The following is a 57,671-nucleotide window of genomic DNA, read 5'->3' on the forward strand; positions in this document are numbered from 1 at the left end:
ATGTGGGAAAATGTGGCCATAATAAGAAATGAAAACGGTCTCAAATCAGCAATGAAGAAAATTGAAGAACTTCAAATGAAAACTTCAAATATGAATGTGCCTGAAGGAAGAGGTTTTAATAAAAATCTATTGGATGCATTAGAAATAAAGAATATGTTGATTGTTGCATCACTTGTAACACAATCTGCACTTTTGAGACGTGAAAGCAGAGGATCTCATTACAGGGAAGATTATCCTGAAACAGATGAAAGATGGAAAAGAAGCATAGTAATGAATAAAAATACAGATTTTAGTTATTTAAAAAGAGGTTTAAACTCTAGTTGTAAATTTTCTTAAACCATTTTTTTAAACAGAATAGATGAAATAATGTGGTTATTCAAATAAAAAAAAATAAATCATGCCCTGACCGGGACTCGAACCCGGGTAATAGGATCCGCAATCCTACGTGATATCCGCTACACTACCAGGGCCTATTTCTTGATTTTTTCAATTCCTATAGTTAGATAAAAACAAGAATCAAAGCAACATATATCAATTAACTCTTTTTCTATTTAAATTTTAACCTTAAATAATATTTATTTAGAATATATACTGCATCAATTTAATATAAAAAATACATTCTAAACCCATGGAACAATATAATACAACTGAACACCAGTCAATACCAGACCAAGAACAGCACCTGCCAGAACCTGATAAGGTGTATGTTTACCGAGCTTTACCCTACTCCACATAACCAACGGAATAATAAGGCCAAAAATAACTCCAGGGATTCCAAATAAATAAATTAAAGCTGCTGTAGGGCCAGCTACACCCATAGCATGTATGCTAATCTTCCACGAAAAGTTAATTAAAAGAATTAGCACTGTATTTGAGAAATAAACAAACATGAGTGCTGATGTTAGTGCGGGAGCGCTAAGCGCATAGAGCACAAAAAATCCTATTATATATGAACAAACTGCTAAAATAAGGGGTAAAGTTCTTTTACTTCTGTCTGTGATATCTAAATCAATTTTCATTTTTTTAATGAGAGTTAGAGAAGTTAGAACAGGTAAAAAAGCGCCGAATATGAAACATATTAAAGTAACTAATATTGAATTGTTAAAACCTAAAAGAAAATAGTTTATAATGGCGAATGTGGGTATGGATACAAGTGGAGGTTGTGTTATAGTTGAAATAAACTTTGCAAATCGTTGTTCAGATTTTTGATCTTGTTGATTCTCCATTATTCAAACTCCATTTTTTATTTTCAAAAAAACTAAATCTATAGTTAATTTGAGAAGACATGATAAGTATATAGCGGCTAATACTCAAATTAATTCATTCCCATACATATAACTTGAAAATATAATTTCCATTAGATTTTACAGCTACACTAACATTTTTGGCATCTTCAAAATTTCCCCTAGAAGTGATTTCCATCCCTTTAAGATAATTCATCTCAACGAAAAGGTAATTCCGGTTCCCAAGGGTTTTTTTGAGAAAAGGATCAGCAATTTTCTTGGCAGATTCTATTCCTTGTATTGGGTCTTTACTTTCTGAAAGAGCTTTAGATATTCCTTCTAAAACTGTCTGATCATCAAAGACTGTGCACTGAGTCATTAGTTCAGATGTATCCTGAGCCTCCATAAAATAGTGTTTTGTTAAGTAAAAATTAGTATAGCAGATATTGGCATTTGTAACATTTAAAATAAGTATAAAAATGGGTATTAAGGCTAATACCATATCTAAACTGAAAAATAATCCTTTATTGTCATTTATCATATTTACACATAAAATTTATTTTTTATGGTGGTGTTGAAATGAAGTTTATCTTTCATTTATTATTTTTACAATTTTATCTTTCTTTTTTATAGCTTCTAAGGCAGCATTTTGAACTTTGTCCTTCATGATGTCAAAATCTTCTGGTTCTATGTCTCCAACAATTTTTTTTATTTTGGTATATGCTGCTTCCCTGAAAAGAGGTTTTAATTCTTCTTCTCCATCTTCTTTAATAAGTTTTGAAACACCTGTATCATCAACAAATCCAATTTCGCTAATTTTAACTCCAACATTCGATATTGCCTTTTTAACATTTGTTGCAACATCTTCAGGAGCTATAATCATCAATGAATCCACAGAAACACCAAGAGGATCTATATCGAGTTTTTCAAGCATATCCAATACCTTTGGATTTACCATTCCCCTGATTTTATCCTCATAGAAAGTTAATCCTAAGCCTGTTGTTTTGGTTATTTCATGAGCATCTCCTCTTAAACCACCATTTGTAACATCTGTCATTGCATGAACTTCTGGTAAAAGCCCTGCTTTGAATATAGCTTCAGATGATTTTATAAAGTTAATATCCATGGTTTCCCATACAACGTCAAACATTCCATGATAGATGGCTGTAGTTGTAATGGTACCTCCACCTGAACCTTCTGTAAGAAGTACAACATCACCAGATTCTGCTCTTTTCCTAGCAGTTGGAGGATATTGGGATATTCCTACAGCACCAACCGCACTGACAAGTCTGTCACCTAAAACCATATCTCCACCGACTCTTAGAGTGCTACCTGCTACTAAAGGCACATCTACAAGTTCAGAAACTGCACAAACTCCTGCTGTAAAGTCAAAAAGTTTTCCAACGTCTCCATCATCTGCAAGATGAAGATCACTTAACATAGCAATTGGATCTGCACCCATAACGCACACATCTCTTAAGGTAGCTCTAGCAACATGGAAACCTCCTAAAAATGGATATTCGCTGAGTCTTGAATGAATACCATCTACTGCAGTTGTAATATATACTTCTTTTGAATCAACTTCTGATTTAACAACTCCACCATCGTCTTGTGCTGATGGTGATATATATGCACTGCTCTTGGTACTTGAAACAATTTCTGCGATTTTCCTGTGTACAAAAAAGTCTCCTGCACCTCGAGATCCTACACCAATTTCACCCATCGCTACATGAGACTCAGGATATTTTATTAATTCCTTCATGGATTCATCAGGATAGGAATCGATTTTGAGCGTACATTTTACCTCATCAATAACTGCAGCGGCCATTTCTTTGGCTTTTTCATTATCAATATCTTTATATTCTAATATTTTGTTTATTAGGTTTTTTTGGACGGTTTTCTCGTCTTCATCCTTTAGTGTTCGCCTTACGAATCCTTCTATATCCACTTACAACACCTTTTTATGTGTTTATTATTATGATGTAAATTTTATTAATAATTATTTACTGAAAATTAATATTAATATCATATTATTCTACCTATTACAAATAATTTTAATTACTATACTAGATCAACAAAATTTTTGAGTATTTTTAGTCCTTCCTCTCCACTTTTTTCTGGATGAAATTGGGTAGCAAAAACATTTTTCAAACAGACAACAGCAGGAACATCAATACCATAGTTAACGGTTGCAGCTATTATTTTTTTGTCATCAGGATCAACATAGTATGAATGAACGAAGTACATGAAATCACTTCCAACGCCATTTAATATTGGACATTCATTCCTAATTTCAAGCTGATTCCAGCCCATCTGGGGAATTTTAAAACCATCTAATTTCATAGAATCTGGGAAATGCAAAACTTTCCCTTTAAAAATATCAAGTCCAGGAATACCCGGACTTTCTTCACTACTAGTAAAAAGAATTTGAAGACCTAGACAAATGCCTAAAAATGGCTTACCGTCATCGATATGATCATTTATAGCGTTTTCGTAACCACTCAAATTTTGTATAGCATTTCCAAATGCACCGACACCAGGTAGTACAAGTGCTTCTGCATCATTTATCTCTTTGATTGAAGAAGAAATAATAGCATCGGTACCTACCTTTGAAAAACCATTTTTAATGCTCTTAAGGTTTCCCGATCCATAATCAATAATAGCAATCATTTTTTGGCCTGTCCTACGTAAATAATCTTTAATTTCCAATAGAAATTAAATTTAATTGTTATCTGGTTTTATAGTAATCTATAACCCTTATGGTGTCATTTAGGTGTGGTGTTGAAATTTCGTGCAGAACTGTGTTTTCCATGGCAACTATGGAATGCACTTCTTTTGGTTCAATTCTTATAGTATCATTTTTTCCAAAATATTCTTTGCGCTCTTCGAATTCTATGTAACCTGCACCACTCACTATATACATTGTTTCATCCTTTTGAGAATGGTAATGGAATGAAGTTTGGTATCCTTCCCTTATGAACAGCTCTTTAGTCAGATACTTTTCAGTATTGATTAGAATCTTTTCATATCCCCATGGTTTGTCTTCCCTATTTTCATATTCCTTTTTAATGGCTTCAAGTTCTTTAGATGTGTCGATAGCCATCCAAAATAGTCCATTTTCCTTATAGTAACCAAGTTGATTGTTTTTAGCTAACATTGGAAAAACTGTTTTTTCAATGTCCCCCACATCAAAGCTTCCAAAGTCGATTTCTCCCTTTGAAAAGTATACTCCTCCATTAATATAATAATCGAGTACGGGTTTTTCTTTAAATGAAACAAGTCTATCACCACTTATTTCAACAATTCCGTATGGTGAAACCATTTTGGTAATGAATATTGAAAGAGGATAATCTGATTTTACACCCTGTTCAATCATTTTTTTAATATTCAAATCTGCAACAACATCTCCATTTCTTATTACGCACTGTTCATCGTCTTTAATGTTTTCCATACCTAATTTAATTGCATTTAATGTTCCCAGAGGTTCATCTTCAACAATATATTCAATTTCAACACCTCTATATTCCTCTCCATATCTATCATGAATTTTTTCACTTAAAAATCCAGTTAAAAGAAGCACCTTATCTACTCCTGCATTTTTAAAGTCAAAGAGTTGTTTGTCTAAAATGGTGTAGTCATCTTTAATCTCAATGAGTGGTTTTGGAACTGTCTCAGTTAAAGGCCTTAACCTCTTCCCAAAGCCCCCGCAGAGTATCATTCCAATGGTTCTCGTCATAATATCACCCTTACATATTCAAAATGATTTGTTCATAGTTATGGCTATACTATTAAAACTATTATATATAAAAATTCATTCAATATCCATCAAACCTCTGAGAGAATCTCCAAAATCTGATGGTACAATATTGTCTGTTCCAAGTGTTTTAGCATGGGCATCTATTTCTGTCACAACGTAGTTGTATCCTATTTTTTTAAGTGGTTCAACAAGCCTAGGACCATCAGTAATAGCAATTGAAGTTGTTTCGATTTCTTCTATAGGCAATGCGTGTGGAACTCCAGCAACAACAATAATATCAAATTTTTCTTCCTTTAAAATTTCTACAGCTTTTTTACCAGTTACAGGATATTCATCTAAACCGCCTGTAATGTAGTCTATACTAATCCCATTATTTGAGAGCTCTTTTTTAATATTTACTGCATGTTGCCTTATTCGTGGAAGGCCGATCTTATCATCGAGGTTTGCAATGAGAGTTATATTGTTATTTGGTTTGATTTTTTCAAATTGAATTTTTAGTATATCAGAAAAAAGATAGGAAGTTTCTTTTTTGGCATTGAGAATTATTGCTATTTTATCGCCCTTTTTAATGGCATCAATTAATAATTTTGCAACTTTGACTTTATTATCGCCATAAGATGGTTTTATATATTGTCCTTGGGCCATTCCTCGTGTTTTCTCAATTTCTGTGGCCAGTTGGAGCATTTTGTTCTGACGCTCCATTTCATTTGATGGTATAATTCCTTCCTTTGCTGCTGCATTTAAGACTGCAATCGCACCTTCTGTGTTGTCTCCTTCTCCCACTCCTCCGTGAGATTCTACAGTAACCACTTTTGCTTTTATATCGGCATTTTTTACAGCTTCTTTCATATCTTCGCCAATGATCATACTAACACATGTCCCAACAACTCCAACAAGCTTTGGTGAGAACATTTCATCTACTTTATTCAGTGTTTCTTCAAGTTTTTCAGAGGCTCCGAATATAAAATCATTTTCAGACATTGCAGTAGTTACAACTCTTACACCATCATTTTCCAGAAGACGACCTGTTCTAAAACAACAGCCATGTGGGCCGTGTAATATGATTACATCAGCGTTCATATCTCTTAATGTGTATAAAGACGCAGCTATTGGACTTGGTCTTGGATGCAAATTATCACCTCAATAATTCTAAATCAAATAAAATTTTTATTAGATATAATGAATTTAGAATTAATAATATAATTCTAATCGTATAAATTCTGTTATAATTTGATTAATTGTAAATCAAATAAAAAGTTTGTAAGAAATTAATTTATTTTTAAAATATCCACTAGTCATTTTTTTCTTAATTTTTCTAATAAAATCCATTCTAATGGAAAAATTATTAATATATAAAATTTTACATTTTAATGTAAATACAGAATCTAAAATTAATTCAAGTTTTTAATTTATTATTTGAAAGTTTAAAGATTTAAAAAGAGATTAAAAATATTCATATTTGTTTTGAATGTATGAATTTAATTAAAAATTAGGAATGGATTAAATAAAACAAAGAAATATACTAATAATACCATAACTGCGTCCATATTAGAATAGAAAATGGTAAAGTTGTAAACAGCACTAATACCTCTGATAAATATGGGATTGTTGGATTTTGGAGATCGTTATCCACTTATAACTAATATATAAAGTAATTTATTTGTATTAACATATATCCAGCATAACCAAGTGGAAATAAAGATTATTAAGAATTTAATTTTTTTTTATTCATATAATTAGTAAATTATTAATCTTGAGTTAGTGAATTGATTTAATAATGAAAATAGAGAATTTAATTTGTGGAAGATTTATTGAAAGACCCAATAGGTTTTTAGTTACATTTGAAGTTGAACAAGGATCAGGTATAACTGAGATGGCACATCTAAGAGATCCTGGTCGACTTAAGGAACTTTTAATTCCAAATGTTAAACTTCTTCTTAGAAAGGCAATTTCAAAACAGGAAAGAAAGACAAATTATGATGTTATAGCAGTTTTTAATTGTGGTATTTGGGTTTTATTAAATTCTGGATTTCACAGTGATATAGCAGCAGAACTAATAGAATCTGGTAATATAAAAGAATTATCCAATTATTTTATAGAGCGACGAGAGTATACTTATGGTAAAAGTAGAATTGATTTTTTGTTAACAAACACTGAAAATAAGAAAATGTTACTTGAAGTCAAGGGATGTACATTAGTAGACGGGAAACTTGCCAAGTTTCCAGATGCACCTACTATAAGAGGTAAAAAACACCTTGATGAATTAACTTTTTCATTAAATGATGGATTTAAATCTTCAGTACTTTTCCTGATATTGAGGGATGATGCAATTGAATTCACTCCAAATATGGAAATGGATCCGGATTTTTCTTATGCATTAAAAAAAGCAAAGACTAAGGGTGTCAATATAGTTGCTTATTCATTTGAAAATATCTATAAAAAAGATTCAATGGAAATAATTCCCTTTAAAAGATTAAATTTAAGAATGGATTTTTAAAAAGATATGGGTGATTATGAAATTTCATTTGGAAATTCTTCTTTTTTGAATCTTTCAAACTCGGATGGTTTACCAATTCCAAGTATTATGTCCCCTACATCTATTATGAAGTCACGTGGAGGGTCTATGGTTAATTTTCCTTGTTTTCCAATACCAACCAGCACAATCCCTGTTTTATGGTGTAAATCCGCTTCTCTAACACTTTTACCGGCGAAATAACTGGTAGATCCAACTATAACTTCTCTCATTTCCCTTTCTTTGTGTTCTGCAAGCACATCCTGCACAAACATGGCTTCGTATCCTCCATCAATACTTTTGTACATTAGGCGTCCTGAAATTACAAATGGGGATATTACTTGGTTCGCACCTGCCAGTTTTATCTGATCAATATTTTCATAACGTTGTGCTTCAGCAATTATCCGGACGTTCGGATCAATTTTTCTTATTCCCAGTATACAATGGATTGTGTGGGAATCTGATTCCATATCAACTATAACTGCTTTGGCGCCCCTGACATTGGCTTTGTTAAGATCATTTACTCTGGTTGGGTCTCCATGAACGAAATTAACTCCGTTTTTCAGTGCGTTTTTACGAACTCCTTCATTTTCGTCAAGAATAAAAACTTCATTGTCCTTACCAATTTCTTTTATACATTCAACAGTACTTTCTGTCCAACCACAAATTACAACATGCTTTGATCTTTTCACGTTAATCAGCCCCATAATCTTCATCTGTTGTTTACTGGTTATCACTTCAACAATGGATTCTATTGCCACAGCAAACGTTCCAATACCCATAACCAATAATGTAATGGTAAAATACATTCCCAATGGAGTTTTGGGAGCATAATCACCGTAACCGACAGTACCTATGGTTACAAATGTCCAGTAAATCGACACAGTCCAATTTTGGCTTTCAATGAAATGGAATCCAATGGTTCCATATGCAATTACGGCCACAACTAGTATTAAAATGCGCGTGAGTGGTCTGTTTATTAACTTTGGGAAATTTTCCCTTATAACTTCAAATACAACAAACATTTTACTTACCCTTTTCCTAAATTTTTACTCAGATTATTAGATTGATTTTTATCTATTTCTGAGATAGAAAAACCAGATTCCAAATATTATTACGATTATAATAATTACAACTATTATCCATATCCACCAATTGTTACCATCATCTGTGCTGTTACCATCATCATCGTCACTATCTTTGATCTTTTTTGATGATGAAGTAGAACCTTTTCCTCCAACACTGGATCCTTTGACCATTGGATTTAAATTAGTTATCGTGCTTAATGAATGTACTGAAAATCCAGAAATACTAGCTGAACTTGTAAATGAATTTTCATAAGCAAAAACACATGAAGGTGTCATTACAAAACCTAAAACTAGCAATATGGATAGAGTAACATTTAAAAACTTCATTTTTCCCCCCATATATTTATGCTAATATGGAATTTTTTCTTTAATAAATTTTGCTAATTAATCATTACAATTTAAAAATTAGTTCAGTTTCTTAGGCAAATACTTATTTTTAACTTATCTAAATTCTGTTAATCTATATTTTCTATTCTTCTAATTTTTTAGCCCAATTCATCAAAAATTTAAACTAAATATTAATACTATAACAAAAATTATTGAAACCCAGTTTTAGATTTTCTCCTTTTAACTACATACATACGGGCGGTTCACCATAAAAAGATGATGAAAGTATATAAAATTATAAATAAACTTAAATTTATGGATTTATAAGTTTATTCAATCTAATTAAAGTTTAAAAAGTTTTTAAAGTATTTTTAAATATTTTATTGTCTTAAAAATTTATTTTAACTCCCAAATCATTTTTAAAACTCCTCTGGATGGGTTGTTCAATATATTTTTTTACACTAGATACACTGGAAATGCATGTCTCTCTCTACGAAGAATATATGAAATTATTACTAAAATTTATAGAGTTCTAAAATAGATAATATAATTATAGAAATTTTTTTTAGAATTTGTAAAAACTAGGTGATAGTTATGAATAGATGTGATGTTCTGATTATAGGTGCAGGACCTGCAGGTCTTTTTGCAGCAAATGAATTGGCAGGAAAGCTTGAAGTTATTATAGTGGATAAAGGTCGAGGTTTGAATGAAAGGAGATGTGATGCTCTCTCTAATGGAAGTTGCAGAAAATGTTTTCCATGTAACATAACCGGAGGATTAGGTGGTGCTGGAGGTCTTTCAGATGGTAAACTTAATCTAAGACCCGATATAGGGGGAAACCTTGAAGAATTTGTGAGTACTGAAGAAGCTTGGAGTATTATTAATGAAATTGACCAAACGTTCCTTAAACATGGTGCACCTGAAGAGATTTACGCACCTGATAAAGATAAAATCTCCCCTATTCTAAAGGAGGCAGCAGCTACAGGAATAAATTTTATACCTATAGTACAGCGACATATGGGTTCTGACAAAACTCCCCCGATTATAAATTCTATAAAAGATGAACTTGAAGATAAAGGCGTTCAATTTATGCTGGAAACCGAAGTTTTGGATATAATTGTTGATGAAAAAGTGAAGGGTGCAAAGCTAAAGAATTACGAAGAAGGTATTTTTGAAATTTATTGTAACTATTTAATTGCAGCTCCAGGAAGAATCGGGGCTAAATGGTTGTCGAATCAAACAGATAAACTTGGAATTCCTGTGAAACATAATCCTGTTGATGTGGGTGTAAGGGTGGAGCTGCCTCAAATAATGATGGATGAAGTAACCACGATAAACTGGGATCCAAAATTCCATATAATAACCAAGACTTATGATGATTTTGTTAGGACTTTTTGTGTTTGTAATCATGGATTTGTAGTTGAAGAGGTTTATGATGATTTTATGGGTGTGAATGGTCATTCAATGAGAGATAAATTATCAGATAATACAAACTTTGCATTTTTAGTTAGGGTGGAATTAACCGAACCAATTGAGAATACTTCTGATTATGCATTTTCTATTGCAACAATTACCAACACCCTTGGTGGAGGAAAACCACTTCTTCAAAGATTAGGAGATCTCCGAAGAGGAAGAAGATCTACTTGGAGGAGACTTGAAAGAAGTAATGTTGTGCCGACATTTGACTGTGTAACTCCAGGGGATATTGCAATGGCACTTCCACATAGGGTGGTGGTGGATATTATAGAAGGTCTTGAAGCCTTAGATAAAGTAATACCTGGTGTTGCTTCTGATTCAACTCTTCTTTACGCACCTGAGATAAAATTATATGCAATGAGATTGGAAATGAATAAAAATATGAAAACAAGAATTGAAGGACTTTATGCTGCTGGAGACGGTGCAGGAGTATCTAGAGGAATTGTTGGAGCAGCTGCCACAGGAATTATAGCTGCAAGGGACATTATTAAAAAAAACATATAAAGTAAAGTCTTGAACAAAAATAGACTAATTATCTCAAATATTTATTTTAATTTACTCAAACATGACATAAAATTGAAAATAATTAATATGAATCAATAAAAATATTTAAAAAATAATTTAATTAATATAATTTATTTACAACATCTATTTTTTTGAAATACCCTCCAAGTGTGAATTTTACTTGTTGGTCCAAGGCTTTTTTGGATTCTGCTTCAAGTATGTATGAACCCATAATAATTTCGGTGTCAGTATCTTCAACATTCATTTCAACTCTGTGAATTTCTTTTCCGTCGGAATTTTCTTCGTTTGTATAATTTTCAATGTATATCGTCGCATTTTCAATTTCTTCAACAATTTCTACAAAATTCCAGAGTGTCATAGCCATATTTTATCACCTTATTCTTTGTAAGTAAAGTAACAGCATTACTATTATATAAATTTCAGATAGTATGAAATGATCAAGTTTTATCAAAATATCAAAGATGTGAATTTATTAGATCAATCAATATCTAACTACATTTAATTCCAAATTGTTAGAACCTAAAAAATTTATTGTGAAATTTTTATCCAATTTTTAGATTCATGACATTTTTGTTTTTATTTTTTCTTTTCTATAGATTTTATAAGCCGCATAAGTTATTCCCAATATTAATGGCCCTATAAATAGTCCAGGAATACCCATAGTCACCGCACCATAAATGAATCCTAATAAAAATACCAATGGATGTATTTCAGAATATTGAACAGCAATCTTGGGTCTTATGTAAAAGTCTGTTGTTGTTTCTATTATCCAACCAAATATAATCACCAATATACCTTGTGTGGTGTTCCCAAGGAGTATACTGATAATTCCAATGGCACCATACACGATCCATGGACCAATAATGGGTATAAACATGGCTATTCCACTTATGATAGCTAATAATAGTGCATAAGGATATCCTAGTAAGTAATATAAAATTCCAGAGAGTACTCCAAGGATTACTGCAGGAATAGCATTACCGACAATTATGCTTTTTAAAACATCTTCAGCACTATCAAACAATTCCTGGTAGAAATCATTGTCTTTAACCGGAATAACATCTGTTATAAATTTAATTACTTTATCTCCATCTCTTGCAAAATAAAATACTGAAAAAATTAATATGAGCATTTGGGCAGCAAAAGATGGAATTGAACTTATCATGGCAACTAAGGAGCTAGCAACAAATGAAATAAATTCATTAATTCCAGATTGTACAGCTGTTATTATACTTTGGGTAAGATTACTTGGAAGATTGAGATTATTTACAGCTTGGTTTATTACAGTCATGTTCATAGTAGAATTGCCAGTAGCAGCTTGCTGTAATGAGCCAAATGAAGATTCAGCTATAAGTACAAACTGCGTTAAAGTAAAATACAACAATAAAACTATGGGAATGGTGAATACTATTATACCTAAAAAAACAGACAAAGTGTCATTTTTAACATATGGTTTGATTTTCCGGGATATAAATCGGATATAATATGCTAATATAGCACCGAATATTACCATAGTCAAAATTGGGATTAAAATTCCCAGTGAAAGAAGTGTTAAGATTATTATAAGAGGTATTATTGTTGAAATAGCTATTTTTTTTAAATGATAACTCATACTCCACCTACAAACTTTTAGAATATTATGTTCCATGTATATTTAATTCTTTTAGAAGTATTTTGCATTTTTCCAAAATATAAAAACTTACATAGAGACTTCTCAATTGAATCATACCATCAACTGATTTAAAAATGTTATATCCAATATTTAAGTTATAATGTTAATTGAGCGTTTTAGATTAATATACTATATAACAATCTAAAAAAATGTAAGTATGATGTATATGTTTATTTTCTGAAATTAAATACGTTAAAGAAACAAGGATTACTCAAATAAAAATTAAAATGGAAATAATCAGTTTTCATTGACCCTCAGGAATAATTAATTTTATATTTATTTAAACCAGCGACATATGATACATAGCATATCCAATTCATTTTTTGTATCAATCAGTGGTTTTTTATTTCATTTGTTAATTAAATTATTATTTATTTTATCGTATTCGCAACAAAAATTTTTCTAAAAAATTGGTGACTAAAATAGATTAGATAACTTCGTAAATGATGCTATGACGAATAAAAATTTTTGGTGGAATTTTTCAATAATGTTCCAAATTGTAACCACTTTCTATTAGAACTAAAAAAAGAGTATATAGGTTCATTTTTTGTCAGCTGAGTAAACAGCAATGTCTAATTTTCTCGCTAAAAAATTTTCAATTGCCACACCAAATGCTTTGAAATGTTCAGTTTGCATATGCGTTTCTAATACTTCTAGATTTTCCCATTGTTCGAGCATCAGTAGGATATCATCACCTTCAGTGCTTGCATATAAATTATAACTGATACAACCCGATTCTAAACGAGTTGATTCAATTAGATCTTGAGATTTTGTAATGATTTTATCCCTCTCACCAGGATTAGATGTTATTGTGGCTGTTACTATGATCATTTGATTCCTCCTTAAAATTATTCATATTATATAGGTTAATCCAGATTTTCACATTATCGAGCTATTTCACCTCGAGATAATTTCAGATATTTGTTGGATTATTAATTCAAAATACCGACTATTATGTTTTTTTAATGTTAAAGTTTATTTTGTAATATAATTCCATAAATGATCTATATTAGAATTCATTCTGTTTTCTATGGGCATTTCAGGCATTGCTATCCACATTAAGACTGTTCCTACCATGGAAGTTTGAATAACTGTTGCAAGTTCGGTGGAGTCAATATCCCGTCTGATAATATCTTGGGCTGCACCTTCATCGAGTACATCTTTAATGAAGTTTAACAAGTTGTAATAAAATTCTGTGTAATGTTTGCTTATTATTTCATATTTTTGTACACCTTCCATTAATAGTAAGTGTAATGTCCTATAATCTATTTTTTCAGAGCTTTCAGATAATTGTGTTTCGCCTATGATTGATAATATTACTGTTTTTAGTTTTTCTTTGGGTGTGCCTTCGAAATCTCTAATTTGTCTTATGGTTGAATTAAAATAGTTAAATATATATTTTTCAATCACTGCAACTAGGAGAGTGTCTTTACTGTCAAAGTGATAGTAAAATCCGCCGGTAGTAATGGTTGATGCTTTTCTAATGTCATTCAAGGAAACATCAACAAATCCTTTTTTTAGAAATAATTTAAATGTTTCTTCCATAATTCTAGATTTCGTATCCATATACACATCTCTTTATAATTTTTAATAATAGAAGTCTTGTAATGTTATAGATCATCTAGTGACAATCAAATTAATAAAGATATCCTAAACGAATAAAATTAAGTCATGTTTTATCGAGTGCTTTATACTATATATTAAGAATTGAATCTGGGCAAAACATATTAATACTTTTTTAAAAACTTTTAATTTTATTTTTGAGATTTAAAAATTATTATATTCGTGAACAAGAAATAATTTGTTGGATAAATGTTCATAAATTACTTTAATTTTGATAAAAGTTTTTCTTTAGACCAATTACAAAAAGAACGGTCTCTATTAATATTTACTATTAAGCATCACAAACAGACTATTCGGTATGTTTATATGTTTGGCTACATAACTACTATCAATTTGCAGAAATCAATGAGGTGAAAAAATGAAAGGACTAGCATTGAGATTAGTATGGATTGGCGATAAAAATGGGTGAAGAAGAAACTGCCACCATAACTATAGATGGCCAGAAGCTATTAAAACATAACCCTGCAAATCCTGCCCCTTTAGGACTGGTTGCTACTGGAATGACCTTAATTCTATTAAGTTTTTCTTATGCTGGATTTTATGAGTTAAGCAGTGTGATATTGGCTATGGTACTGGCATTTGGTGGAACTATAGACTTAATTGTTGGTGCAATGGAATACAAGAATGGAAATACTTTCGCCACACTTGCATTTGGTGCATTTGGATCCTTTTGGTACTCCTTTGCAATACTACTAATTTTACCCAAATTAAATCTGGCATCTGCACCTAATTCAGCATCACTCGCAGCATATTTATTCTTGTGGGGTGTTTGGACTGCTGTAATGTTTGTAGCAACACTTAAAATAAGTCGTGGATTCCAGATACTATTCTCTACATTAACATTACTGTTCTTCGTATTGGGATTAGGCGCATTAACCGGAAACAGCACCATAAACATAATTGGTGGTTATGTGGGAATATTTGTTGGATTATTAGCATTCTACTTGGGAATGGCAGAGGTTATAAACGAAATCTATGGGAATAGGGTTCTACCAACCTGAACATTCCTCACATAAAAATTTAATATGTACTAATTAATCAGGCATACAGAACATTCGGTATGTTTATATAGGGTCTATTTGATAACTACTAATTAGATTTGAATAATCACTGAGGTGAAAAAAAATGAAAGGACTAGCAATGTTAAAAATTGGGGAAATAGGATGGATAGAAAAAGATAAACCAAAATGCGGCCCAAGAGATGCTATTGTTAAACCATTAGCTCTAGCACCATGTACTTCTGATGTACACACTGTCTGGGCAGGAGCAATAGGTGACAGACATGACATGATTTTAGGACATGAAGCTTTAGGAGTAGTAGACGAAGTAGGAAGGGAAGTTAAAGATTTCAAACCAGGCGATAGGGTAATTGTACCAGCTATAACTCCTGACTGGGATTCAGAAGCCGTTCAACGAGGTTTTCCTTCACAAAGTGGTGGAGCTTTAGGTGGTTGGAAATTCTCTAACTTTAAAGATGGCGTATTCGGCGAATACTTCCATGTAAACCTAGCAGATAACAACCTAGCACACCTACCCGAAGGAATGTCATTAGAATCAGCGGTTATGATTACTGATATGATGACTACTGGTTTTATGGCTGCTGAAAATGCCGAAATTGGAATGGGGGCCACTGTAGCAGTTCTAGGTATTGGGCCAGTTGGACTTTGCGGTGTAGCCGGTGCAGCATTAAGGGGTGCTGGAAGAATATTTGCAGTTGGTACCAGACCTAAAGCTATTGAAGTAGCTAAAGAATATGGTGCTACAGATATAATTAGCTACAAAGACGGAGACACCGCAGACCAAATCCTTGAAGCAACTGATGGAGCGGGTGTTGACGCTGTAATTGTATCTGGTGGTGGTCCTGATATTCTAATAGACGCATTAAAAATGGCTAAAGCCGGATCAAAAATTTCTAACAATAACTACTATGGTAAAGGATTCGGTGAAAAAGATACCTTACCACTTTGTCGTGTAAACTGGGGATTCGGTATGGCTGATAAAGATATAGTCACCGGTCTTTGCCCTGGTGGAAGAGTTAGAATGGAAAGACTAGCAGATATGGTAACCTACGGACGTATGGATCCGTCACTCATGGCTACTCATGTCTACAAAGGTTTTGATAAATTAGAAGAAGCACTTCTCCTAATGAAAGACAAACCAAGAGATTTAATCAAACCAGTCGTCCTTTTAGACGAATAAATATTAAAAATTCTATTCTTTTTTTTAAAGAAATTAAAATGGAGCTGATAAAAATGAAGATAGCAATAATTGGTGGAACTGGTGGACAGGGTTTAGGAATTGCCATACGCTTTGTACAAGCCGGAGAAGATGTTATAATAGGATCAAGAGCAATTGAAAAAGCTGAAAAAGCTGTAGAAAAAGTTAAAGAACTTTTAGATATGGATAAAATTCCCAATCTCAAAGCATCTGAAAATGCTGATGGCGCAAAAGAAGCCGACATACTAATCTTAACTGTACCGCTAGCGGCTCAAAGAGCAACTCTCTTGTCTATAAAGGATAATGCAGCCGGAAAAGTATTAATAGATGCAACCGGACCACTTGAATCAGCTATTGGCGGATCACCAACCCGATGTATCTACCTATCCGAAGGAGCAGCTTCTGAAAGAGCACAAAAGATCCTACCCGAAGCCAACGTAATATGTGCATTCAACAACATCAGTTCAGGAGCCCTAATGAACTTCCCAAATCCCATAGACTGTGACTGTTTAATGTCAGGTGACGACCTTGAATCCAAAAAAACAGTCGCAAAACTAATCGAAAAAATACCCGGAGTACAAGTCGTAGACTGTGGACCACTAGAAAGAGCTCAAATCATCGAAAAAATCACACCCTTACTTATCGGACTAAACATCAAAAAAACCTGCAAAGACGCCGGAATAAGAATAACCGGAATAGACCCCGAATGCAAATTATACTAAAAAACCATCTCCTCTTCAGATCGGATTAAACATCCGAAACAAAAACCCAATTTAGGGGAATCAGAAGCACCGATTTATAAATGAAGAATTCGTGGGCTCAATTTTATGAAAAGATAGCAAAAGGGGCAATTAATAGAATGTTTAGAATTATCTAAAGTCAATGAACGTCCATTGAATAAACAGGAATTAGTGCCAAGAATGTGAATTACATATCGAAAAAAGAAATTTTCAAGAACATCTGGATTTATAATAGATACACTTTCCCTTATAATCATTTATCTAGGAATCTCAATTAGAGGTGTTAACGTGATGGTCGGAATATTAGGATGTGGTGCTATAGCAAACATAATCACTAATTTTGCAGCGGAGGGAAAGCTGGGTGTTGATCTAAAATTTTTTTATGACCGCGATATGGAAAGAGCAGAAAACCTGGCATCCCAAGTAGATGGAATAGTAGTACTAAATATAAACGATATGTTGGATCAGGTTGATTTGGTGATTGAAAGTGCATCTCCCCAAGCTGTGATGGAGGTCGTTCCACACATTCTCGAAAGAGGAAAAGATGTGATTGTCATGAGTTTGGGGGCATTGATGGACCCTGCTCTTAGAGATCATTTAGATGAGATAGCCAAACAAACTAACTCCAAGATATACGCACCTTCTGGGGCCGTTGTAGGTTTAGACGGTATCAAAGCCGCTTCCATCGGTAAGATCCGTGAAGTAAGTCTGGTCACACGAAAGCCTCCCAAATCTCTAGGAATCTCAACAGATAAAGAAACAATATTGTACGAAGGCAAAGCAAGAGATGCGGTGCGTAAATTTCCACTAAACATTAATGTGGCTGCTGCTTTAACTATTGCCTGTGGTAAGGAAGTGGATGTAAAAATCATAGCTGACCCGGCTGTGGACCGCAACTGCCACGAGGTTCATGTAGTGGGTGATTTTGGGGAGCTTAAAACTACCACCCAAAATATTAGATGTGCCACCAATCCGAAAACAAGTATTTTAGCTGCTTATTCTGCAATTAAACTCCTTAAAAGTTTAAACGAAAATCTTAAGATCCTAACCTAAAATTTTTTAAAATTACTATTTTTTGTACTAATTAACATTAATTCACAATTTTTATCACATTCCATCTATATCTTGCAAATTTTAAGGATTAGTAATCTATTTTATGCCAAACATAACCGCCTAGATTTGTTGAGTGTTTTATTGTTGATTTTTGTCTTTTACACTAAATTTAGTATAGTATTACTAATTAAAGAAATATTATATTTTTCATTATGTAGCCCCCTAGCGACATATTATACTTATTATGTCACCATCTACAAGTTCATAGTCGCTTGAAATTCTTCTGCAACTTCTAGCATCAAGTGCATGCATGAAACTATCACCTATATCTGTGTGTATTACATATGCCATGTCTCTTGGTTTAGAACCTTTCTTAATGAGCAGAGCATCTGGTAATATATTTCCCTTTTGGTCTGATAATTTATGTTCGTCTTCAACAGGAAAAACAACAATCATATCCAGAATTTCAAAAACTGCACTGTTAAGTGCTTTTTGTACTCCTGTACTTCCATACTTCTGGAGCACATGTTCTTTTATATAATTCAGAGCCTTCATTTGATTTTCATTGAGCTTTTTGGGTTCAAGGATCTCAAAATCAGAATCACCCGGGAAATAACTTATTAACCCTGCTTCTGAGGCACGTATAAGGGCAAGTTCTGATTCTGCTGAAGCTGCAATTACATTTCCATATTTATCTTCTAATCTTTTGATGTTTTCATCTGATGTGGGCATATCTGCCTTATTTGCAACTATTAACATTGGTTTTGCTCTTTTAAGAAGGTCATCAAGGACCGCAATAATATCGGAATCATCCCATTTATCATAATCCTTATCAACGACCTTTTTTGCTTCAATAATATCTTCAAGCCTTATACCTGTTCCACTCAACTGTTCAGAAATTACCTTAGCAAGATCTAGTCTTTCTGACATTACCTTCCTTATCATTTTATTCCAATTTTTCTTTAAAATTCCAAAAAGCCACATGGTGATCTCATGTTCAAGAAACTCAACATCCTCCAGCGGGTCATGACTACCAGGTTCACAAGGCCTCCCCTCTTCATCTGTAGATCCTGAAGCATCGATAATATGAATGAAAGCTCTTGCCTGTCTAAGGTCATCTAAAAATTTGTTTCCAAGTCCTCGGCCTTCATGGGCACCGGGAACTAGTCCTGCAACATCTATAAGTTCAACAGGTATCAACCTTTTCCCAGATACACATTTTGAATTGTTAGGATTACATGTAACTTCCAGTTCTTTGCATGGGCACTCTGTTACAACATGTGCAACTGCTTTGTTAGCATCTATAGTTGTGAATGGATAACTTGCAACTTCTACTTCTGATAATGTTGCAGAATTAAAAAAAGATGACTTTCCGACGTTTGGTTTTCCTGTTACAGCGATTTGAAGCATTTTTCTCATTCCTGATATTTATAAGAATCTCTTAATTAATTTAAAGGGCCATGTTAAATAACAATTTCGATAATGAAAAAACAATACTCTGAATTTATTTAATAATTCCATTTGTCAAATTGTTACTAGAGAAATATAAATATAAAAAAATCTAAATATTATTTAGACATGAATCAGAGCTATGATCTAATTTTTATGAGTTTAAGGAGAATAAACAAATGTCAAAATTATATCTGGTGGGTGTTGGGCCGGGATCTGAGAAATATTTAACATTTGAGGCATTAAATGTTGTTGGATCCTCCGATATTTTAATGGGGAGTAAAAGAGCTTTAAAACTTTTTCCAGATACAAAAGCCGAAAAAATAGAACTTAATGCTAAAAATATGGGGGAAATGCTTAATTTAGCCGTTTCAAAGGCATGTGAAGGACGAGCTGTGGCACTTCTGTCCACTGGAGATCCTGGATTTTCAGGCGTATTAAAACCCATCAAAAAATTGGCTGGAAAATTGGAATTTGAAGTTATTCCGGGTATAAGTTCGATTCAAATATGTGCATCAAAACTTCAAATATCATGGGATGAAGCCAATATCATAACAATGCATGGAAAGGGGATTTCAGACGAATTAATTTCCTTATTATCAAATGGAAGAACCACCATTATTCTGCCAAACAATACAATTGAAGAAACTGTGGAATACCTTTTGGATCAAGGAATAGATCCAAACAGAAGGGCAGCAGTATGTGAAAATTTAAGCTACGACAATGAAAAGATAGTGGAAGTCCAACTCAAGGAACTTTTAAATGAACAATTTGGTTATATGTGTGTGTTAGTTGTTTACTGAAGGTGGATAAAATTAAAAGCTCAGAACTGTTTTTAAAACTTAATCAAGAAATAGAACGCCACAGATCGCTGGTAAAACCTGAAAAGAAAATTGATGATGAGTTACAAGGAAAAATGTCCAATTATAATCTAGAAAATTTCAATAGATTAACAGGAACTTCCTATTTAGGGTGTGAAGAGGAAATTGATACAGATAAACTCGAAGATCTCAAACATGCCATAGATCATTACTTTGATTTTTACGCACCATATGATGAGGAATTTAAAGAATTTATAAAAATAATATCTATATACTTAACATTTATCGAAAAAAAGCCTTTACATCCACCAGGAATAGTTTTTTCAGGAGGAAGAACTGTCTATCAAAGGGGAAAAATCTATTACTGTACTGGAAAAAAATATTTTAAAAATGAAGAAGAATCCCTTTGCAACTTTTGTGTTGGTCTAGAAGTTTAGATCAAGCAATACTTCCATATTGTAATAAGTAATTATCATCGAAATGACAAAAATGAATAAAATCATTACTTGCAGATGGATTCATCTTCTCCTCTCCATGGTGGAGATACAATGCAGAGAAATTTCAGATCATCTTTACCAATATTTTTGATCCTTTGACATGCATTTGAAGGAATATACACAGATTGGCCTGTTTTCAAAACATTTGGTTCCTTATTTATATATATTTTACCCATTCCCTCTAGGATATAATATATTTCAATTGAGTTTATGAGTTTATGGGGAAGTGAAGATTGATCCGGTCCAAGAATTGCATGGGCAATACTACAATCCATTTTTACATTATCGTTTTCAGGGTGAATAAGTTCGCATAGAGTTGTTTCATCAATGGCCTTGAAATAAGTTGATTTTTTGATGTCTTTTATCAGCATATGAATCAACTAATTAGGTGTTAACAAAAAATAGAAGGGTTTTAAACCCTTAATTAAGGAATTTAATTCATTGGAAGCGCTTTAACTTCTTCGGTATGATCTCCATAAAGGATGTCTCCGATCTCGGTTAGTCGTTCCATTCCCTTGACTTCATGTTTTTGTAATGGGATCTCTGCAATAACCTGTCCACCAAATTTTTGTTGGATAGTGATAAGTCTTTGTTCTTGTATCTTTCGTCTTGCTGCACAGAATTCACAATCAGCTTCTTCTGGTTGGATCTGGTTTACAATAACTCCATCAGTCGTCATGTTGAACTTGTGGAGTGCTTCCATTGCACGTTCTGATTCGTAGATAGACATTTCTTCAGGTATGACAACTGTTTTAAATGAAGTTCTAGAAGGATCTGCCATAATACCTCGTGCTTCCCTTATTCTTTTTTTAGTTTCTTCCATATCTTCTAAGGCTTTATCCTCTTCTTCTTCATCACCCATGAACGGCATGATATTCTTAAATGCTTTGGCCATACTACCAATTTGGCGCCTGACAGTTATCATCTTTCCAACCCATGAATCCATCATTTCAGGGAACGAAAGTAATCTGAGTGTGTGGCCTGTAGGTGCTGTGTCAAATATAACAATATCATATTCATCTGTGGTCATGTACTGGAGAAACTTGTCAAATGCAGCTGCTTCGTCAATACCAGGTGACATTGAAGCCATATCCATCTGATCTTGCATCATACCCATATCCATACCTGGATTTAGAGACTGTTGTTCTTTCATTTTGGCCTGATAATCTTGCATTGCAATTTCGGGGTCTATTTCTAGTGCTTCAAGATTTTCTGATATTGGTGTTGGGTTGTGACCAATATTTCTCTCGTATGAGTCTGATAATGAATGTGCAGGATCAGTTGATATTATCAAGGTTTTTTTGCCTTGTCTTGAAAACCATAACGCTGTAGCTGCAGAAATGGTTGTTTTACCAACCCCTCCTTTACCTCCAATAAATACAAATGTTGTTTTTCCTTTGTTGAACCTAAAAAGATCTTTAAATGCCATTATTTGCCCTCCATTTTTCATATTATTAATTAGTCTAAAATTTAGTCTAAGGTTGTGATGTATGATATGTTATAGTTATTTTTAAAGTTATTCTATGTTGACCTTTAAATAATAAATAATGTTTATTTTATGATCTGATATTTTTTCTATTTTAATAAGAAACTTAGGAATATTGTTTAAAAATTGTAAGATCTTTATTTTGTTCAAATTTGATTTACTAAAATAAAATTAAAATCTTTAATAAATTTTTTTCTGAGTTTTAAGAATAATTATGCTTGTTTTATGACTCTAAAATTAATTAGATTATCTAAGTCTTAAAACTAGTATTTTTATCGGGATTCAGATTATACAATACCATTTGAATAATGGTAAGTTGGTGGGACTTATTGTAAATCACTTATATTTCTAATAAAATATATAGGAAGGAATAAATAAAGGGACAATCATAATATTAATTAGTATTATAGATTAATAATTATATTAACGGGTGTGTTGGATAGTAAATGGAGGTAGTGATATGCAAAAAATGGGCAGTGCAATAATATTGATCATTTTAGGTTTAATTGTATTGGCCTTTCCTTTATTAGGACTCGTTCCATTAAGTCTACTTACTGGATTCATAGTTCTTATCCTAGGTATAGGTCTTATATTGGGTGGAATAGCAGAGATGGGTGAAAGTGCAGGTATGGGAATCCTGGAACTGATATTGGGAATAATTGCCTTAATATTGGGTATTGGATTCATATTCAATCCTGCATTGTTCAGCTTTGTAGCTGGATTAATAGTATATATAGTTGGTTTATTCCTGATAATTGCCGGTATTATTGGTATTGTTTCAAAATCCGGTGGAAGCAGATGGAATGGGGTTTTAGCCCTAATTATTGGTATAATATACCTAATTGTGGGAGTTTTAATAGCAAATCCACTATACCTTGGAATATTAATTGGTCTCTGGTTGTTATTCACAGGTATAATAATGCTTGTCAAGAAAGATTAAAAAAAAATTTAAATATCCAACAAACTCTATTTTTTTTTACTTTTTAATTATCTAAATAATTTTTTTTAATTATTAGAATTGTTTTCTAAGTTTAATGGGATTTCAGTTTGATAACTATTGATCTATATTCGATAGGAAAGTTTATTTTGAAAGGAACCAATACAACACTTTAGAGTTGTTAATATTAACTAGTATGGATAATGCTTTCTAATATTGACTTATATCTGTAGTTAATATTTTAAATCGTAATTAAGAAAAAATAGGATGATATTTTCGTAAAATTCAAAAAACAATCCTACACTTAAAATTAGATCCTCTTAAATAAACTGACCAGAGTTTTATTAAATCAAAATATTAAAAACCATCCAGTGGTTGAAATGCAAGAAGAAACAAATATTATTCTCCAAAGGGATCAAGAAAAAATTGCTAACAAAATTTCCAAATTTATAGTAGATAAGCTGAAAGAATCTCAAACATCAGGGGTAGTTATTGGGCTTAGTGGAGGTTTAGACTCCTCAACAACAGCTTATTTATGCGCACGATCTCTTAAAAATGATCAGATTTTGGGTATTATCATGCCAACAGTTACAACTCCTGATGAAGATATTGAAGATGCAATAACTGTTGCAGAGGCCCTTGGAATTGAATATGAAATTATCCATGTAGATGATTTAATAGCACCTTTCAAGGATCTTTGTATCCATGCTGCTCAGAAGAAACAGGGAACATCACACAACAGGGAACTAGCTAATGCTAATCTAAAGGCAAGAATTAGAATGATGATACTGTATTATCATGCAAATGACCTGAATAGATTGGTTGTAGGAACAGGAAACAGAACTGAACTTCTTGTAGGATACTTCACTAAATATGGTGATGGTGGTGTAGATATATTGCCAATCGGAGATCTTTACAAGACAGAAGTGAGATTACTTGCATCGCACATTGAAGTACCTGTTGGGATAATTGAAAAACCCCCAACAGCAGGTTTGTGGGCGGGTCAGACAGATGAAGAAGAATTGGGTATAAAATATGAGCTTCTTGACAAAATATTGTGTCTAATGGTTGATAAAAAGATGGAAGACACGGATATTGCACAAAAGTTGGGTATATCTATTGAAGAAATTTTAAGGATAAGGGCTAAGGTTAATAGTTCTATACATAAGTTGAAACCAGCACCATCGCCTGAAACAATTTGATCTTTTAAAATTATAAAAAGGTGTAATAATGTATTCAATGGTTTATATAACAACTTCAGGAGCTTTAGAATCCAAAAAAATCGCAAGAAAACTTTTAGAAGAAAAACTTGTAGCATGTATTAATATAATTCCAACAATAGAATCCGTCTATCTTTGGAAAGGTACTATTGAGGAAGATTCAGAGTCAATTATGTTTGTTAAAACAAAGTCAGTATTAGTTGGAAAAGTAATAAAGAGAATAGAACAACTTCACAGTTATGAAATTCCATGTATATTAGAAATACGTGTAAATAATGGATCTAATAATTATTTAAAATGGATGGAAAGTGAGTTGGAATTAAAATAGGGATTATTTAATCGTGAATGTCCAGTAAATAAATATAGTTAATAAAAAAATATTTGAGATAGATTAATCTTGTAAAATTTATAATAATTATGTTCTGTTTAAAAATCAATATAATAATTTGATTTTGATATGATTTGAAAAATTAAATATTTCTACGTTTTAAGTTTATTTTGGGGTGATCGTTTGACGGACATTAAAATTGAAGAGAAATGGCAAAGGAAATGGCAAGAAGCGGGTATATTCCACTCTGATCCTAATAATAAAAAGAAAATATATGTAACAGTAGCATACCCCTATCCTAGTGGAGCAATGCACATTGGGCATGGAAGAACTTATACAGTTCCAGATGTTTATGCACGTTTTAAAAGAATGCAAGGATACAATGTCTTGTTTCCAATGGGTTGGCATGTAACAGGTGCTCCAGTTGTAGGGATTGCCAAACGTATCAAAAGAAGAGATCAGTGGACCATGGATATCTATAAAAATATTCATAAGGTGCCTGAAGAAGAGCTTGAAAAATTCATTGATCCAGAATATATTGTAGAGTATTTCAGTAGGGAATATCATGACGTAATGACCCGTATGGGTTATACAATTGATTGGAGAAGAGAATTCAAGACCCTGGATCCACATTATCAAAAATTTATAGAATGGCAGTTTAGAAAACTAAAAGAAAAGGACCTTGTACGTATAGGTGAACACCCTGTAAAGTACTGTCCAGAATGTGAAAATCCGGTGGGAGACCATGATCTTCTTGAAGGGGAAGGTGTTGGAATAAATGAACTAACACTTGTTAAGTTTGAATTAGATGGGGAATATTTGGTTGCAGCAACATTCAGGCCTGAAACACTATTTGGGGCAACTAATTTATGGTTAAATCCTGATTCAGAATATATTAAAATCAATGTGAACAATAAAAATTGGATAATAGCCAAAGAGGCCTACAGTAACATATTGAATCAAAAAAAAGATATTTTAAAGGTATCGGATGTCAATGCAAGCGAATTAATTGGTAAACATGTAAAAAATCCTTTAACTGGTGATAAACATATAATACTTCCTGCATCATTTGTTGATCCTGAATATGCTACGGGAGTTGTTTATTCTGTACCGGGACATGCTCCTGCAGATTTAATAGCATTGTTAGACCTTAAAAATGATGATAAGCAGCTTGAAAAATATAGTATAAAAGATCAAGTTTTAGGGATACAAGCAATCGGGATAATAAAACTTGAAGGATTCAGTAATGTACCTGCAAAGGATATGATTGATAGATATAATGTTGTAAATCAAAATGACATTAACTTAAAAGAAGCTACTAACGAATTATACAAACTTGAGCATGCAAAAGGGGTTATGGATAAGGATACTGGTGTTTATCGGGGGCTTGGTGTTTCAGAAGCAAGGGATGAGATTATTAAACTCCTGACAAATGAAGGAAAAGGAGATATACTTTTTGAATTTGCAGAAAGACCTGTTATTTGTAGGTGTGGAACTAAATGTGTTGTTAAAATACTTAATGACCAGTGGTTTTTAAAGTACTCAGATGAGAGATGGAAGGAAGTTACTTATCAGTGTTTAGATGACATGAATATCATACCTGAAGAAGTTAGGGCTAACTTCAAGTATTATATTGGATGGCTTCAGGATTGGGCATGTTCAAGGAGAATCGGACTTGGAACCAAATTACCATGGAATAAAGACTGGTTAATAGAGCCTTTAAGTGATTCAACTATTTACATGGCATATTATACAATAGCAAAATATATGAAAGATATTAATCCCGAGGATCTCAATGATCAATTCTTTGATGAGATATTTTTAGGATTGAAATTTTCTGTAGCACCCACACATGGAATAAATCCGGAACTCACTAATGAGATGAAAGATGAATTCAATTATTGGTACCCTTTAAACTGGAGGCTTTCAGCCAAGGATTTGGTTGGAAATCACCTTTCATTCCATATATTCCATCATTCTGCAATATTCCCTCAGGAGAAATGGCCAAGGGGTATAGTTGTATTTGGAATGGGTCTATTGGAAGGTCATAAGATGTCCTCTTCCAAAGGGAATATTGTGATGCTGGAAGATGCAATAAAAACCTACGGATCGGATGTTATTAGACTGTTTTTAATGTCCTCAGCAGAACCTTGGCAAGATTTTGATTGGAGGGAAAATGAAGTAAAGGGAATTAGTAAACGTCTGGAATGGTTCCTTGAATTTTCACAGAGGGTAGAAAAAATTTACGGCTCAGAAATAATAGTTGAAGACCATGAAACTTTACCTAAAGTTAAAAAGTCTATAAATAAGTGGATGTTGGCCCAAGTTAATATGCGAATTATGGATGCAACAAAAGCTATGGAAGGATTTCAAACAAGAAAAGCATTACAAGAGGCGTTTTTCTTATTTAAAAAGGATATAGATCATTTCTTTTTCAGAATTGAACATGAAACAGAAGATGCGGTGGCAATGGGAGAAATAGCTGAGGTTTTGGTTTACATTCTTGGGGTATGGATTCGTTTGATGGTCCCATTCGTTCCACATGGATGTGAGGAGCTTTGGGAAAGATATGGTGGTCATGAGTTGGTTTCAACTAAAATGTGGCCAGAGCACTATCAAGATCCAAAGGATGAAATAATTCAAAAGGGTGAAGAAATAGTACATGGACTCTCTCAGGATATAAACGAGATCAAAAAGGTTATCAACATTAAACCGACTAAAATTCATGTTTATGTTGCGCCAGAATGGAAATGGAAACTATTTGATATTGCAAACAACATTGGCAAACCAGATATAGGTAAAATAATGCAAGAAGCTATAAAACAAAATGTCCATGATAACAAAAAGGAAATAGCAGAATTTGCAAAGAAGATTGGAAAAGAAATGACTAAAATCAAGTATTTAGGAATGATAGATGAATATTCCGTCCTTAACAATTCAATTGAATTCCTTTCTGGAGAGGCTGATGCTGAGGTAATTATCTACGATAAGCCTACCTATGATCCTCAGGGTAAATCGCGTAATGCAATGCCATATAAACCAGCCATTTATATAGAATAATTTATTTCATTTTATAATTTTTAAGTTGGTAAATTTCAGATCAAACACATGTCAGAGGAACATTCTAATAAATTATCAAGATACAAGGCAACATTTAACCTTTCAGAACCAAGATCCATTTCAAACTTTGAAGCTCTTAGAATTTCAGATCCTGATGGATGGTTAGTTTAATTGATAATAACAGAATTATCGGTTACAACTACTCTAAAACCATGGGATATGAAGGATTTTTAGGATATTCCAAAAACCCTCTTCCAACACTTTGGGGCGTAGTAAGTGATATAAATAATACTAAAACTTAAAAAGAGGTATTTAGGAAATCATCTTAAAGTGATAAATTGATTATGATGCCGTGGAGGGGTTAATTTTAATATTTTTTAGTTTGAAGTTTCAGAAAGTTCTTGAGGATACCAACATCTTCAACTTCTGTTTCAACAATATCTCCTACATTCATAGGTCCTACACCTGGAGGAGTTCCAGTTGATATTATATCTCCAGGTTTTAATGTCATTATATTTGATATAAATTCTATCAATTCGTAAACATCAAATATCATATTTTTGGTGTTGGAATTTTGTTTCAATTCTTTGTTAAGTCTTAATGAAATTTTTTGGTTCATTGGATCCATCTCTGTTTCGATCCAAGGCCCTAATGGTGCGAAGGTATCAAAACTTTTTGCTCTGGTCCATTGGATATCCTTCCTCTGTTTGTCCCTTGCAGTAACATCATTAACAACAGTATAACCGCCAATGTATTCAGGGGCATATTCAGATTTAACATTATGAGTTTCTTTTGAAATAACTATTCCAAGTTCTGCCTCATGATCAACTTGTGTAGAAGATCTGGGATAAATTATAGCATTTAAATGCCCTATAACTGCTGTTGATGGTTTTATAAAAATAATGGGTTCTTCAGGGAGGTCCATATCAAGTTCATTTGCATGGTCCATGTAATTTAGACCAATGCACACAATTTTCGAAGGAGCTATAGGGGCAATTATCTCTACTTCCTGAAGTTGATAGCTGTTTAAAAGTTCCAGTTCATCTACATTCAAGGTATTTATTGCTTCGATCATAGAGGAATTGATTTCCGTTATTTTTTGATTTTCTATAAAACCTGTTTTTGTTTTCCCTTGTGTTTTAAATCCCACTAGTTTCATTGAAATCACACCATATGAATCATTTAAATGATTCTCTCAATTGGTACTACTAAAATGTCACGAGCACCTATCTTTTTGAGATGATTTACAAGATTAAAAACTTCTTTTTCATCAACAACAGCATGAACAGCTACAACATCATTATCAGAAAGTACATTTGAAACAGTAGGTCCTGTGAGTCCGGGCATGGCTTTTTTAACATCGTCGAGGAATTTTTTGTTGACATTCATCATAACAAGTTTTTTACCCTCTGCATCTAAAACTCCTTTTATTCCGGTTCTTATGGCTTCAATTTTATCATTGTTGACTTTATAACTTTTTTTATTTGCAATGAGTTTAATTGAGCTTTCAAGGATCGTGTCAATGATTTTTAGATGATTCATTTTCAATGTGGTTCCGGTACTTGTAAGGTCTGTAATTATATCTGCAACGCCAATAAAGGGTGCTATTTCTGTAGATCCACTTAATTCTACTATTTTAGCTTCAATCCCTTTGTTCTTGAAATATCGTTTTGTTAAATTGGGGAATTCAGTTGCAACCACGGCACCATCTTCAATATCCGAAATTGTATTAGTGCATGAATCTTCTGGAACAGCTAATACTAGTTTTGCACTTCCAAAGTTCAGATCTTCCAATATCTCAACCGATGCACTATTCTCTTCTATGAGATCTAGGCCGGTCATTCCTAGATCTGCCGCACCATCTGCAACAAATTCCGGTATGTCAGCCGCTCTTGTGAACATAACACTTATCTCTTCATCATAAGTCTCGGAAAATAGTCTTCGATTGGCAGTATCCTTTACTCCAATCCCTGCTTTACCTAAAAGTTTGACAGCAGGTTCGCTGATCCTTCCTTTGGAAGGCAATGCTATTCTTATCTGCATTTAAATCCTCCTATTTCTAAAAATGTTTAAATCATGATTTAGTACTATTAAATTGATAACATGATAAAGTTGAACTGTTAAATATTTATGTTCTTCCCTCAATTCATATATGGTGTGAAAATGGAAAGCAAAAACATTCTTATAAAAGATGCAACAATCATTGCTGATGAAATAATAAAAGGCTCATTATTAATCGAAAACGATAAAATAGTGGAAATTTCCGACAAAATCGGAATTAGTGATGCAGAAGAGTTAATACTCGCAGATGACAAGATTTTACTCCCTGGACTTGTTAACACTCACACACATCTTTCAATGACACTCATGAGAGGCCTTGCAGATGATATCCCTCTTGATTCCTGGTTGAATAATCATATTTGGCCTGTTGAAGCAAATCTTAAAGGGGAACATTGTTACGTTGGAGCATTATTAGCCTGTGCAGAAATGATCAAATCTGGAACAACATGCTTCAATGATATGTATTTTTTTATGGATCAAGTTGCAAAAGCTGCTGATGAAGCGGGTATTCGTGGAATGCTTTCACATGGAATGATAGACTTTGGTGACGAAGAGAAGAGAAAAAATGAATTCAAGGAAACAAGGCGTATTATAAAAAAATGTCATAATACTGGAGATGGCAGGATTAAAGTTGCATTTGGGCCTCATTCCCCATATACATGTTCACAAGAATTACTTGAAGGAGTAAAGAAGGAATCAAATAAATATGGAGTTAGAATACACATTCATGTCTCTGAAACTCAGAAAGAAGTTTCAGACATTCAAGAGATACATGGAAAACGTCCTTTTGAGTATTTAAATGATATAAATTTTTTAGGAGAGGAAGTAACGGCTGCTCATGCAGTGTGGGTTTCAGATTCTGAAATCGATATAATTAAGGAAAAAAATGTTAAGTTATCTCATAATCCTTCAAGTAACATGAAACTTTCATCGGGAATTTCTCCGGTTGCAAAACTTTTAGATAAAGAAGTTTGTGTGTCTTTGGGTACTGATGGCCCTGCATCAAACAACAATATGGATTTATTTGAGGAGATGAAAATTTCTGCACTTCTTCAGAAGGTAAATACCATGGATCCAACTGTTCTGTCAGCTGAAAATGTTTATAAAATGGCTACTATTAATGGTGCTAATTCACTTGGCCTTGAAAATGAAATAGGAAGTATAGGAGTTGGCAAAAAGGCTGATATTGTCTTAGTTAACAAGAAAATACCCAAATTAACTCCATTTAGAAATCCTATTTCTCATCTGGTATATTCTGCTAGCGGGGGTGATGTTGATACAGTGTTATGCAATGGGGAGATACTTATGAAAAATAAGGAACTTTTAACAATTGATGAAGCAAGAGTAATTGAGATTGCAGAAAATGCTTCAGAAGATCTTCTATCGAAATGTTGAACTATTTTTATGGGAATGAAGCCTAATGGGGTATAAAATGGATAAATTAGTTTTATTTGACATTGATAAAACATTACTGGTTGGTTCAACATTTCATTATGCTGCTTTAACAGAAGCATTATCCCAAGTATATGGAATAAAAAACCCTAGTTCTATTCCAAATATGCAGGGAATGACAGATCTCAAAATTATTTGTACAACACTTGCATTGGAAAAACTGGATTTAGATACAATAAAATCTGGTTTAGACGAATGCATGGATTTGATGTATTTGAATTTTAAGGTAGCTCTTCAAAATAAAGATTTAATAGTGTTAGATGGTGTGAGACTATTGCTTGAAAATCTTCAGAGACTTGAAATACCAATGGGTCTTGTTACAGGAAACATGGAAGCCATAGCCTGGTTGAAACTTGAAAAAGTAGGTTTAAAAAAATATTTCCAGTTTGGTGGATTTGGAGACAGAGTTATGAAAAGAAGTAGTCTGGTTAAGGACGCTATTGCAGAGTCTGAAAAAAATTTAGGTAAAATTAATTATGAAAATATTTTTTTGATTGGTGACACATCGCGAGACATATTAGGTGGTCAGAAAGTGGGAGTTAAAACAATTGGAGTAGCCACTGGAGATTTTTCTAATCATGAACTTATTCTTGCTGGTGCTGATTTCATTCTTGATGATCTTAAAGACACAAAAACCGTTTTGGACATTATTTTGAATTGATATGATTGATGATATAAACTGTTTTTTTTCTTTCAATTAACTCAGTTTTTAGAATAAATCATATTTTATTGAATGAGTTACATACATTTATAAAAGGAGGGAATTTATTGGGATCCTATTTCAGAGAAGATATCGAAACTTTACCGCGAGATGAGTTAGATGAGCTTGTTGATGAACGCATACGTTACACAGTGGAATATGCCTATGAAAATTCACCTTTCTATAGGAAATGGTTCGATAAAACTGGTACAATCCCCTCTGATGTTCAAGATCACGAGGATCTCAGAGAACTACCAGTTGTCTCAGGCGAAGTTATAAGGGAGAACCAGCCTCCAGAGACTAATATATTTGAGTTTAAATCTACTTCGTGGAAAAATGTTTTCACAATACATGAAACTAGTGGAACCAGCGGTGTTCCAAAATCATTTTTCCTGACTTGGGGCGATTGGCAGCGTTATTCAGAGAAGTATGCTCGTGCATTCGTATCTCAGAACTTTGAATCAGGTGACAGAGTTGTTGTGTGTGCATCGTATGGTATGAACATTGGTGCAAATACAATGACTCTTGCAGCTCAAAAAATTGGTATGACCATAATTCCTGAGGGTAAATGCACTTTTCCAGTTAGAATTATTAAGAACTATGAGCCAACTGGCATCGTTGGAAGTGTATTCAAACTGCTGCGTCTTGCACATAGGATGGAGTCTGAGGGAATTAAACCTTCAGAATCAAGTATAAAGAGACTTATAGCTGGTGGAGAAAGTTTTCCTGAGGAATCACGTAATTACCTACAGGAAGTATGGGATGTTCCAGTTTACAATACATATGGAAGTACAGAAGGTACTATGTGTGGGGAGTGTATTAAAAAGAGCGGATTACATGTGCCTGAGGATCTTGTTCACCTTGATGTATATAATCCTCAGCTAGAAAACTTTGTAGAAGATGATGAATGCGGTAGAATTGTTCTAACAACTCTTTTACCTTTAGGTGGAAAAACAGGAAATTTGCTCATTAATTATGATACTGATGACACAACCACAGTAGTATCACGCCATAGATGTAAATGTGGAAGAACTCATATGAGAATAATGAATCCTCAGAGGGAATCAGAAACTGTATGGGTTTCTGGTTTCCCATTTAACAAGGTAGATGTTGAACAGGGAGTTTTTCAACGTGAAAACATGGATTATTTAACAGGAGAATATGAAGCATTTATATATGGGGATAATGATAAGGCAACTTTAAAAGTTAGGGTTGAATGTGATGATCCTGTTAGTTGTGATAAGGACATAGTTGAAAACAATTTTATCAAAACATTCTTTAAATACAAAGCCGGTCTACAGCAAGCACACACAGATGGAACATTTAACATAATGTTCGATTTTACTGAATCAGAAGGTCTAGAATTTTATAGAATCAAGGGAAGACCTAAACGTTTGATAGACCGCCGATGATTTTAACATAACTTACAATTTTTTTATAATTCAATAAATACGAAGAATTTAATTATTCACATGAATTTTCCAAAAAAAAAATATATTATGATGTAATTGATAGAAGAATTTTTTATTTCCAAAATAAAGTTTCATTTCCAATTTTAATGAAATAAAAAGGGAATATAGGAGAAATGAACATGTTAAACGCTGAAACTTATATAACAAAGGATAAAGGAATTGGGGGCAAAATCAGAACAAAATATGAAGATTTTTATGTTGAAGAAATACCTGAACATCTGCCAAGTGGAACCGGACCCAACACATGGATATTAATTGAGAAAATAGGCAGAAATACCCTTGACGTAGTACTTGACATTGCAAAGGAGTTTAAGATCAGTCGAAAAAGAATGGGATTTGCAGGTATGAAGGATAAATCTGCCTTAACAAGACAATGGTTATGTGTTTCAAACAGTGAAGCAACAGAGCTAGAGGGATTAGAAGATAAACTATACAATGTAAAAGTACTTGAAATTAAACAGAATGAGAAAAAACTCAGGATAGGACAACTTATTGGTAACAAGTTTAGAATTTTAATCAGAGATACACAAAATCCTAAAAATGATGTTAAAACGGCTAAAAATGTTTTAAGTAAACTTGAGAAAGTTGGTGTACCAAACTACTATGGATGGCAGAGGTTTGGAAAGAACAGACCAAATACTCACAGGGTTGGAGAATACATTGTTCAAAATGATATTAAAGGTGCAGTAGATTCTTATATTGGAAACCCTTATCCTAAAGAAAAGGACCATATAAAGTCTGCCAGACAATATTATGATGAAGGGGAACTGGAAGAGGCTTACGAGAGTATGCCTGCGGGAATGAGATATGAGAAGATGATGCTCAGGGAGCTAATGAAACAAAAACGAAAAAAAGGAGAACTTAATGAAAATTCATATAAAATAGCATTAGAAAGCCTTCCTAAACCACTAAAACGAATGTTTGTTCATGCATACCAGTCTTACCTATTCAATAAGGTTGTGAGTGAGAGATCAAAACTTGGAATAGATAAATATGTCGATGGGGATATAATAATCGACAATGAGGAACATTTAGTGCATGAATTTGATATAAATAATATAAATGAAAGAATAAAGTCTTTTGAGGTTCATCCAACAGCACCACTTTATGGTACTAAAGTACCACTTGCAGAAGGAGTGGTTGGTAAAATAGAGCAAAAAGTTCTCGATGATGAGGGAATAAAACTAGAAGATTTTGAATGTCCAAAAACTCCAAAATTAGGAAGTCATGGACTTAGAAGAGCTATAAGATTTAAAATATGGGATATTTCTGTAGTTGAAACTTCTGAAGAAGTACTCACAGAGTTTTCCATTCCAAAAGGATGCTATGCAACTGCTGTTCTCAGGGAAATAATGAAAGAAGATGTGTATTAACTAAAATTCAAAATATGAGTTATTTGATACTGTTTGTTAATAACATTTTTTCACTCACCAAACAGTTTTTCATTTTTTGTATTCACTAAATTAAAGGGATAAATGGCATATCGAATTATTATCATATTTAATACACTTTTTATATGGGTTCTGAGTCATTAACTAATAGTAAAATGTCGAATTTAGATAATGATTTGTTTGTAATTAAAAAAAATTTGGTTAATTGTTTTAGTTAAAAATATTTAATGATTGTTAAAGTGTATTTTTAACTATTTTACCATCTTTAATTACCAATAATATATTATTTGGGTCTCCTAATGACTTTATATTTGTTAATGGATCGTATTTGCTTATAACAATGTCCGCAAGTTTTCCAAATTCAATTGAACCCAATTTTTCTTCCCATCCTAAACTTTCTGCTGCTTTTTTTGTTCCTGCAACGATTGCTTCCATAGGGTCCATTCCCATATCGCACATGTATCCTAGTTCATCAAGGTTGCGACCGTGTGTTACAACACCCGAATCTGTTCCCATTATAATTTTAACTCCAGCTTTGTAAGCCTTTCTAATGTTATTTTCATGGACTTTTTCCATACGAATAGCATCGTCACGACTCCAGTCGGGTATTGCTGATGTTTCATCTTCTGCTAATTCTTTGTTTATCTTCATTGCTATGAATGTGGGAACAAGGAAGGTTCCATTGGAAATCATCAGTTCTATACATTCATCATCAAGACATGTTCCATGTTCAATTGAGTTCGCTCCTGCGTTGATAGCATTTTTAATACCTTTAGTTCCATGTGCATGGGCCACAACTTGTAAATTCCTGTAGTTGGCTTCTTCGACTATGACTTTCAATTCTTTCATGGAAAACTGAGGATATTCCGGACGATCATTGGCGCTTATCACTCCTCCTGTAACCATGACCTTAATTACTTCTGCGCCTGCACGCATAATTTCCCTTACAGTTTTCCTAACTTCTTCTTCACCATCAGCAATTCCATCTGGATAACCTGGATATATTGGTTTAATATCAAAGCCAGAATTTAACCAAAAATCAAAATGTCCACCTGTAATAGAAAGGGGTGAAACTGAGATCTGAAGACGTGGTCCTATAATAATTCCGTTATCAACTGCTAGTTTAACTCCTACATCCGCAAGACCCGCATCTCTAACACTTGTCACTCCTGCATTAATAGTACGTTTCATTCGTTCGATGGCATTATAAAAATATAATGAAAGGGGGGTGTATATGGTTTCTTCCCGTGCAAAGCCCTCTGTCATAAGGTGAACATGGGTATCTATGAAACCAGGTAATATGAAACTTCCTTTTACATCTACAATGTTTAATTTTTCAGCAGGGATTTTTATAGATTCTTCTAACCCTGCAGCAACTATATGATTATCTTTTATTAGAACAGCCGCATTTTGGATGGGAGTTCCTCCATTTCCATTGATTAAAATCCCATTATTAATTAGTAAGTACGACATTTGTTACCATCTCTCAAATTTTAGTTTTCACAATTGTTAATACTATATTTTTAAAGTTCTTATTTTTTGTTAAAATAAGTCTTGTTAAAATAAATCAAAATTTTCCAAAATTTCACTTACATTTTATATCATATTTAAAAAAAGGAAGATATTAATAGAATTAAAAGAAAAATATGTAATAATGAATTGAAGGGGGAGGCCGTAGCTGGAGCAATAGGGGCTGCAGCAGGTTTGATAGGATTAATAGTGGCCATTATTATTTACGGAATCATTGGTGCAATAGGTGGAGCTATAGGGGTTTTAATAAAAGGTACAGGTTAGATACTATACTGAATTTAACCCTAAATTTTCTTTTTTTAAAATTAATTTTTTAATCAATTCGATAATTCTAAATTAATTCTAATTATTTTTACAAAAAATATTAGTAATTAAAATAAATAATGTATATTTGTAATGAATCTGAGAACACCAGAATTATAGACTTATAATGTACAAATTTAATTCTAATAAAATCTAAATTAAGGAGGAATTATATGGTTAACTGGGGAGCTGTTATAATTGGATTTTTCCTTTCAATAATTCTTGGAGGAATATTTGCAATAATTATTCCAATTTGGGGAGGATTACTAGGTCTACTTTTAGCAGGCATGGCAGTGGGGTATATAGTGGGTGGTGACGCAATGAATGGTGCTGTTAACGGTGCACTTGCAGGAGTATTCGGAGCCATAATACTTTCGTTCTTGCTACTTATAGCTGGAACTTTAATTTTAGGTATTATTGGATTCGCTGCAGCCACAATAACCTCTTTATTCATTCTTGTTGGCTTCATAGGCGTAATGATAGTAATGGCTGTCGGAGGAGCTATAGGATCCGTTGTGAAAAACGAACCAGAGGTAAGAGTAGTAGAGTACAGAGGTCCTTAATATTAAAGATCTATAAATAAATTATAAAGAAATTGAATATAACTTCGAATATCTTAAGCAGGAGAAAACATGATCGATCAAAAATCAGTAATAATAGGATTTCTAATAGCATTAGTACTTGTTTTGGCAATGGGCCTCATATTTCCGATTGGACAATTCGTAGCTGTACTAATAGGGGCCATAGTCGCAGGATATCTTGCCAATAAGAAAGCAAAAATAACAGTGGTAGAAGCCGCATTACATGGAATATTAGTGGGAATATTCACAGGAATAGTTCAGATTTTAATTGTCTTTGTACGATCAGGATTTTCAGAAACCGTAGCCAGTATTCTAATAATTGCAGCTCTAGTATTAATAGGCGCTTATATTATTATTGGGGCACTTGGAGGGATAGTTGGAACACTTGTCGGTGTAAAATCAACTAATTCTCCTGAAATAAAAGAAGATCAACCTAAATAAATTACAAAGGTGTATAAAATGACTGATTGGAAGGCTATTGGAATAGGGGCACTTATTAATGCGGTACTAACCATTGTACTAACAATTATTATGTTCCCGCTATTCTTTTTAGGGCCAGTTATAGGGGGATTTATGGCAACTTATCTGGCACATGATAATACAATGTACTACACTAAAAACCAGGCTGAAGGGGCTGCCGATGGTGCAGTATCTGGAGTAATAGGGGGATTAATAATTGGGGCAATTTTCATTTTAGGATTTGGAGCTTTAAGTACAATTATTGGGCCCGTATTTACTCAAGTAGGAGTAATTGCAGGTACCATAACCTTGATAACTGGAATGTTTATAACACTCATTTCTGTAATTATCGGAGGAGTTTTAGGTGCTATTGGAGGGGTTATAGGATTTTCTGTGAAAGAAAAAGGGTCAATAAGAGTTGAAGTTGATTAAAACTTCGATTATTTTCATTGAATAATTCAAATTAATAAAATGATTTTGTTTAAATTTTTCAATTACTGATGATTAATATTACAGTATTTTTAAGAAACCTAAATTTGCATCAACAATGATTTGATCTCCATTTTTGATTAAATCATAAATATCAGATTCTGGATGATCAACCATAGGAATTTCTCCCATTATGGCTCCTGTAGCTATTATGGGTTCGGCTTCAATAGCAACGATTGCAAGAGGAGCTGTTTTGTTTTTTGCCATTTGATACAATACATACGAACCAACAGTTGAACCTTTTCCAGATGGGATGATTAGGATCTTTCCCCCTATACTTTTACCGTAAAGGTCGTGATTTGAATCTGTAACAACACCCTTTTCAGGATCAACTCCTCCAAGGAAGCTCAATGGATATTTAGTTAGTATAACCTCACCTTTTGCGCAACCTTTTGAGATTTTTCTACATTTTATGATTTTTTTTGTCATTGTTACACTTTAATTAGTATATTTATTTTAGATATTTTATGCATTTAGATTTGTAAAATAAAAAAAAGAATAAAAAATAAAGCCATTAGGCTTTATTCATTCAATTTCCAATTTAATTCCACCAATTCTTGGTTGTAAGTAATTGTAAAGAGCGGCTGTAATTGCATATATTACGAATCCAAAAATTAAACTAACTACAATACTTGTAACCAATGATATTAATTCAGGTATTATTGCTGCACCTACTGCAATAGATATTATTAAACTAATAACCTGTATTAAGAAAGAAAATAGGGTTATTACGATAGCAGTTATTAATGCAAATGAGACTACTGGAATTGATTCTATTTCATGGAATTTTCCAATTGCATTCCCGAAATTAAATTGTATTCCTCCGATTTTTGGAGCCAGGAAGTTGTAGAAAATTGTCATTATTGCCGATGAAATAAAAGTCAAAATGAACATCCCAATAGGCACTCCTATTACTAAAATTGACAGTACTATTAGTCCCATCCCTCCAAAATTAGGCAAACCTGGAATTGCAGTACCAGCTGCACTTGCAGATAGGGCGGCGGCCTGTAAACCTAATACTAAGATGGGACCTATTATTAACATAATAATAAAGACGATTATTCCGGATATTGCCGAGATCATAAAAGCAAAAGGCACTACAGGAACATTTTTAATCTCTTTTAAATCTTCAAAACCCAGTTTTATGGCTCCTATTTTAGGAACTAATATATTATAAATTAGGGCTGTTAAAAATGATTGAACAATACTCAGTAAAAATCCAGCAGTAGGGAATAGTAAAAGTAGTGCTATTATCAAAGTTACAATGAAACTTGCATTTGCCCCTGCACTAGAAACTGCACCTATACTTAATATTATTATGAAAAATATTGCATATATCAATGACAATACAGCTGAAATTGAAGACATCATTATTGTATAAGGTACAATTTGAATGGATTTAATATCTTTAACTTGAATCAATGCATACACCTCCAAATCTATGTAAAATACTATCTAATTATGGTTGTATATAAATTTTTTTAACTTAAATAATCTATAAACAACATCAGAAATAGTTAAATTAAAATAAATATAATTTAATCCATTTTGAAACATTTTTTTAATATTTATTTTTAATGTTGATTAAAAAAAAAATATAAAAATAAAGGTTTTAACCTTTATTCAAGTCCTAACTGAACTCCGCCAATTCTTGGTGCAAGGAAGTTGTAGATTATGGTTATAAGTGCAACCATGATGAATGCTCCAATGAAGTATACAATTATACTTGCTATGAGAGCTACAATTCCTCCAACTGCGTCTCCTGATGCTGCCATTGTTATCAATTGTAATATTCCTCGAATAAGTCCGAATATTAATGCAACTGATGCTATAGCCAGCGATGCTGCAACAATGGGTATTGAGGATATTTCATGTAATGCGCCTGCAGGTGTAAATAATAATTTCACTCCACCTACTCTAGGTATTATGAAGTTATAGAATATTGCTGCCAGTGCATGTCCAATGAATCCAAATATAAAGACTAATATTGGTAGTGCAATGATTAAAATCAATGCTAACACTACGCCTCCAGTTCCTACGGCTGAGCCTGTTGGAAGGGTTGCAGGTGTCATGTTTGTTGCATTTGCTGCTATGTTGGCTATTAATGGAATCAATGTGCTTGTTAGTGTAGTCAGTGGTACAAGAAGTGCAGCAAGTACTAGACCAAATATGAACGCCCATATGGCTTCAATAACAGATAATATCAATGCAAAAGACACAACTGGGACAGAACGAACTTCGTTGCTTTCTATTCCTAATTTTACACCACCAAATCTAGGTACAAGCATGTTGTAAATGAGTGCAGTTACAAATGAGATTGTAATTTCGACAAGGAACGTGAAGATAGGGTATAGTATTATCAGTGATATTCCGAGGCTAGCAAATACTAGTCCTGCAGTTGGTATAAATGCTGCAAATGCTCCGAAGAAAATTAGTAGTATTATTGCTCCTATAAGTGCTAAAATTGCATTAACTGAAGATGACATCATTGTGAAAGACACTAGATCAATAGATTTTATTTCTTTAACGTCGACCATCTTTTTTCACCTCCTTTCTTGTTATAATACTTATTTCTATTCCATAACATATATTAAATTTTCGTTGTAGTAAAACAAGTAAATGCTGTAGATAATGTAATTTAAAACTGAATTTAGAAATTTACATAGAAATTTTCATAAAAATAAGGATTTGTTTAATTAATAATCTTTAATTTCATTTTAATGTAGAGATCAATTAAAAATTTTTAAAAAGGGGAAAAAAGTTTAAAAAATGAATTAAAACCATTTCCTTGATTCTATCAATACATTGTCAACCATTTGTATAGAAGATCCAATATAAGTATGGGGATCCATTATTTCTTCAATTTCACTTGGGGTAAGAAATTTGGTTATCTCTTTGTTAGAGGATATAATTTCCTTCAAACCACTATCTAATTCATATGCGTCCATTGAAGATTCTCTTACAAGTGCATAAGCAGTTTGTCTTCCAACCCCTTTTCGTGTGAGTTCTGCCATTACTCTTTCTGCCATTATTAATCCATGACTTAGATTAAGATTTTTTTCAATATTATCCTGCTTGAAAATCAGATTATTAAAAAGTTTTAGACTGAGTTTTATAATATAATCAGTTAACATGCAAGATTCAGGTAATATAATTCTTTCACAGGATGAATTGGTAAGATCCCTTTCATGCCATAGTGGATTGTTTTGAAGTGCAGGAGCTACATATGCCCTTATTACTCTAGAAATACCACATATTCGTTCTGCAGTAATTGGATTCATTTTATGGGGCATAGTACTAGAACCAACCTGTTTCCGGGGATCAAAACTTTCGCCAACCTCATTTATTTCTGTTCTTTGTAGGTTTCTTATTTCCAAAGCCATTTTTTCGAGTGTACTGGCAATATTGGCAAGATCCATTATGAACTCGGCATGTGCATCCCTTTGGACAATTTGATTTGAGATTATAACTGGTTTAAGTCCTAGAATTTCTGAAACTTTTTTATGGACAGCCAGGCCATCAGTTCCAAGAGCAGCAGTTGTTCCAACTGCACCGGTCATCATTCCAACACAAAGTCTTTCATTACATTCATCAAGTCGGTTTAGTTGTCTGTGCAGCTCATCTGCCCAGATTGCAAATTTCATTCCGTAGGTTGTTGGGAGTGCATGTTGCCCATGGGTTCTTCCAATACAAACATTTTCCTTATTTTCACCAGCTAATCCCAGAAGTGTCTTGGTTAATTGAGTTAATCGATCTTTAAGGATTTTAATGGATTCTTTAAAAAGCAAAGATTGTGATGTATCAATTATATCATTAGATGTAGCTCCAAAGTGTACATATTCCCCCGCATCATTTTCACATACTTCTGCAAGCGCCTTGACAATTGATGCAATATCGTGATTTGTTTCAGCTTCTATTTCAGATACTCTTTTCGATGTTACAAATTCAATGTTTGCTTTGGATTTTATTTCTACTGCAGCTTCTTTAGGTATCATGTCCATTTGAGCTTCTGCTTCTGCAAGGGCAGCTTCTACTTCAAGCATCTTTTGAAGTTTGTTATCTGTTTCCCAGACTTTTCTCATTTCTTCAGTTCCATATCTGTATTCTATTGGGTGGATAGCCATGTTAAAAAACTCCATTAAAAATGTTCTTAAAAGTCATAATAAAAAATTATAAAATTATTAATAAATATTTTCAAATTCCTAATTATGTAAAATCAAAGTAGGTTAAAAATCCTACTACGAGTATGTAAACCTCAGCGCAATACAGAAAACTGCAAGAACAATAGTCATAATTACTACTTGTTCTGGTGTAAGCTTAGGTCCCTTAGTTTCCTCTTCAAAGTATCTAACGAGTCCGGCACCGCTTGGAGGAAGTACTTGTTTATCCTTTTTTGCCATTAAATCACCACTTAAAATTGATCAATAATTATTATTAACAATAATATTCATTTATTGTGTTGAATCTTATTGATTTTAAACTTTATATTTATACTGGTTTTTATACTATAGTTTTAATCAATTTTTTTAATATCCATAGTTATAATATTGTTATAAATTATATATAAAATAAATATAATTAAGAGCTAATTAAAGGAATTTATACTTTAAACAGATAAATATGATTCAATACTCATTTCTAAATTAAAATATATGTTTATTTTAAATCCCATAATAGTTAACAGTATATTTTAGAAAAAGAGCTTACAATGGCCCGTTATTTGAGATAAAACGGAATTAATAGATGTATAATGTCTCTTACTTAAATATTTATGTTTTTAATAAAGTTTAAATGTTGTTTTATACATAGTTAAAGTATAGAATTTCCCGATTAAAATTTTTTTGTATATTAAGATTTGTTTGATTAGTTTTTGTAATAACATTAAATTCATAGAATTCAATATCAATGGGAAAGGGAATATTATGGGATACTTCGAAAATTTAGAAGAAGAAACTTTGAAGCTGTATGAAATAGCAAAGGAAGCAAGACTTAAGGGGCATGATATAGAGCTTGTACCTGAAATTCCTCTTGCAAAGGATCTTGCTGAACGTGTTGAAGGACTTGTTGGGCCCAAAGGGGTTGCGGCTAGAATAAAAGAATTAGAAGATGATATCTCTCGTGAAGAAGTTGCATTCTTAATAGCCAGGGAAATAGTTACAAAAAAAGATGTTGAAGGACGAGAGGATAGCATAGAAGTTCAGGAACAGAAGTCTGACCAGGCAATTAGAACAGCTCTTGCAATATTAACAGAAGGTGTTGTTGCTGCACCTTTGGAAGGTATTGCTAAGTTGAAAATCAAAAGAAACTTTGATGGTGGATGGTATCTTGCAGTTTATTTTGCAGGACCTATAAGGAGCGCAGGTGGAACTGCAGCAGCAATGGCAGTTCTTATTGGAGATTATATAAGAATTTCACTGGGACTTGATGCATATAAGCCCACAGACACAGAAATTGAAAGGTATGTTGAAGAGGTTGAGCTCTATGAATCAGAGGTTACAAATCTTCAATATTCTCCAAAACCCGATGAAGTCAGGGCAGCTACTAGAAATATACCTGTAGAAGTTACTGGGGAACCAACAGATAAAATAGAAGTTTCGCACCGTGATTTGGAACGTGTTGAAACTAACAACATAAGAGGTGGTGCTCTATTAGCTATTGCAGAAGGAGTTATACAAAAAGCACCTAAAGTTTTAAAATACGCCAATATCTTAAAAATTGATGGATGGGAATGGTTAGGAGAATTTTCTAAAACTTCTGATCCGAAAGATGATGACGGTGATGCTCCTAAAGTTGATGACAAGTATATGAGAGATATAATTGGAGGAAGACCCGTTTTAGCTTATCCGCAGGCCAAGGGAGGTTTTAGATTAAGATATGGGAGATCAAGAAATGCGGGACTTGCTGCTATGGGTATACATCCTGCAACAATGGAAATTGTTGAGTTTCTAGCTGTTGGAACACAGATGAAAATTGAAAGACCGGGAAAAGGAAACTGTGTAGTACCATGTGACAGTATAGATGGGCCAATTGTCAAGATGAAGGATGGTAGTGTTGTTAAGGTTGAATCCGAACAACAAGGAAAGAAAATAAAAAATCAAGTAGATGAAATTGTATCGTTGGGAGACATGCTGGTACCATTTGGAGAATTTCTAAGAAATAACCATATTTTACTCCCTGCTGGCTGGTGTGAGGAATGGTGGGTTCAGACCATTGAAAATTCCAACCTTTACTCAGAAGGAGATATTGATATAAAATCATTAGAAACAGCTAATATAAACTCTAAAAGAGCTTTTGAAATTTCTGAGAAATATCATGTGCCACTACACCCAAAATATACATATTTTTACCATGATATCACTCGACAAGACATTAATCAACTTGTAACATTTTTACATGAAAATATTGGTATAAGTGATATAAACATGGATATAAATGGGGGAAATGGAAATGCCCCTAAAGAGGAGGATTCTCTAAATAATGATCCTCCTACCGGTTTAACGATTAAGATGGGACCTGAAAAACGAATTTTGGAAGTTTTAGGTGTTCCTCATCAAGTTGTGGGGGGGAATATGATCATTGCGCATGATCATGCATACTCACTTTTAAAAACACTTAATGAACCTATAACATTTTCCGATGAATCAACCACTCTAGAAGCAATTAATAAAGTTTCTCCAGTTAAAATAATGGCAAAAGCACCAATATACATTGGTTCAAGAGTAGGAAGGCCTGAAAAGACCAAAGAAAGGAAAATGAAACCTGCACCACATTCACTTTTTCCCATAGGAACCAATGGAGGAAGCAGACGTAATATTGTTGATGCAGCAAAAAAGGGAATCATCAGCGTGGATATTGCCAGATGTAAGTGTACAGAATGTGGTGTTGGATCAATGCAGGCAATATGTCCAGTATGTGGTGCAAGAACTGTTCTAACAAGTTCTGGAAAGAAAAGAATCAATTTAGCCAATTTATTGAAGAAAGCATATAAAAATGTGGGTGTGAGAAAGATCGATGAAATAAAGGGAGTTATAGGAATGATTTCTAAAGAAAAATTCCCAGAACCTCTTGAAAAAGGAATTCTTCGATCAAAAAATAATGTTTTTACATTCAAAGATGCCACTATTAGGCATGATTCAACTAATTTGCCATTGACACATTTTATACCTCGCGAAATAGGTGTTACTCCTCAAAAACTCATAGAATTGGGTTATACTAATGATATTCATGGAAATAAAATTGAAGATGAAGAACAGATGGTTGAAATCAAAATTCAAGATGTTGTAATATCTGATAATTGTGCAGAATACCTTATAAGAGTTTCAAATTTTATTGATGATCTTTTAGAAGAATTTTATGGACTTGAAAGGTTTTACAATATAAAAAGTAGAGAATATCTTATTGGACAGCTGATTGTTGGTCTTGCACCACATACATCTGCAGGTGTTCTAGGAAGGATAGTTGGATTTACAAAGGCTGCTTGTTGTTATGCACACCCATTTTTCCATTCTGCAAAAAGAAGAAACTGTGATAGTGACGAAGATTCCATAATGCTTTTATTAGATGCTTTATTAAATTTTTCAAAGATATACCTTCCCAGTACTAGAGGGGGAAGAATGGATGCACCATTGGTTTTATCATCTAGGATAGATCCTGAAGAGATAGATGATGAATCGCACAATATAGATGCAATGTCAAAGATTCCAATTGAACTTTACGAAAAAACATTAGAATTTGCAAAACCCTCTGATGTTCTGGACCTTGTTGATAATGTTAAGAAGAGACTTGGAACTGATGATCAATATCAAGGATTAATATTTTCTCATGAGACATCTAGTATCCATAGCGGGCCAAAACTTTGTCTCTATAAGATGCTTCCAACTATGAAGGAGAAGGTTGATGGACAAATTAAACTTGCAGAGAGGATCAGAGCGGTTGACCAGAAAGGAGTTGTTGAAGGTGTTCTAATGTCTCATTTCCTACCTGACATGGCAGGTAACAGTAGGGCATTTTCGAGGCAAAAAGTTCGATGTACAAAATGCAACAAGAAATATAGGAGAATACCTCTTTCTGGTGAATGTGTGTGTGGTAACAATCTAATCCTTAGTATATCAAAAGGATCTGTTGTTAAATACTTGGAAATATCAAAAGATCTTTCCCAAAGATATCCTATTGATAATTATTTGATTCAGAGGATAGAACTCATTGAATCAGGTATAAACTCATTATTTGAAAGTGATAAGTCAAAACAGAGTTCTTTGGACGTGTTTCTATAATTAAAATATTTAATGGAGTGAAAATTATTATTCGTATTAAACCAAATATTTATTATTTGGAAGGTTAATTGTATATCTATAACATGATTTTATAATCCACAAATATCCTTCGGATGATGGATTTCAAACTATGTTAAATATATACACCAAGACCGTTCAAAAAACAAGATTTAAAAGTTAAGAAAATTAATATAAAATACAGGTGTTGCCAATGAGGGAGGATATTGAAAGGAACGAGCGTATTATTGCTGCTCTTCCTACAAGGGCACAAACATGTGTCATAAAGAATAACGGAATATTTGAAAGGTTCTCACACGAAAAGATAGTTAAATCATGCCTTATGGTGGGTGCTCCATTATGGGCTGCGGAGAAGATTTCTTCGTACGTTGCAAAGTCGGCATATGATGGTGTATCCACAGCTGAGATAAAGATACTGGTCTATGATTGCCTTAAAAGGGTAGATAGAAAAATTGCTGACAAGTATCTGGCATCCAATGCTCTTAGGGTAAGAACTTCGAGGGATACAATAGAACCATTTGATCAGAGAAAGATTGAAAAGACTCTTATTATTGAAACTGATGCTTCTGGAGAACTAGCTAGAAAGATTGCTACCGAAACATGGAAAGAGCTTAAAAAACTTGATGTGGATTATTTAACAGCTCCAATGATAAGGGAAATTGTAAACACTAAACTTGTAGAATACGGTCTAGAAACACTACGTAAGAAGTATACAAGGCTTGGTATACCGGTATACAACATCACTAACCTAATACGAAATGGTTCTCGTGATAACGCTAACATGATACACAACCCTGAAACTGTGCATAAGTACGTTGCAGACGAAGCACTGAAACAATATGCTTTGCTAAGAATCCTTCCAAACGAACTTGCAGATGCTCATTTAGGTGGAGATATACATATTCATGACTTGGAGTTCTTTGCGGGCCGTCCTATAAATTGTTTGCAGCATGATTTACGTTTGTTTATTAAACATGGGCTTAAAGTGGATGGTACGGGTGATCATACGTCTGTTGCGGGCCCTCCTAATCATATTGAGACTCTTATGAATCATTCTGGAGAGATTATGCTTGCTGCTCAGCAGAATATGAGTGGTGGACAGTCTATGAGTCTTTGGAATGTTTTTGTGGCTCCTTTTGCTGCGGGCCAGCCGTATGAGAAGGTAAAACAGGCTGTTCAGATGTTTATCTATAATTTGAATATGGCTTATGCTGCTCGTGGTTCTCAGGTTCCTTTTACCTCTATTAACCTTGAATTCAGTGTTCCCAAGTTTTTGGAGGATGTAACTGCTTATGGTCCTAAAGGTAAAAATGTAGGTGTTTATGGGGACTTTGAAGAGGAAACACGATTGTTGCAACGTGCTTTTACTGAGACTTTGCTTGAAGGTGATTCTGATGGTAAACCTCATCTTTTCCCGAATACTATCTATGTTTTAAGGGATAAGATTCTTAATGGAGGATTTGAAGAGGATATTAGACGTGTACATGAGCTTTCAGCCAAGTATGGTACTGCTTACTTTGTGAATATGCTTCCAAAGTACAGGGGTAATATGGCTAATTATATGGGCTGCAGAACCTCATTAAGTGATAATTGGACTGGTGACTGGGATAAGGATTGTTTCAGAACAGGTAACTTGGCTTATGTTACTTTGAACCTTCCTAGGATTGCCTATAACTCCCGGGATGATGATGATGTCTTTGATTATTTGGACTCTTATATGAGTATCGGTGAAGAGGTGTTGATGCTCAGGCGTGAGCAGGCTTTGAATTGTCTGGATAATTATAATTTACTCCCATTTTTAACTCAGGAGGCTGATGAGGAACGTTATTATCAGGTGGATAATTCAACACTTTCATTTGGTTTTGTGGGTCTTAATGAGATGTTACTGGCCCATTGTGGTGAGGGTATTGAGGATCCGGATGCTAGGAACTTTGGTATTAAGGTAGTTAAGTATATGAATAAGCGTACGGAGGAGTTGAAGAAGGAAACTGGTTTGAGGTGGACAGTTCTTCAGACGCCGGCTGAGTCTACTGCTTATCGTTTTGCAACGTTAGATAAGGAGAAGTTTGGTGATAGGGCGATTTTACAGGGTGATGAGTTGGCTTCTTATTATACTAATTCTTCCCATGTTCCTGTGAATTCGGATGTTTTGTTGCCTGAGAAAATTAAAATAGAGGAGAAATTCCATCCTATAACGTTGGGTGGTCATATTTTCCACGCCTTTATGGGTGAGGCGTATTCAGATCCTGATTCTTTGATGAGTCTCACCAATAAGATCGCGAAGAAAAGTGATATTGGATTTTGGGCCTACAGTTCTGCACTTAGCTTCTGTATTAAGTGTAAAACACTTATGAAAGGTCTTCAAACAAAATGTGGAACTTGTGGTGAAGAAACAGAAGTTGAATGGTACGATCGTATCACAGGATATGTTCAACAAGTAGGAAGGTCTAGATCAGCATCGGGCGGTTGGAATCCTGGTAAAATGAGGGAACTAATGGATAGAAAGAGGTTTTAACTGTCTATAAATTTTTTATATTTTTTTTTAAGGATTATTTTTTTTGAAACTAATAACGGAGAAGTTGAGATGACAGCTGAAGCTGACGAATAGAAACTACTGAAGAGAATGAAAGAACTTCATAGAGAAATAGATGTGATGAAAGATAATAAATTAGATTGTCTGAAATCAATTTGGATTACATCAAAAATGAACTTTTTACTCTGGATTTTATGAAAACTCAAGACAGATTTTTCAAGTTTTGAAAAGATGATTAAATCTACAAGTTTCAAAATAGAAAATGAGATTGAATTTAGGGATGCAACAGACACAGTTGAGTGGAATCAGTACATTATGAAAAATACTGAATTTAAAAATTGGAATGAAATGTTACGAACCGCAGTGATTGATAGGGCAACTAGAAAGTTTATGGTTAAAACATTGTTGTAATTTTTGAAACTTTTAATATAATTGAAAATCTATGTAATATTTTGATATTATGAATTTTTAATAAATGTTTGTGATGATTTATGGATCAGAATGTAGTTTACCAAAGGATCAATGAACTGTGCAATGCTTTCAAAGAAAAACAGATTGAGATATTTCACTGGCTTCATCAGCATCCCGAACTTGCCTTTCAAGAGTTTCAGTCAGGACAGTATATTGTAGATTGTCTAAATGAAATAAATGGAATTGAAGTAGTCTATCCTATTGCGAAAACAGGAATCAAAGCAGTGCTTCACGGTGAAAATCCAGGACCTACAGTTTCATTACGAGCTGACTTTGATGCATTGCCAGTAAAAGAAGAAACAAACCTAGATTATGCATCAAAGTCTAAAGGGATATATAATGGACAGAAGACCTATGTAGCTCATGCGTGTGGTCATGATGCAAGTGCTTCATCTGCATTAGGTACTGCGAAAGTTTTAAGTCAACTTAAAAATGAGTTAAATGGTAAAGTTGTTTTCTTATTCCAACCTGCAGAAGAGGGTGCACCTCAGGGTATGGTTGGTGGTGCTGAACTAATGGTTAAAGCAGGTGCCTTAAAAAACCCTGATGTTCACGCAATATTTGCACTACATCCTTACAGCAAAGCTTATCCTGGAAACGTGTTATTAAGTAAAGGGATCACACATGCAAGCTTAAACGATTTAATAATCAAAATCAAAGGGATCCAAGCTCATGGCTCAATGCCATGGGTGGGTAAGGATCCTATTTTGGCTGGAGCAGCAATCATAAATGCACTGCAGTCAATTATCAGTAGAGAAGTTGATCTAATGAGAGGTGCAGCTGTTATTACTGTAGGATACTTTCACGGAGGCATTAAAGTTAATATAATTCCTAAAACAGCTGAAATGGGTTTAACAATCAGATCTCTTGATGATAGTACACAAAAACTGCTTTTAAAACGTATAACTGAAGTTGCAGATTTAACTGCTAGAGCGCATGGGTGTGAGGTCGAAATTATCCCTGGACAACATGATCCATTGAACAGAAACAATAATGAACTATGCAAAAATATGCTACCAACTCTTCAAAGAGTTGCAGGAAAAGATAAACTCAATTATAAACATGCCACCACAGGTTCAGAAGATTTTTCATATTTCTCTCAGAAAATTCCTGGTTTATACTTGCATTTTGGAAGTGCACCTTTAGAATTTCCACTATCCCAATCAAAACCCAACCATCATCCTGGATTTCAAGTAGATGAGCTTGCTTTAAAATTTGCAACTAAATTAGAATGTAACTTATTATATGATTATCTTAGAAACAATTCCTAAATTTAAACTACTTAATCAATTTGAATAATCTTATTTTCTATTTTTGTATTCAAGAATGGTATGTACTGGAGAACCATTTTTGAATAGTATAGGCTTAGTTACTGATTCTGAAGAAGTTCCGAAGCCATGTGCTATCATCGTATGTCTTCCAGGTCCGCCTGCTACAACCAAAACTATATCTTGCGGTGAACGTGTTATAGGGACATTACCATCAATAATCCATTTATCATCAAGTTTCCTTCCTCCTTTGTCTCCATGTTCAATAGGAACAACAGAATTTTCATGCAAAAATTTTTTTACATCATATTTATTCAATCCGTCTTTTGAGATGGTTTCAGCATGTTCTGGGCTCATTATCACTAAGATTTCTCCAGGAACGTGGCTGTTGTTACATCCTGCTGTTGAAGCTGTGTGTGCTATTGTTTCCAAGAGATCTTCTGCATTTGTGCTTCGATGATCATTAACATTGTGAGGTGCTTCTACAGCAATAACTGTAGATGTACTTGTGTCTGGTTCAAAACCACGTTCAATATGTAATGATTCCCAGGGATTCTCAGATTCATTTTCGGCAAATACGTAGCTGTACTTGGCTGGGGATCCCATTGTAGAGTGGTCTCCAATCCCGGGAACAGCTCCTGCAATATTTATTAAACATAATCTTAATGCTCTACCTATACTGGCATTTGCAAGATTGCCTGGACCAAGACACCCTACACCACTTGCAGCGTCAATTTCTCTAGGAATGGGACCATTGAGGATCATGCATATAGAAACGGGATGGGTGGTTGCATTAACACTTGTAAGATTGAATTTTTTACTCGAAATTGCTTCTATCCCATGCTGTATTACTGGCATAAACTGTGGTTGACATCCTGCCATTACAGAATTGATTGCTACTTTTTCAACTGTGGCTTTTCCTTGTCTTGGCGGTAGTACTGCAATAATATCCTCTGAGGCAAGATCTGTATAATTTAGAAATTTTCTGATTCTTTCCCCAGTTGGTGGTATAATTGGGAGACCATCTGTCATTCTGCGAATGTAGAAATTGTAACTGGTTTTTTCAGGATCTGGATCTACAAAAACCTCAATATCATCTGTTCTATTTATACAGAGACGCTCATTTTTTACATCATTCGATTCTAGGATATCATCAATTGAACAACTGCAATTCTGCACATTTGAATGTAATTTATTATTTCTGGCCATGTTTTCACTTCATGGGATCTGTAGGATATATTTAAGTGAAGGGATAATGGGCAGTGTTTTTGTTTGGATTTCGTTGTTTGAAAGTCCAGCAATTGGATGTTTTACACTTAATATGCGAAGATCTTCTGCACCATGAGTTTTTGCAAGTTTATGTGCGAATGCCGTGAATTTTTCGGAACATATGGAGATGGTTGGCACTCCTTTATTCTCAAGACGTATTGCATCAAGGATTACCCAACTAGAACATGAACCACAGTCTCCAAGAGCAATCAAAGCAACTTCTCCTTCAGAAGCCATTTTAAGCTGATCCATAGTTGCAGGGGCCCCTGCAGGCTTTTTTACTGTAATAAATTTTCTTTTACCAAGGTTTCCTGCCAATGATGACAAAATAATATCTGCTCCTGGTTTTGTGTTATCCACTAATGAAATAAACTCGAAATCATGCGGAATTGGATTTAGATCTAGTTTAACTTGGTCTGTATCTCCTAGTGGATCTAGAGTATCCTTTTCAACAATTTTTACTTGCATTTTATCCCTTGTATTTATAAAACAAATTGAAGTTGAGTAAAAGTTTTTTTACTCTTCCAACCTAAATCTCTTAATCACTAGATCCTTATCAATTGATAAAACAAATGATGCAGCTCTAGGGCCTTGTTTTTTCCCGATTATCAGCTTGTAAATTGCTTGGAAAGCCTTTTGAGGTTTAATATTCAAGTCATGGATAATGGCGTACAATTCATCATGGAATTCCTCTGAGTTATAACTGCCATTTTCAAGAAGATATGCAACCTTTAACAAGAATTCTTTTTGTTCATCATTGATTTCAACTCTTGGAAGTTTGTTCAGTACCTGGAATTTTACAAATTCTGGTGCATAAAGTTCAAGCCAGTTTTTAACATGATTTATTCGGGTTTCCAGTTTTGCAACGTCAACATCATCAATTTCAGCGAACGTTTTTTCTGCCATAGATTTTGTTAGCTGCGAGTTTTTCTTTAATATATCAAAAACTTTCTCTGGATCATTGCCTTCTATCTGGTATGCAACAGTCATGAACCTGTATGACGGGTGAAAAGGCATGGATTCAGAAATTTCTATTTGTGATGCTTCGTATATTTTTTTAAGTTTTTGTTTCTCTTTATCTGAGGATGCTTCTTCTTCTCCATAGTATATACGTTCAACACGATCGTATTGTTCAATGAAATCTAAAAATGGCATTGATGGGTTGAAATCTTTATGTTTCAGCGGTTTGCTTCGGAATATAAAATAATTCAAAGTTTCTGGTTCAGCAATTTCTAGCCATTGTTTCGGTGTGAAAAATACTCCGTGAGATTTGGACATGGCTTCTCCCTTGAGTGTTATCCACTCGTATGGTACTGGATATGGTGCTTCGTAACCAAAGATATCCTTTGATATGATTTTACTCACATCGTATGAACCTCCACTTGCGGCATGATCCTTTCCAAAGGGTTCGCATGTTATTCCAAATATTTTCCACCTAGCAGCCCATTCAACACGCCATGTTAATTTTCCATTACCAGTTTTAATATCCATTTTGTCCTTATGACCGCATTTACAGCTGTAAAATACATTGTCACCATCGTAACTATGTGCATAAGTGGTGTTGACACGTCCACATTCCTGGCAAATAGGGTTATATGGGAGCCAATTTTCTTTTAAAGGATGTTCTCTGAATTTATTGAAAATTTCCCTGATTTTTGAGGCTTTTTCAAGAGCAATTCTGATATATTCATCGTACATCCCTTCTTTGTACATTTTGGCACCAGAATAAACTTCTAGTTCTATCCCAAATTTTTCAAGTAGGCTTAGAAGGGGTTTTTCAAAGTGTTCAACAAAGTTGGAACAACATCCTTCTGGACAAGGTATTTTGGAGTAGGGTATGCCCAAATATTTTTCATAGGACTCTGGAAGAGGGTAAGGAACCTTCCTCAATGGGTCATGATCATCTGCTATCCATATGGTCTTTGAATTAGTTTCCATTTTTTTAAGGGCTTTGGTCACAGCATTGGCTATAAATATGTCACATGAATTTCCAATATGTATAGATCCTGATATGGATGTTCCACTAGCAACAACATGCTCTGGCACATCCTTTTCATTTAATTCGTCTGCGATCCTTGCGATCCAGTGTTTCAATAACATCACCTTTATAGATTATAATAAATTATGAAAATATTTGTAAGATTTATTTAATCATTTATTTCAATTGAATAAAATGATATTGATATAAATCAAATGACTATTTTTTTAACAATATTGGTAAAGATATCCTCATTCCAATTAAAAGTATTTCTTGTCACTTATAAAAATAAATAAAATTAAGATCTAAAAAATAGATCTTAGAATAAAATGCTATATTGTTTAATTAAGATAAAAAAAGGATGGATCTTAGTCGAATACATCCTGACTAGCATCGTCCAACCATTCATTGACCAGTTTAACTGCACAGTAACTACCGCACATTGTACAAGTATCAGGGTCTTCTGGAGGTTTAGCATCCCTAATTGCTCTGGCATCTGCAGGACAGATTGCAGCTGCATACTGGCCTTCCCAATCGAGTTTTTTACGAGCATTTGCCATAACTAGGTCTAGTTCACCATTATGTATTCCTTTGGCCATATCACCTACGTAAGCTCCAATCCTGCTGGCTATAAGTCCTTCTTTAACATCTTCAGGTCCTGGAAGTGCAAGGTGTTCAGCAGGTGTAACATAACATATGAAATCAGCTCCAGCAGAAGCTGACTGTGCAGCACCTATTGAAGATACTATATGATCATAGGCAGGAGCAATGTCTGTTACTATTGGTCCAAGCATGTAAAATGGAGCATTATTACATAATTTTTTCTGCACCATAACATTGGTTGCTATTTCCTTCAAAGGAATATGTCCCGGTCCTTCTACAATTGTCTGAACTCCTCTTTCCCTTGCTCTATCGACCAGTTCACCAAGAATAATTAATTCCTGAACCTGTGCCCTGTCCGTTGAATCTGCTATCGCACCTGCCCTCATACCATTTGCAAGGCTTATAACGAAATCATATTCTTTAGCAATGTCAAGTACGTATTCATAGTTCTTATATAATGGATTTTCAACTTCATTGTGAACCATCCATGCTGACATGAATGCTCCACCACGACTTACAAGACCACCTTCACGGCCCTGCCTCTTAAGCCTTTTAAGGGTTTCTTTATTGACAGAACAGTGTATTGCCATGAAATCTATACCGTCTTTAGCCTGTTTTTCTATGGCCTTAAAGACAGCATCTTCCTCCATATATATTGCAGCTCCATGTTCCCTTATACATTCAATGGATGCCTGATAAAGAGGCACACTTCCAACTGGTAGATCAGATATGCTTAGTATTTTTCTTCTAATGGCATCCAAGTCTCCACCAACACTGAGCTCCATAAGGGTATCTGCCTGGTTTTCCATAGCTATCATGGCTTTTTTAACTTCCATATCCATATCATTTATATCTGTGGAAGTTCCAATTGTAGCATTTACCTTAGTTCTTAGACCTGCTCCAATACCCACCGGTTTAACATCTCTTCCAACGTTGTTTGGGATCGCTATTGTTCCCTGAGCAACTGATTTTCTGATAAACTCTTCGTCAACATTTTCGATTTTTGCAACCGCTTTCATTTGTTCTGTTATTATGCCCTTTCTTGCATCGTCCATCTGTGTCATAGAATCACCATTCACTTTTTAATTATTACTTCCCAAAGATTCTCTCTGTTCAGTTTAAATATCAAAATCATTCTAAAGCTTTAATTTATAATTAGCTTCACATCAAAATCTATGATTTTACTTTATACTCAACATAAAAATAGGTGTTGTTAAAGATACATGTAACAAACCAAGGATCACTATGTCGAATGATACTATTAACTTAGTCTTTTTATATTTTACTAGGTTTTCTATTTGATTTTCTGAATATTATATTATGTTTTATTCTACCAAATTAAATCTATTTCCACATCATTTCCATTCGATCTCTAACCATATTTTCATTGGGTACATTTGTTTGACATCCTTCAGCTTCCACAATAAATGATGCAACTGAAGAAGCAAATTTACCACAAGTTTCCAGGTCTTCTCCATTTAAATATGCATTTAAAAATCCTGCACGATATGAGTCACCTGCACCAGTTGGGTCAACAGTATCTCGGATTATGGCATCTATTTTTATTTCTTCATCTGTGCATATTGAACTTCCATCTTTACCATGGGTTGTAACAACAATATCCGGTCCAAAATTTATTAGGTCGTCTATAGTCATATTCAAGGTTTCCTGTATCCTTTTTATTTCATGATGGTTTCCAAATAGTATATTACATATTTTTAATACTTCTTCTAGTTCATTTTTGGAATACATGTGAAGATCCTGTCCTGGATCGAAGGATATGAGCTTTCCTAATTTATGGGCAACTTCGCCAGATCTTCTATTAAATCCAGGATCTCCTGTTGCAAGATGTACCGCATTAACAGAGTCAATTGCTTTTTGTGGCGGTTCTGAATTTTTAAATTGAGATGCTGCACCCCAATAGAAATAGCTTATCTGGTCATTATTGGAATCTGTTAGAACGAACGCAGTTGGAGTCTTTTCATCTTCAATAACTATCATATTTTCTGTATCAATATTGAGATTTTTTAGTTTATCCTCATATTCTGATCTTATGAAATCATTACCCACCGCAGATATTAGTGACGATTTAAGTCCTAAAGTTGATGCAACAACTGCTACATTTGCTGCAGCCCCACCAAATAATGTACGCATTTTGTTAATTGCTGTGGAAGTATTAGGTTGTGGGAACTCATTTACTTGTATTATATAATCAAATGCTGTATGCCCAATTGCTAGTAAATCTGATTTATTGCTCAATCAATCACCCGCCATATTTTTATTTTTGGAATATTTAAAATTAACCTAATTGTATTGTTAAAATAACTTCAGAAATTAGGAAATAAATTAAACTAAAGTCATAAAGAATTTAATCCAAATTTAGGAATATTATACAATATTAAATTCTAATAAAGCCTGAATTTTCTACTATTTTCTGTCCATTTCCAGTTATAAAATCTACAAAATCTTTTAAAACACGATTTTCCGTGTTACATAAAACAAGACTAATTAAATGTTTTGTTTCATTTTTTAAAATATCTGATCCTTCTGTAAAACTATTATTAAGAAATGTGTAGAGTTTATCGTTATTTTGAATTGTTTTTAATGCATTATATGGGGATTTAACCAATTCTACTATTTGGTAGTTAATTTTCATATTGTCCATGGTATTCCATGCCAAACGCTGTGATGAACCTTGTATTTCTAAAAAATTTTTTCCATTAATATCATTTATTCCTTGGATTTTTCTTTGATTTTTTGATACAAGAACCAGATAATCGTATGCAATTGGTATGAATTCTAAATCATG

At 33.6% G+C, this 57,671-nt stretch carries 56 protein-coding genes and 1 tRNA gene (2 of these 57 cut by a window edge); 27 read left to right on the plus strand and 30 right to left on the minus strand.

Annotation, left to right across the window (positions count from 1 at the left end; all coding sequences use genetic code 11):
- Positions 1 to 336: the 3' end of a fumarate reductase (CoM/CoB) subunit TfrA gene (tfrA, locus tag DL91_RS12235; protein WP_048192142.1), read on the plus strand. 1,341 nt of this gene lie to the left of the window's left edge; 336 of the gene's 1,677 nt are visible here — the last part of the coding sequence; the start codon falls outside the window, past its left edge; it ends in the stop codon at positions 334 to 336.
- Positions 337 to 398: 62 nt separating this feature from the next.
- Here tfrA and DL91_RS12240 read toward each other — a convergent pair.
- From DL91_RS12240 to cfbD, 7 genes are all read right to left on the minus strand, one after another.
- A tRNA-Arg gene (locus DL91_RS12240) sits at positions 399 to 470 on the minus strand.
- Positions 471 to 620: 150 nt separating this feature from the next.
- Positions 621 to 1,226 (minus strand): phosphoesterase PA-phosphatase, encoded by a 606-nt coding sequence (locus tag DL91_RS12245; RefSeq protein WP_048192143.1) that lies wholly within the window; start codon positions 1,224 to 1,226, stop codon positions 621 to 623.
- Positions 1,227 to 1,320: 94 nt separating this feature from the next.
- Positions 1,321 to 1,764, minus strand: coding sequence for a hypothetical protein (locus DL91_RS12250; protein ID WP_048192144.1), 444 nt, complete (start codon positions 1,762 to 1,764; stop codon positions 1,321 to 1,323).
- A 45-nt stretch (positions 1,765 to 1,809) separates the two neighbouring features.
- Positions 1,810 to 3,171, minus strand: a complete 1,362-nt coding sequence (locus DL91_RS12255; protein WP_048192147.1) for an AIR synthase-related protein — start codon at positions 3,169 to 3,171, stop codon at positions 1,810 to 1,812.
- A gap of 113 nt (positions 3,172 to 3,284) precedes the next feature.
- The gene (hisH, locus tag DL91_RS12260; RefSeq protein ID WP_048192149.1) at positions 3,285 to 3,893 is read right to left on the minus strand and encodes an imidazole glycerol phosphate synthase subunit HisH; all 609 of its coding nucleotides are present in this window, start codon (positions 3,891 to 3,893) and stop codon (positions 3,285 to 3,287) included.
- A gap of 58 nt (positions 3,894 to 3,951) precedes the next feature.
- On the minus strand, positions 3,952 to 4,959 hold the full coding sequence (locus DL91_RS12265) for a sugar phosphate nucleotidyltransferase (RefSeq protein ID WP_048192151.1): 1,008 nt from the start codon (positions 4,957 to 4,959) through the stop codon (positions 3,952 to 3,954).
- A 75-nt stretch (positions 4,960 to 5,034) separates the two neighbouring features.
- Positions 5,035 to 6,111 (minus strand): Ni-sirohydrochlorin a,c-diamide reductive cyclase catalytic subunit, encoded by a 1,077-nt coding sequence (cfbD, locus tag DL91_RS12270; protein ID WP_048192154.1) that lies wholly within the window; start codon positions 6,109 to 6,111, stop codon positions 5,035 to 5,037.
- Positions 6,112 to 6,757: 646 nt separating this feature from the next.
- Between cfbD and sfsA the strand changes: the two genes are divergently transcribed.
- The gene (sfsA, locus tag DL91_RS12275) at positions 6,758 to 7,477 is read left to right on the plus strand and encodes a DNA/RNA nuclease SfsA (RefSeq protein ID WP_048192156.1); all 720 of its coding nucleotides are present in this window, start codon (positions 6,758 to 6,760) and stop codon (positions 7,475 to 7,477) included.
- Between the two features lie 14 nt (positions 7,478 to 7,491).
- On the opposite strand, the gene DL91_RS12280 is transcribed toward sfsA, so the two are convergent.
- Positions 7,492 to 8,517, minus strand: a complete 1,026-nt coding sequence (locus tag DL91_RS12280) for a TrkA family potassium uptake protein (RefSeq protein ID WP_048192157.1) — start codon at positions 8,515 to 8,517, stop codon at positions 7,492 to 7,494.
- A 48-nt stretch (positions 8,518 to 8,565) separates the two neighbouring features.
- Entirely contained in the window at positions 8,566 to 8,907 is a 342-nt protein-coding gene (locus tag DL91_RS12285) for a hypothetical protein (RefSeq protein WP_048192158.1), read from the minus strand.
- 594 nt (positions 8,908 to 9,501) lie between these two features.
- Here DL91_RS12285 and DL91_RS12290 point away from each other — a divergent pair.
- Positions 9,502 to 10,887, plus strand: coding sequence for an NAD(P)/FAD-dependent oxidoreductase (locus tag DL91_RS12290; protein WP_048192159.1), 1,386 nt, complete (start codon positions 9,502 to 9,504; stop codon positions 10,885 to 10,887).
- Between the two features lie 121 nt (positions 10,888 to 11,008).
- Here DL91_RS12290 and DL91_RS12295 read toward each other — a convergent pair whose 3' ends face one another.
- The 4 genes from DL91_RS12295 to DL91_RS12310 form a co-directional block, all read right to left on the minus strand.
- On the minus strand, positions 11,009 to 11,272 hold the full coding sequence (locus DL91_RS12295) for a hypothetical protein (protein ID WP_048192160.1): 264 nt from the start codon (positions 11,270 to 11,272) through the stop codon (positions 11,009 to 11,011).
- 195 nt (positions 11,273 to 11,467) lie between these two features.
- The gene (locus DL91_RS12300; protein ID WP_048192162.1) at positions 11,468 to 12,520 is read right to left on the minus strand and encodes an AI-2E family transporter; all 1,053 of its coding nucleotides are present in this window, start codon (positions 12,518 to 12,520) and stop codon (positions 11,468 to 11,470) included.
- Between the two features lie 600 nt (positions 12,521 to 13,120).
- Positions 13,121 to 13,411, minus strand: coding sequence for a putative quinol monooxygenase (locus DL91_RS12305; protein ID WP_048192164.1), 291 nt, complete (start codon positions 13,409 to 13,411; stop codon positions 13,121 to 13,123).
- Positions 13,412 to 13,555: 144 nt separating this feature from the next.
- Positions 13,556 to 14,146: a TetR/AcrR family transcriptional regulator gene (locus DL91_RS12310; RefSeq protein WP_048192166.1), complete on the minus strand. Its 591-nt coding sequence runs from the start codon at positions 14,144 to 14,146 to the stop codon at positions 13,556 to 13,558.
- A gap of 458 nt (positions 14,147 to 14,604) precedes the next feature.
- Between DL91_RS12310 and DL91_RS12315 the strand changes: the two genes are divergently transcribed.
- The 4 genes from DL91_RS12315 to DL91_RS12330 all read left to right on the plus strand — a co-directional run bounded on the left by DL91_RS12315 (position 14,605) and on the right by DL91_RS12330 (position 18,213).
- On the plus strand, positions 14,605 to 15,204 hold the full coding sequence (locus DL91_RS12315; protein ID WP_048192168.1) for an acetate uptake transporter: 600 nt from the start codon (positions 14,605 to 14,607) through the stop codon (positions 15,202 to 15,204).
- Positions 15,205 to 15,328: 124 nt separating this feature from the next.
- Entirely contained in the window at positions 15,329 to 16,402 is a 1,074-nt protein-coding gene (locus DL91_RS12320; protein WP_048192169.1) for an NAD(P)-dependent alcohol dehydrogenase, read from the plus strand.
- A 53-nt stretch (positions 16,403 to 16,455) separates the two neighbouring features.
- Positions 16,456 to 17,142, plus strand: a complete 687-nt coding sequence (npdG, locus tag DL91_RS12325; protein WP_048192170.1) for an NADPH-dependent F420 reductase — start codon at positions 16,456 to 16,458, stop codon at positions 17,140 to 17,142.
- 306 nt (positions 17,143 to 17,448) lie between these two features.
- The gene (locus DL91_RS12330) at positions 17,449 to 18,213 is read left to right on the plus strand and encodes an aspartate dehydrogenase (protein ID WP_048192171.1); all 765 of its coding nucleotides are present in this window, start codon (positions 17,449 to 17,451) and stop codon (positions 18,211 to 18,213) included.
- Between the two features lie 222 nt (positions 18,214 to 18,435).
- Here the strand turns inward: DL91_RS12330 and DL91_RS12335 are convergent, their stop codons facing one another.
- Complete coding sequence (locus tag DL91_RS12335; RefSeq protein WP_048192173.1) at positions 18,436 to 19,623, minus strand: redox-regulated ATPase YchF; 1,188 nt, start codon at positions 19,621 to 19,623, stop codon at positions 18,436 to 18,438.
- 218 nt (positions 19,624 to 19,841) lie between these two features.
- Between DL91_RS12335 and cbiE the strand changes: the two genes are divergently transcribed.
- Both cbiE and DL91_RS13000 read left to right on the plus strand, forming a co-directional pair.
- The gene (cbiE, locus tag DL91_RS12340; RefSeq protein ID WP_048192174.1) at positions 19,842 to 20,465 is read left to right on the plus strand and encodes a precorrin-6y C5,15-methyltransferase (decarboxylating) subunit CbiE; all 624 of its coding nucleotides are present in this window, start codon (positions 19,842 to 19,844) and stop codon (positions 20,463 to 20,465) included.
- Positions 20,466 to 20,467: 2 nt separating this feature from the next.
- Positions 20,468 to 20,920, plus strand: coding sequence for a DUF2115 family protein (locus tag DL91_RS13000; RefSeq protein WP_052374402.1), 453 nt, complete (start codon positions 20,468 to 20,470; stop codon positions 20,918 to 20,920).
- 65 nt (positions 20,921 to 20,985) lie between these two features.
- On the opposite strand, the gene DL91_RS12350 is transcribed toward DL91_RS13000, so the two are convergent.
- Together DL91_RS12350 and DL91_RS12355 are read right to left on the minus strand one after the other, a co-directional pair.
- Entirely contained in the window at positions 20,986 to 21,351 is a 366-nt protein-coding gene (locus tag DL91_RS12350) for a cupin domain-containing protein (protein WP_048192175.1), read from the minus strand.
- A gap of 62 nt (positions 21,352 to 21,413) precedes the next feature.
- A complete protein-coding gene (locus DL91_RS12355) occupies positions 21,414 to 22,409 on the minus strand; it encodes a TRC40/GET3/ArsA family transport-energizing ATPase (RefSeq protein WP_048192176.1) in 996 nt (331 codons plus the stop codon).
- Positions 22,410 to 22,926: 517 nt separating this feature from the next.
- Here DL91_RS12355 and DL91_RS12360 point away from each other — a divergent pair.
- From DL91_RS12360 to DL91_RS13750, 6 genes are all read left to right on the plus strand, one after another.
- Positions 22,927 to 23,406: a DUF308 domain-containing protein gene (locus tag DL91_RS12360; RefSeq protein ID WP_048192177.1), complete on the plus strand. Its 480-nt coding sequence runs from the start codon at positions 22,927 to 22,929 to the stop codon at positions 23,404 to 23,406.
- Positions 23,407 to 23,783: 377 nt separating this feature from the next.
- Positions 23,784 to 24,605: an NAD+ synthase gene (locus tag DL91_RS12365; protein ID WP_048192180.1), complete on the plus strand. Its 822-nt coding sequence runs from the start codon at positions 23,784 to 23,786 to the stop codon at positions 24,603 to 24,605.
- Positions 24,606 to 24,633: 28 nt separating this feature from the next.
- Complete coding sequence (gene cutA, locus DL91_RS12370) at positions 24,634 to 24,951, plus strand: divalent-cation tolerance protein CutA (protein ID WP_052374404.1); 318 nt, start codon at positions 24,634 to 24,636, stop codon at positions 24,949 to 24,951.
- 183 nt (positions 24,952 to 25,134) lie between these two features.
- Positions 25,135 to 28,011: a leucine--tRNA ligase gene (gene leuS, locus DL91_RS12375; RefSeq protein ID WP_048192184.1), complete on the plus strand. Its 2,877-nt coding sequence runs from the start codon at positions 25,135 to 25,137 to the stop codon at positions 28,009 to 28,011.
- Between the two features lie 48 nt (positions 28,012 to 28,059).
- Entirely contained in the window at positions 28,060 to 28,182 is a 123-nt protein-coding gene (locus DL91_RS14450) for a hypothetical protein (RefSeq protein ID WP_255343950.1), read from the plus strand.
- Positions 28,170 to 28,313, plus strand: a complete 144-nt coding sequence (locus DL91_RS13750) for a hypothetical protein (RefSeq protein WP_156096084.1) — start codon at positions 28,170 to 28,172, stop codon at positions 28,311 to 28,313. The genes DL91_RS14450 and DL91_RS13750 overlap by 13 nt, the downstream gene beginning before the upstream one ends.
- A 65-nt stretch (positions 28,314 to 28,378) precedes the next feature.
- Here DL91_RS13750 and DL91_RS12380 read toward each other — a convergent pair whose 3' ends face one another.
- Positions 28,379 to 29,170 carry a fumarylacetoacetate hydrolase family protein gene (locus DL91_RS12380; protein WP_048192187.1) on the minus strand — a complete coding sequence of 264 codons (792 nt, stop codon included), beginning with the start codon at positions 29,168 to 29,170 and terminating at the stop codon, positions 28,379 to 28,381.
- 23 nt (positions 29,171 to 29,193) lie between these two features.
- Positions 29,194 to 30,054, minus strand: a complete 861-nt coding sequence (gene hisG / locus DL91_RS12385) for an ATP phosphoribosyltransferase (protein WP_048192190.1) — start codon at positions 30,052 to 30,054, stop codon at positions 29,194 to 29,196.
- A 120-nt stretch (positions 30,055 to 30,174) separates the two neighbouring features.
- On the opposite strand from hisG, the gene DL91_RS12390 reads away from it, so the two are divergent.
- From DL91_RS12390 to truD, 4 genes are all read left to right on the plus strand, one after another.
- On the plus strand, positions 30,175 to 31,467 hold the full coding sequence (locus DL91_RS12390; protein WP_048192192.1) for an amidohydrolase family protein: 1,293 nt from the start codon (positions 30,175 to 30,177) through the stop codon (positions 31,465 to 31,467).
- A 37-nt stretch (positions 31,468 to 31,504) separates the two neighbouring features.
- Complete coding sequence (locus tag DL91_RS12395; protein WP_048192193.1) at positions 31,505 to 32,185, plus strand: HAD family hydrolase; 681 nt, start codon at positions 31,505 to 31,507, stop codon at positions 32,183 to 32,185.
- A gap of 107 nt (positions 32,186 to 32,292) precedes the next feature.
- Complete coding sequence (gene ftsA, locus DL91_RS12400; RefSeq protein ID WP_048192195.1) at positions 32,293 to 33,636, plus strand: coenzyme F390 synthetase; 1,344 nt, start codon at positions 32,293 to 32,295, stop codon at positions 33,634 to 33,636.
- A 179-nt stretch (positions 33,637 to 33,815) separates the two neighbouring features.
- Complete coding sequence (gene truD / locus DL91_RS12405) at positions 33,816 to 35,069, plus strand: tRNA pseudouridine(13) synthase TruD (RefSeq protein WP_048192197.1); 1,254 nt, start codon at positions 33,816 to 33,818, stop codon at positions 35,067 to 35,069.
- 252 nt (positions 35,070 to 35,321) lie between these two features.
- On the opposite strand, the gene DL91_RS12410 is transcribed toward truD, so the two are convergent.
- On the minus strand, positions 35,322 to 36,560 hold the full coding sequence (locus DL91_RS12410) for an amidohydrolase family protein (protein ID WP_048192198.1): 1,239 nt from the start codon (positions 36,558 to 36,560) through the stop codon (positions 35,322 to 35,324).
- Positions 36,561 to 36,746: 186 nt separating this feature from the next.
- On the opposite strand from DL91_RS12410, the gene DL91_RS14455 reads away from it, so the two are divergent.
- The 4 genes from DL91_RS14455 to DL91_RS12425 all read left to right on the plus strand — a co-directional run bounded on the left by DL91_RS14455 (position 36,747) and on the right by DL91_RS12425 (position 38,392).
- A complete protein-coding gene (locus DL91_RS14455) occupies positions 36,747 to 36,881 on the plus strand; it encodes a hypothetical protein (RefSeq protein WP_255343951.1) in 135 nt (44 codons plus the stop codon).
- A 212-nt stretch (positions 36,882 to 37,093) separates the two neighbouring features.
- Positions 37,094 to 37,483, plus strand: coding sequence for a DUF5518 domain-containing protein (locus DL91_RS12415; RefSeq protein ID WP_048192201.1), 390 nt, complete (start codon positions 37,094 to 37,096; stop codon positions 37,481 to 37,483).
- Between the two features lie 69 nt (positions 37,484 to 37,552).
- Positions 37,553 to 37,942: a DUF5518 domain-containing protein gene (locus DL91_RS12420; RefSeq protein WP_048192202.1), complete on the plus strand. Its 390-nt coding sequence runs from the start codon at positions 37,553 to 37,555 to the stop codon at positions 37,940 to 37,942.
- Positions 37,943 to 37,960: 18 nt separating this feature from the next.
- Positions 37,961 to 38,392, plus strand: coding sequence for a DUF5518 domain-containing protein (locus tag DL91_RS12425; protein WP_048192205.1), 432 nt, complete (start codon positions 37,961 to 37,963; stop codon positions 38,390 to 38,392).
- Between the two features lie 78 nt (positions 38,393 to 38,470).
- Here the strand turns inward: DL91_RS12425 and DL91_RS12430 are convergent, their stop codons facing one another.
- From DL91_RS12430 to DL91_RS12450, 5 genes are all read right to left on the minus strand, one after another.
- A complete protein-coding gene (locus DL91_RS12430) occupies positions 38,471 to 38,866 on the minus strand; it encodes a DUF126 domain-containing protein (RefSeq protein WP_197050676.1) in 396 nt (131 codons plus the stop codon).
- Positions 38,867 to 38,974: 108 nt separating this feature from the next.
- Positions 38,975 to 39,871 carry a hypothetical protein gene (locus DL91_RS12435; RefSeq protein ID WP_048192209.1) on the minus strand — a complete coding sequence of 299 codons (897 nt, stop codon included), beginning with the start codon at positions 39,869 to 39,871 and terminating at the stop codon, positions 38,975 to 38,977.
- A gap of 197 nt (positions 39,872 to 40,068) precedes the next feature.
- Entirely contained in the window at positions 40,069 to 40,986 is a 918-nt protein-coding gene (locus DL91_RS12440) for a hypothetical protein (RefSeq protein WP_048192211.1), read from the minus strand.
- A gap of 237 nt (positions 40,987 to 41,223) precedes the next feature.
- Positions 41,224 to 42,573, minus strand: a complete 1,350-nt coding sequence (gene purB, locus DL91_RS12445; protein WP_048192213.1) for an adenylosuccinate lyase — start codon at positions 42,571 to 42,573, stop codon at positions 41,224 to 41,226.
- 114 nt (positions 42,574 to 42,687) lie between these two features.
- Entirely contained in the window at positions 42,688 to 42,849 is a 162-nt protein-coding gene (locus DL91_RS12450; RefSeq protein WP_048192214.1) for a preprotein translocase subunit Sec61beta, read from the minus strand.
- A gap of 522 nt (positions 42,850 to 43,371) precedes the next feature.
- On the opposite strand from DL91_RS12450, the gene polC reads away from it, so the two are divergent.
- The 4 genes from polC to DL91_RS12470 all read left to right on the plus strand — a co-directional run bounded on the left by polC (position 43,372) and on the right by DL91_RS12470 (position 51,015).
- Entirely contained in the window at positions 43,372 to 46,722 is a 3,351-nt protein-coding gene (gene polC, locus DL91_RS12455; protein WP_048192216.1) for a DNA polymerase II large subunit, read from the plus strand.
- 211 nt (positions 46,723 to 46,933) lie between these two features.
- Positions 46,934 to 49,255 (plus strand): anaerobic ribonucleoside-triphosphate reductase, encoded by a 2,322-nt coding sequence (gene nrdD, locus DL91_RS12460; protein WP_048192218.1) that lies wholly within the window; start codon positions 46,934 to 46,936, stop codon positions 49,253 to 49,255.
- Between the two features lie 249 nt (positions 49,256 to 49,504).
- Positions 49,505 to 49,684 carry a hypothetical protein gene (locus tag DL91_RS12465; protein ID WP_052374406.1) on the plus strand — a complete coding sequence of 60 codons (180 nt, stop codon included), beginning with the start codon at positions 49,505 to 49,507 and terminating at the stop codon, positions 49,682 to 49,684.
- Between the two features lie 80 nt (positions 49,685 to 49,764).
- A complete protein-coding gene (locus DL91_RS12470; protein WP_048192220.1) occupies positions 49,765 to 51,015 on the plus strand; it encodes a M20 family metallopeptidase in 1,251 nt (416 codons plus the stop codon).
- A gap of 30 nt (positions 51,016 to 51,045) precedes the next feature.
- Here the strand turns inward: DL91_RS12470 and DL91_RS12475 are convergent, their stop codons facing one another.
- The 6 genes from DL91_RS12475 to DL91_RS12500 form a co-directional block, all read right to left on the minus strand.
- Positions 51,046 to 52,221 (minus strand): hypothetical protein, encoded by a 1,176-nt coding sequence (locus tag DL91_RS12475; RefSeq protein WP_052374407.1) that lies wholly within the window; start codon positions 52,219 to 52,221, stop codon positions 51,046 to 51,048.
- 9 nt (positions 52,222 to 52,230) lie between these two features.
- The gene (locus DL91_RS12480; RefSeq protein ID WP_048192222.1) at positions 52,231 to 52,749 is read right to left on the minus strand and encodes a UGSC family (seleno)protein; all 519 of its coding nucleotides are present in this window, start codon (positions 52,747 to 52,749) and stop codon (positions 52,231 to 52,233) included.
- A gap of 48 nt (positions 52,750 to 52,797) precedes the next feature.
- Complete coding sequence (gene lysS, locus DL91_RS12485; RefSeq protein ID WP_048192224.1) at positions 52,798 to 54,375, minus strand: lysine--tRNA ligase; 1,578 nt, start codon at positions 54,373 to 54,375, stop codon at positions 52,798 to 52,800.
- A gap of 252 nt (positions 54,376 to 54,627) precedes the next feature.
- On the minus strand, positions 54,628 to 55,926 hold the full coding sequence (gene thiC, locus DL91_RS12490; protein ID WP_048192226.1) for a phosphomethylpyrimidine synthase: 1,299 nt from the start codon (positions 55,924 to 55,926) through the stop codon (positions 54,628 to 54,630).
- Positions 55,927 to 56,206: 280 nt separating this feature from the next.
- Positions 56,207 to 57,121 carry a carbohydrate kinase family protein gene (locus DL91_RS12495; RefSeq protein WP_048192228.1) on the minus strand — a complete coding sequence of 305 codons (915 nt, stop codon included), beginning with the start codon at positions 57,119 to 57,121 and terminating at the stop codon, positions 56,207 to 56,209.
- Positions 57,122 to 57,260: 139 nt separating this feature from the next.
- Positions 57,261 to 57,671 carry the 3' portion of a LysR family transcriptional regulator gene (locus DL91_RS12500; RefSeq protein WP_048192230.1) on the minus strand. The gene runs 453 nt beyond the window's last position, so only the last 411 of its 864 coding nucleotides appear in the window; the start codon falls outside the window, past its right edge; it ends in the stop codon at positions 57,261 to 57,263.

This window comes from Methanobacterium sp. SMA-27, assembly GCF_000744455.1.
GTDB lineage: Archaea > Methanobacteriota > Methanobacteria > Methanobacteriales > Methanobacteriaceae > Methanobacterium_B.

Bases quoted from the DNA above. Each gene is read 5' to 3' on its own strand.
- DL91_RS12245 (WP_048192143.1), bottom strand. From the start codon at position 1,226: ATGGAGAATCAACAAGATCAAAAATCTGAACAACGATTTGCAAAGTTT.
- DL91_RS12250 (WP_048192144.1), bottom strand. From the start codon at position 1,764: ATGATAAATGACAATAAAGGATTATTTTTCAGTTTAGATATGGTATTA.
- hisH (WP_048192149.1), bottom strand. From the start codon at position 3,893: ATGATTGCTATTATTGATTATGGATCGGGAAACCTTAAGAGCATTAAA.
- DL91_RS12265 (WP_048192151.1), bottom strand. From the start codon at position 4,959: ATGACGAGAACCATTGGAATGATACTCTGCGGGGGCTTTGGGAAGAGG.
- sfsA (WP_048192156.1), top strand. From the start codon at position 6,758: ATGAAAATAGAGAATTTAATTTGTGGAAGATTTATTGAAAGACCCAAT.
- DL91_RS12280 (WP_048192157.1), bottom strand. From the start codon at position 8,517: ATGTTTGTTGTATTTGAAGTTATAAGGGAAAATTTCCCAAAGTTAATA.
- DL91_RS12285 (WP_048192158.1), bottom strand. From the start codon at position 8,907: ATGAAGTTTTTAAATGTTACTCTATCCATATTGCTAGTTTTAGGTTTT.
- DL91_RS12290 (WP_048192159.1), top strand. From the start codon at position 9,502: ATGAATAGATGTGATGTTCTGATTATAGGTGCAGGACCTGCAGGTCTT.
- DL91_RS12295 (WP_048192160.1), bottom strand. From the start codon at position 11,272: ATGGCTATGACACTCTGGAATTTTGTAGAAATTGTTGAAGAAATTGAA.
- DL91_RS12300 (WP_048192162.1), bottom strand. From the start codon at position 12,520: ATGAGTTATCATTTAAAAAAAATAGCTATTTCAACAATAATACCTCTT.
- DL91_RS12305 (WP_048192164.1), bottom strand. From the start codon at position 13,411: ATGATCATAGTAACAGCCACAATAACATCTAATCCTGGTGAGAGGGAT.
- DL91_RS12310 (WP_048192166.1), bottom strand. From the start codon at position 14,146: ATGGATACGAAATCTAGAATTATGGAAGAAACATTTAAATTATTTCTA.
- DL91_RS12315 (WP_048192168.1), top strand. From the start codon at position 14,605: ATGGGTGAAGAAGAAACTGCCACCATAACTATAGATGGCCAGAAGCTA.
- DL91_RS12320 (WP_048192169.1), top strand. From the start codon at position 15,329: ATGAAAGGACTAGCAATGTTAAAAATTGGGGAAATAGGATGGATAGAA.
- npdG (WP_048192170.1), top strand. From the start codon at position 16,456: ATGAAGATAGCAATAATTGGTGGAACTGGTGGACAGGGTTTAGGAATT.
- DL91_RS12335 (WP_048192173.1), bottom strand. From the start codon at position 19,623: ATGCTTCAAATCGCTGTAACAGGAAAACCAAACGTCGGAAAGTCATCT.
- cbiE (WP_048192174.1), top strand. From the start codon at position 19,842: ATGTCAAAATTATATCTGGTGGGTGTTGGGCCGGGATCTGAGAAATAT.
- DL91_RS12350 (WP_048192175.1), bottom strand. From the start codon at position 21,351: ATGCTGATAAAAGACATCAAAAAATCAACTTATTTCAAGGCCATTGAT.
- DL91_RS12355 (WP_048192176.1), bottom strand. From the start codon at position 22,409: ATGGCATTTAAAGATCTTTTTAGGTTCAACAAAGGAAAAACAACATTT.
- DL91_RS12360 (WP_048192177.1), top strand. From the start codon at position 22,927: ATGCAAAAAATGGGCAGTGCAATAATATTGATCATTTTAGGTTTAATT.
- DL91_RS12365 (WP_048192180.1), top strand. From the start codon at position 23,784: ATGCAAGAAGAAACAAATATTATTCTCCAAAGGGATCAAGAAAAAATT.
- cutA (WP_052374404.1), top strand. From the start codon at position 24,634: ATGTATTCAATGGTTTATATAACAACTTCAGGAGCTTTAGAATCCAAA.
- DL91_RS14450 (WP_255343950.1), top strand. From the start codon at position 28,060: ATGTCAGAGGAACATTCTAATAAATTATCAAGATACAAGGCAACATTT.
- DL91_RS13750 (WP_156096084.1), top strand. From the start codon at position 28,170: ATGGTTAGTTTAATTGATAATAACAGAATTATCGGTTACAACTACTCT.
- DL91_RS12380 (WP_048192187.1), bottom strand. From the start codon at position 29,170: ATGAAACTAGTGGGATTTAAAACACAAGGGAAAACAAAAACAGGTTTT.
- hisG (WP_048192190.1), bottom strand. From the start codon at position 30,054: ATGCAGATAAGAATAGCATTGCCTTCCAAAGGAAGGATCAGCGAACCT.
- DL91_RS12390 (WP_048192192.1), top strand. From the start codon at position 30,175: ATGGAAAGCAAAAACATTCTTATAAAAGATGCAACAATCATTGCTGAT.
- DL91_RS12395 (WP_048192193.1), top strand. From the start codon at position 31,505: ATGGATAAATTAGTTTTATTTGACATTGATAAAACATTACTGGTTGGT.
- truD (WP_048192197.1), top strand. From the start codon at position 33,816: ATGTTAAACGCTGAAACTTATATAACAAAGGATAAAGGAATTGGGGGC.
- DL91_RS12410 (WP_048192198.1), bottom strand. From the start codon at position 36,560: ATGTCGTACTTACTAATTAATAATGGGATTTTAATCAATGGAAATGGA.
- DL91_RS12415 (WP_048192201.1), top strand. From the start codon at position 37,094: ATGGTTAACTGGGGAGCTGTTATAATTGGATTTTTCCTTTCAATAATT.
- DL91_RS12420 (WP_048192202.1), top strand. From the start codon at position 37,553: ATGATCGATCAAAAATCAGTAATAATAGGATTTCTAATAGCATTAGTA.
- DL91_RS12425 (WP_048192205.1), top strand. From the start codon at position 37,961: ATGACTGATTGGAAGGCTATTGGAATAGGGGCACTTATTAATGCGGTA.
- DL91_RS12440 (WP_048192211.1), bottom strand. From the start codon at position 40,986: ATGGTCGACGTTAAAGAAATAAAATCTATTGATCTAGTGTCTTTCACA.
- purB (WP_048192213.1), bottom strand. From the start codon at position 42,573: ATGGCTATCCACCCAATAGAATACAGATATGGAACTGAAGAAATGAGA.
- DL91_RS12450 (WP_048192214.1), bottom strand. From the start codon at position 42,849: ATGGCAAAAAAGGATAAACAAGTACTTCCTCCAAGCGGTGCCGGACTC.
- polC (WP_048192216.1), top strand. From the start codon at position 43,372: ATGGGATACTTCGAAAATTTAGAAGAAGAAACTTTGAAGCTGTATGAA.
- nrdD (WP_048192218.1), top strand. From the start codon at position 46,934: ATGAGGGAGGATATTGAAAGGAACGAGCGTATTATTGCTGCTCTTCCT.
- DL91_RS12465 (WP_052374406.1), top strand. From the start codon at position 49,505: ATGATTAAATCTACAAGTTTCAAAATAGAAAATGAGATTGAATTTAGG.
- DL91_RS12470 (WP_048192220.1), top strand. From the start codon at position 49,765: ATGGATCAGAATGTAGTTTACCAAAGGATCAATGAACTGTGCAATGCT.
- DL91_RS12475 (WP_052374407.1), bottom strand. From the start codon at position 52,221: ATGGCCAGAAATAATAAATTACATTCAAATGTGCAGAATTGCAGTTGT.
- DL91_RS12480 (WP_048192222.1), bottom strand. From the start codon at position 52,749: ATGCAAGTAAAAATTGTTGAAAAGGATACTCTAGATCCACTAGGAGAT.
- thiC (WP_048192226.1), bottom strand. From the start codon at position 55,926: ATGACACAGATGGACGATGCAAGAAAGGGCATAATAACAGAACAAATG.